57 protein-coding genes, 2 pseudogenes and 1 riboswitch (2 of these 60 cut by a window edge) are annotated in these 56753 nt (G+C 51.3%); of the genes and pseudogenes, 29 read left to right on the forward strand and 30 right to left on the reverse strand.

Annotated elements, in window-relative coordinates; translation table 11 throughout:
- Together FCH32_RS02405 and FCH32_RS02410 are read left to right on the forward strand one after the other, a co-directional pair.
- Positions 1-756: the 3' end of a fimbrial biogenesis outer membrane usher protein gene (locus FCH32_RS02405; RefSeq protein ID WP_174360421.1), read on the forward strand. Its footprint begins 1731 nt before the window's first position; the window shows 756 of its 2487 coding nt (coding positions 1732-2487); the start codon falls outside the window, past its left edge; its stop codon occupies positions 754-756.
- A gap of 11 nt (positions 757-767) precedes the next feature.
- Entirely contained in the window at positions 768-1751 is a 984-nt protein-coding gene (locus FCH32_RS02410; RefSeq protein WP_174360422.1) for a fimbrial protein, read from the forward strand.
- Between the two features lie 55 nt (positions 1752-1806).
- Here the strand turns inward: FCH32_RS02410 and FCH32_RS02415 are convergent, their stop codons facing one another.
- From FCH32_RS02415 to FCH32_RS02440, 6 genes and pseudogenes are all read right to left on the reverse strand, one after another.
- Positions 1807-2139, reverse strand: a complete 333-nt coding sequence (locus tag FCH32_RS02415) for an RcnB family protein (protein ID WP_174360423.1) — start codon at positions 2137-2139, stop codon at positions 1807-1809.
- A 465-nt stretch (positions 2140-2604) separates the two neighbouring features.
- Positions 2605-2775: pseudogene (locus tag FCH32_RS23395) on the reverse strand (hypothetical protein); the annotation flags it as partial.
- Positions 2776-2783: 8 nt separating this feature from the next.
- Positions 2784-2993 (reverse strand): hypothetical protein, encoded by a 210-nt coding sequence (locus tag FCH32_RS02425; protein WP_174360424.1) that lies wholly within the window; start codon positions 2991-2993, stop codon positions 2784-2786.
- A 682-nt stretch (positions 2994-3675) separates the two neighbouring features.
- The gene (locus FCH32_RS02430) at positions 3676-4122 is read right to left on the reverse strand and encodes a Shiga toxin A subunit (protein ID WP_174360425.1); all 447 of its coding nucleotides are present in this window, start codon (positions 4120-4122) and stop codon (positions 3676-3678) included.
- Positions 4123-4124: 2 nt separating this feature from the next.
- The gene (locus tag FCH32_RS02435; protein WP_115258053.1) at positions 4125-4493 is read right to left on the reverse strand and encodes a tlde1 domain-containing protein; all 369 of its coding nucleotides are present in this window, start codon (positions 4491-4493) and stop codon (positions 4125-4127) included.
- The gene (locus FCH32_RS02440) at positions 4493-4987 is read right to left on the reverse strand and encodes an Hcp family type VI secretion system effector (RefSeq protein WP_174360426.1); all 495 of its coding nucleotides are present in this window, start codon (positions 4985-4987) and stop codon (positions 4493-4495) included. The genes FCH32_RS02435 and FCH32_RS02440 overlap by 1 nt, the downstream gene beginning before the upstream one ends.
- Positions 4988-5254: 267 nt before the next feature.
- A riboswitch (TPP riboswitch) is annotated at positions 5255-5351 on the forward strand.
- 32 nt (positions 5352-5383) lie between these two features.
- On the opposite strand from FCH32_RS02440, the gene thiM reads away from it, so the two are divergent.
- Genes thiM through FCH32_RS02455 form a run of 3 tightly spaced genes read left to right on the forward strand, consistent with a single transcriptional unit; the run spans position 5384 to position 7768 of the window.
- Complete coding sequence (gene thiM, locus FCH32_RS02445; protein WP_174360427.1) at positions 5384-6172, forward strand: hydroxyethylthiazole kinase; 789 nt, start codon at positions 5384-5386, stop codon at positions 6170-6172.
- Complete coding sequence (gene thiD / locus FCH32_RS02450) at positions 6169-6969, forward strand: bifunctional hydroxymethylpyrimidine kinase/phosphomethylpyrimidine kinase (protein ID WP_117343237.1); 801 nt, start codon at positions 6169-6171, stop codon at positions 6967-6969. The genes thiM and thiD overlap by 4 nt, the downstream gene beginning before the upstream one ends.
- A 52-nt stretch (positions 6970-7021) precedes the next feature.
- The gene (locus FCH32_RS02455; protein ID WP_096756525.1) at positions 7022-7768 is read left to right on the forward strand and encodes a GntR family transcriptional regulator; all 747 of its coding nucleotides are present in this window, start codon (positions 7022-7024) and stop codon (positions 7766-7768) included.
- Here the strand turns inward: FCH32_RS02455 and FCH32_RS02460 are convergent.
- Genes FCH32_RS02460 through FCH32_RS02470 form a run of 3 tightly spaced genes read right to left on the reverse strand, consistent with a single transcriptional unit; the run spans position 7742 to position 10982 of the window.
- Positions 7742-8707 (reverse strand): PfkB family carbohydrate kinase, encoded by a 966-nt coding sequence (locus tag FCH32_RS02460; RefSeq protein WP_137399526.1) that lies wholly within the window; start codon positions 8705-8707, stop codon positions 7742-7744. The two genes, FCH32_RS02455 and FCH32_RS02460, sit on opposite strands and share 27 nt — an antisense overlap.
- Positions 8704-9708, reverse strand: coding sequence for an ADP-ribosylglycohydrolase family protein (locus tag FCH32_RS02465; protein ID WP_137362660.1), 1005 nt, complete (start codon positions 9706-9708; stop codon positions 8704-8706). The genes FCH32_RS02460 and FCH32_RS02465 overlap by 4 nt, the downstream gene beginning before the upstream one ends.
- Positions 9705-10982 carry a nucleoside permease gene (locus tag FCH32_RS02470; protein WP_117343241.1) on the reverse strand — a complete coding sequence of 426 codons (1278 nt, stop codon included), beginning with the start codon at positions 10980-10982 and terminating at the stop codon, positions 9705-9707. Before FCH32_RS02470 ends, FCH32_RS02465 begins: the two co-directional genes overlap by 4 nt.
- 253 nt (positions 10983-11235) lie before the next feature.
- On the opposite strand from FCH32_RS02470, the gene fbaB reads away from it, so the two are divergent.
- The 7 genes from fbaB (at position 11236) to FCH32_RS02505 (ending at position 18942) form a co-directional block, all read left to right on the forward strand.
- Entirely contained in the window at positions 11236-12288 is a 1053-nt protein-coding gene (gene fbaB, locus FCH32_RS02475; RefSeq protein WP_005129139.1) for a class I fructose-bisphosphate aldolase, read from the forward strand.
- Between the two features lie 259 nt (positions 12289-12547).
- Positions 12548-13702 (forward strand): mandelate racemase family protein, encoded by a 1155-nt coding sequence (locus FCH32_RS02480; protein ID WP_115258060.1) that lies wholly within the window; start codon positions 12548-12550, stop codon positions 13700-13702.
- 73 nt (positions 13703-13775) lie between these two features.
- Positions 13776-15392: an ABC transporter substrate-binding protein gene (locus FCH32_RS02485; protein ID WP_096756530.1), complete on the forward strand. Its 1617-nt coding sequence runs from the start codon at positions 13776-13778 to the stop codon at positions 15390-15392.
- Positions 15389-16426, forward strand: coding sequence for an ABC transporter permease (locus FCH32_RS02490; RefSeq protein ID WP_137362658.1), 1038 nt, complete (start codon positions 15389-15391; stop codon positions 16424-16426). Before FCH32_RS02485 ends, FCH32_RS02490 begins: the two co-directional genes overlap by 4 nt.
- Entirely contained in the window at positions 16423-17328 is a 906-nt protein-coding gene (locus FCH32_RS02495; protein ID WP_174360428.1) for an ABC transporter permease, read from the forward strand. Before FCH32_RS02490 ends, FCH32_RS02495 begins: the two co-directional genes overlap by 4 nt.
- The gene (locus FCH32_RS02500) at positions 17300-18172 is read left to right on the forward strand and encodes an ABC transporter ATP-binding protein (protein WP_117343245.1); all 873 of its coding nucleotides are present in this window, start codon (positions 17300-17302) and stop codon (positions 18170-18172) included. The genes FCH32_RS02495 and FCH32_RS02500 overlap by 29 nt, the downstream gene beginning before the upstream one ends.
- Positions 18169-18942 (forward strand): ABC transporter ATP-binding protein, encoded by a 774-nt coding sequence (locus FCH32_RS02505; RefSeq protein ID WP_174360429.1) that lies wholly within the window; start codon positions 18169-18171, stop codon positions 18940-18942. The genes FCH32_RS02500 and FCH32_RS02505 overlap by 4 nt, the downstream gene beginning before the upstream one ends.
- Here FCH32_RS02505 and yegS read toward each other — a convergent pair.
- The 7 genes from yegS to FCH32_RS02540 form a co-directional block, all read right to left on the reverse strand.
- The gene (gene yegS / locus FCH32_RS02510) at positions 18939-19838 is read right to left on the reverse strand and encodes a lipid kinase YegS (RefSeq protein WP_174360430.1); all 900 of its coding nucleotides are present in this window, start codon (positions 19836-19838) and stop codon (positions 18939-18941) included. The genes FCH32_RS02505 and yegS overlap by 4 nt on opposite strands.
- 130 nt (positions 19839-19968) lie before the next feature.
- Positions 19969-20700 carry an arginine ABC transporter substrate-binding protein ArtJ gene (gene artJ / locus FCH32_RS02515; RefSeq protein WP_174360431.1) on the reverse strand — a complete coding sequence of 244 codons (732 nt, stop codon included), beginning with the start codon at positions 20698-20700 and terminating at the stop codon, positions 19969-19971.
- 179 nt (positions 20701-20879) lie between these two features.
- Positions 20880-21548 carry an arginine ABC transporter permease ArtM gene (gene artM / locus FCH32_RS02520; RefSeq protein ID WP_096756537.1) on the reverse strand — a complete coding sequence of 223 codons (669 nt, stop codon included), beginning with the start codon at positions 21546-21548 and terminating at the stop codon, positions 20880-20882.
- A complete protein-coding gene (gene artQ, locus FCH32_RS02525) occupies positions 21548-22264 on the reverse strand; it encodes an arginine ABC transporter permease ArtQ (protein ID WP_096756538.1) in 717 nt (238 codons plus the stop codon). The genes artM and artQ overlap by 1 nt, the downstream gene beginning before the upstream one ends.
- 6 nt (positions 22265-22270) lie before the next feature.
- The gene (artI, locus tag FCH32_RS02530) at positions 22271-23002 is read right to left on the reverse strand and encodes an arginine ABC transporter substrate-binding protein ArtI (protein ID WP_174360432.1); all 732 of its coding nucleotides are present in this window, start codon (positions 23000-23002) and stop codon (positions 22271-22273) included.
- Between the two features lie 16 nt (positions 23003-23018).
- Entirely contained in the window at positions 23019-23747 is a 729-nt protein-coding gene (artP, locus tag FCH32_RS02535) for an arginine ABC transporter ATP-binding protein ArtP (RefSeq protein WP_096756540.1), read from the reverse strand.
- 226 nt (positions 23748-23973) lie between these two features.
- Complete coding sequence (locus FCH32_RS02540) at positions 23974-24489, reverse strand: lipoprotein (protein ID WP_115258065.1); 516 nt, start codon at positions 24487-24489, stop codon at positions 23974-23976.
- Between the two features lie 542 nt (positions 24490-25031).
- Here FCH32_RS02540 and cspG point away from each other — a divergent pair.
- From cspG to FCH32_RS02570, 6 genes are all read left to right on the forward strand, one after another.
- Entirely contained in the window at positions 25032-25244 is a 213-nt protein-coding gene (cspG, locus tag FCH32_RS02545) for a cold shock protein CspG (protein ID WP_046479624.1), read from the forward strand.
- A 10-nt stretch (positions 25245-25254) separates the two neighbouring features.
- Positions 25255-25443 (forward strand): cold shock small protein YmcF, encoded by a 189-nt coding sequence (gene ymcF / locus FCH32_RS02550; RefSeq protein WP_115259921.1) that lies wholly within the window; start codon positions 25255-25257, stop codon positions 25441-25443.
- 293 nt (positions 25444-25736) lie between these two features.
- The gene (locus tag FCH32_RS02555; RefSeq protein ID WP_096756542.1) at positions 25737-25910 is read left to right on the forward strand and encodes a GnsA/GnsB family addiction module toxin; all 174 of its coding nucleotides are present in this window, start codon (positions 25737-25739) and stop codon (positions 25908-25910) included.
- Between the two features lie 286 nt (positions 25911-26196).
- On the forward strand, positions 26197-27495 hold the full coding sequence (locus FCH32_RS02560) for an AppA family phytase/histidine-type acid phosphatase (protein ID WP_174360433.1): 1299 nt from the start codon (positions 26197-26199) through the stop codon (positions 27493-27495).
- 119 nt (positions 27496-27614) lie between these two features.
- On the forward strand, positions 27615-27938 hold the full coding sequence (locus FCH32_RS02565; RefSeq protein ID WP_096756544.1) for a heavy metal-binding domain-containing protein: 324 nt from the start codon (positions 27615-27617) through the stop codon (positions 27936-27938).
- Positions 27935-28765, forward strand: coding sequence for an N-acetylmuramoyl-L-alanine amidase (locus FCH32_RS02570; protein WP_174360434.1), 831 nt, complete (start codon positions 27935-27937; stop codon positions 28763-28765). Before FCH32_RS02565 ends, FCH32_RS02570 begins: the two co-directional genes overlap by 4 nt.
- Here the strand turns inward: FCH32_RS02570 and FCH32_RS02575 are convergent.
- From FCH32_RS02575 to poxB, 4 genes are all read right to left on the reverse strand, one after another.
- Positions 28762-29775, reverse strand: coding sequence for an NAD-dependent epimerase/dehydratase family protein (locus FCH32_RS02575; protein WP_096756546.1), 1014 nt, complete (start codon positions 29773-29775; stop codon positions 28762-28764). The two genes, FCH32_RS02570 and FCH32_RS02575, sit on opposite strands and share 4 nt — an antisense overlap.
- A gap of 98 nt (positions 29776-29873) precedes the next feature.
- Entirely contained in the window at positions 29874-31304 is a 1431-nt protein-coding gene (locus FCH32_RS02580; RefSeq protein ID WP_174360435.1) for a DUF2867 domain-containing protein, read from the reverse strand.
- A 10-nt stretch (positions 31305-31314) separates the two neighbouring features.
- Positions 31315-32316, reverse strand: a complete 1002-nt coding sequence (ltaE, locus tag FCH32_RS02585) for a low-specificity L-threonine aldolase (protein WP_117343252.1) — start codon at positions 32314-32316, stop codon at positions 31315-31317.
- 36 nt (positions 32317-32352) lie between these two features.
- Positions 32353-34071 (reverse strand): ubiquinone-dependent pyruvate dehydrogenase, encoded by a 1719-nt coding sequence (poxB, locus tag FCH32_RS02590; RefSeq protein ID WP_174360436.1) that lies wholly within the window; start codon positions 34069-34071, stop codon positions 32353-32355.
- Positions 34072-34222: 151 nt separating this feature from the next.
- Between poxB and FCH32_RS02595 the strand changes: the two genes are divergently transcribed.
- Positions 34223-34657: a DoxX family protein gene (locus FCH32_RS02595; protein ID WP_096756550.1), complete on the forward strand. Its 435-nt coding sequence runs from the start codon at positions 34223-34225 to the stop codon at positions 34655-34657.
- Positions 34658-34731: 74 nt separating this feature from the next.
- On the opposite strand, the gene FCH32_RS02600 is transcribed toward FCH32_RS02595, so the two are convergent.
- Positions 34732-36348, reverse strand: coding sequence for an FAD-NAD(P)-binding protein (locus tag FCH32_RS02600; RefSeq protein ID WP_174360437.1), 1617 nt, complete (start codon positions 36346-36348; stop codon positions 34732-34734).
- A 189-nt stretch (positions 36349-36537) separates the two neighbouring features.
- Positions 36538-36759, reverse strand: coding sequence for a hypothetical protein (locus FCH32_RS02605; protein ID WP_174360438.1), 222 nt, complete (start codon positions 36757-36759; stop codon positions 36538-36540).
- Between the two features lie 259 nt (positions 36760-37018).
- Here FCH32_RS02605 and FCH32_RS02610 point away from each other — a divergent pair, with 259 nt between their 5' ends.
- From FCH32_RS02610 to FCH32_RS02620, 3 genes are all read left to right on the forward strand, one after another.
- Complete coding sequence (locus tag FCH32_RS02610; RefSeq protein ID WP_135911762.1) at positions 37019-37471, forward strand: NUDIX hydrolase; 453 nt, start codon at positions 37019-37021, stop codon at positions 37469-37471.
- Positions 37472-37627: 156 nt separating this feature from the next.
- On the forward strand, positions 37628-38332 hold the full coding sequence (locus FCH32_RS02615; protein ID WP_174360439.1) for a class I SAM-dependent methyltransferase: 705 nt from the start codon (positions 37628-37630) through the stop codon (positions 38330-38332).
- A gap of 130 nt (positions 38333-38462) precedes the next feature.
- Positions 38463-38903 carry a GNAT family N-acetyltransferase gene (locus FCH32_RS02620; RefSeq protein ID WP_115258074.1) on the forward strand — a complete coding sequence of 147 codons (441 nt, stop codon included), beginning with the start codon at positions 38463-38465 and terminating at the stop codon, positions 38901-38903.
- A 97-nt stretch (positions 38904-39000) separates the two neighbouring features.
- Here the strand turns inward: FCH32_RS02620 and FCH32_RS02625 are convergent, their stop codons facing one another.
- Positions 39001-40017: a hypothetical protein gene (locus FCH32_RS02625; protein WP_174360440.1), complete on the reverse strand. Its 1017-nt coding sequence runs from the start codon at positions 40015-40017 to the stop codon at positions 39001-39003.
- 217 nt (positions 40018-40234) lie between these two features.
- A complete protein-coding gene (locus tag FCH32_RS02630; RefSeq protein ID WP_174360441.1) occupies positions 40235-40984 on the reverse strand; it encodes a HipA family kinase in 750 nt (249 codons plus the stop codon).
- A 358-nt stretch (positions 40985-41342) separates the two neighbouring features.
- On the opposite strand from FCH32_RS02630, the pseudogene FCH32_RS02635 reads away from it, so the two are divergent.
- Together FCH32_RS02635 and FCH32_RS02640 are read left to right on the forward strand one after the other, a co-directional pair.
- A pseudogene (locus tag FCH32_RS02635) lies at positions 41343-42490 on the forward strand (DUF8093 domain-containing protein).
- 7 nt (positions 42491-42497) lie between these two features.
- On the forward strand, positions 42498-43004 hold the full coding sequence (locus FCH32_RS02640; protein WP_174360442.1) for a YrhA family protein: 507 nt from the start codon (positions 42498-42500) through the stop codon (positions 43002-43004).
- Positions 43005-43244: 240 nt separating this feature from the next.
- On the opposite strand, the gene hcr is transcribed toward FCH32_RS02640, so the two are convergent.
- The 4 genes from hcr to aqpZ form a co-directional block, all read right to left on the reverse strand.
- Positions 43245-44213: an NADH oxidoreductase gene (gene hcr, locus FCH32_RS02645; protein ID WP_096756555.1), complete on the reverse strand. Its 969-nt coding sequence runs from the start codon at positions 44211-44213 to the stop codon at positions 43245-43247.
- A gap of 11 nt (positions 44214-44224) precedes the next feature.
- Positions 44225-45877, reverse strand: a complete 1653-nt coding sequence (hcp, locus tag FCH32_RS02650; protein WP_096756556.1) for a hydroxylamine reductase — start codon at positions 45875-45877, stop codon at positions 44225-44227.
- Between the two features lie 154 nt (positions 45878-46031).
- Complete coding sequence (locus FCH32_RS02655) at positions 46032-46931, reverse strand: LysO family transporter (RefSeq protein WP_174360443.1); 900 nt, start codon at positions 46929-46931, stop codon at positions 46032-46034.
- 269 nt (positions 46932-47200) lie between these two features.
- Positions 47201-47896, reverse strand: coding sequence for an aquaporin Z (gene aqpZ / locus FCH32_RS02660; RefSeq protein ID WP_168246947.1), 696 nt, complete (start codon positions 47894-47896; stop codon positions 47201-47203).
- A 370-nt stretch (positions 47897-48266) separates the two neighbouring features.
- On the opposite strand from aqpZ, the gene FCH32_RS02665 reads away from it, so the two are divergent.
- On the forward strand, positions 48267-49925 hold the full coding sequence (locus FCH32_RS02665) for an ATP-dependent endonuclease (protein WP_096756559.1): 1659 nt from the start codon (positions 48267-48269) through the stop codon (positions 49923-49925).
- On the opposite strand, the gene FCH32_RS02670 is transcribed toward FCH32_RS02665, so the two are convergent.
- Positions 49922-50869 (reverse strand): VirK/YbjX family protein, encoded by a 948-nt coding sequence (locus tag FCH32_RS02670; protein ID WP_174360444.1) that lies wholly within the window; start codon positions 50867-50869, stop codon positions 49922-49924. The two genes, FCH32_RS02665 and FCH32_RS02670, sit on opposite strands and share 4 nt — an antisense overlap.
- A 169-nt stretch (positions 50870-51038) precedes the next feature.
- Here FCH32_RS02670 and macA point away from each other — a divergent pair, with 169 nt between their 5' ends.
- Together macA and macB are read left to right on the forward strand one after the other, a co-directional pair.
- On the forward strand, positions 51039-52154 hold the full coding sequence (gene macA, locus FCH32_RS02675; RefSeq protein WP_115258079.1) for a macrolide transporter subunit MacA: 1116 nt from the start codon (positions 51039-51041) through the stop codon (positions 52152-52154).
- Positions 52151-54097 carry a macrolide ABC transporter ATP-binding protein/permease MacB gene (gene macB / locus FCH32_RS02680; RefSeq protein WP_117343262.1) on the forward strand — a complete coding sequence of 649 codons (1947 nt, stop codon included), beginning with the start codon at positions 52151-52153 and terminating at the stop codon, positions 54095-54097. Before macA ends, macB begins: the two co-directional genes overlap by 4 nt.
- Positions 54098-54181: 84 nt before the next feature.
- Here the strand turns inward: macB and cspD are convergent, their stop codons facing one another.
- A complete protein-coding gene (cspD, locus tag FCH32_RS02685; protein WP_174360445.1) occupies positions 54182-54406 on the reverse strand; it encodes a cold shock-like protein CspD in 225 nt (74 codons plus the stop codon).
- 322 nt (positions 54407-54728) lie between these two features.
- Between cspD and clpS the strand changes: the two genes are divergently transcribed.
- A complete protein-coding gene (clpS, locus tag FCH32_RS02690; protein ID WP_003036810.1) occupies positions 54729-55049 on the forward strand; it encodes an ATP-dependent Clp protease adapter ClpS in 321 nt (106 codons plus the stop codon).
- Between the two features lie 29 nt (positions 55050-55078).
- A protein-coding gene (gene clpA, locus FCH32_RS02695) for an ATP-dependent Clp protease ATP-binding subunit ClpA (protein ID WP_153879920.1) crosses the window boundary here: on the forward strand, positions 55079-56753 show its 5' portion. Its footprint extends 602 nt past the window's final position; 1675 of the gene's 2277 nt are visible here — the first part of the coding sequence; it begins with the start codon at positions 55079-55081; its stop codon lies beyond the right edge, outside the window.

Genomic DNA, 56753 nt, shown 5'->3' on the forward strand with positions numbered 1-56753 from the left:
TCTAACTCAACGACGTTTGATGATGATGGTTATCAATCGAACAACACCAGCTTAAGCGGGGTGGCGGGTAATCGCGATCAATTCAGCTATGGCGCCAACCTTAGTCACCAACGACAGGGGAACGAAACAACGGCGGGCGGTAGCATGGTCTGGCGAGCGCCAGTGGCGACCTTTGGCAGCAGTTATAGTCAATCGAATAAGTATCAGCAGGCCAGCGGCAATATTCAGGGTGGTTTGGTGGTGTGGTCAGATGGTGTCGCGTTAGCGCCTCGGCTTTCAGATACATTCGCCATTGTTAATGCGCCTGGATTGCAGGGCGCGGCTGTGCAAGGACATCGTTATTTAACAACCAATAGCAAAGGTTACGCGATTTACGACAGTTTGACGCCGTACCGTGAAAATATGCTGATGCTGGATCTTTCCGAGAGTAAAAGCGATGTGGCACTCCTGGGCAATAGAAAAGGCGCAGTACCCTATCGCGGCGCAGTCGTGATGATGGAGTTTGAAACCGATCGGCGTCAACCCTGGTACTTCATTGCCGAGCGTCCGGACGGTTCTCCGTTGTCTTTCGGTTATGAAGTGGAGGATGAAACCGGTAATAATGTTGGCCTTGTGGGCCAGGGTAGCCGGTTATTTATTCGTACCAACGACATTCCTGCCTCGATACGCGTCGCAGTTAATAAACAACAGGGACAATTCTGTACGATTACCTTCGATAAGGCGATTGATGAGAATAAAGTATATATTTGCCGCTAAGGATGCAAGATATGAAAGGATACGTATTTTTGATATTGCTTCTGTTGTCATCCTTTGGCGCAGATGCCGGGTGTACATTTCAGACAAAAAATGGCGCGCTAACGACAATTAATCTGGATATGACATCCGGAACAGCGACGAATAAAATTAATCTCAATTCCAGTAGCGATATAGTGTGTACTGCCAATAGTGACAGTTTATATTATACATCGCCCCTTAAGGATTATATTGTTGCAATTCAGGGTAATAGCGGCAAAAAGGTTTTAATAAATATCAATCTGACCAGCAATGATTTCCCAGTTAGCATTGGTAAGAAAACGGTTAGTGCGAGTGAAGTGTTGAATACTAAAAGCTTTACTATAACAGCAAGTTATGTAAATTCAGGAACGGCTAAGCAGACGGTATTTGACGATGCGTTTAGTATGAGTGATTCTGCGGTGAGTATTACTGCTGAAAATTCCTGCACATCCAACTGGTTTATTTATGGCCTTTGTTGGTTATCTGGTCGTTTATCAACTGGCTCTGTTTATACCCAGAATATTAACTTCACTGTTATACACAAGCCTACAACCTGTCGTTTTTCTCAGTCGACATACGAAATTAAAATGCCAGATACAACATTAAATGAAATGAACGCGGCAAATAATACCAAATCAGGGTCGACTAATTTGGTACTGAATTGCAACAGTGTTTACAATGTCACCACCAACCCCGTGAGTTTTAAGGTGGCTCGCGGTGACTGGGATGAAAGCGGGAAAATACTAAAAAATACGATAACAAATGGCGCAAAAGGGGTAGGGTTCCAGATATATAATGGTACTGCTACTACTCCCCTAAAACTGGGGGATACTTTGATGAACAGAATTACTAAACTGGAAACAATCAACAATCAGTACACTTTCCCTGTCACTGCGAAATATGTTCGCGTAACAGGTGAATCATTACGACCTGGTGAGGTTCAAAGTAAGGTGATATTTGCAGTATCTTATGACTAATTGATTTGCGGATATTTCACGTACTTTCCAGCTGAAAGTACGTGTTTTTATCTTATTACCGGTGATAAAAAATCTCGCCGTCGTAGGCTTTGATGATCTTGCCATCGGCATCATTGACCAGCACATACGCGCCGCCCATGTAGGTCCAGTGGGTGCCTGCCGTCGGTGCGGGCAGGTTACGCAGGTTCCACTGCTTAATGGTGTATTCTTCGGTGAGATACAGGGGCGGAACCTTGTCACCGGGTTTGAAATGGGTAAAGTCAGCAATAAAGCCGCTCAGCTCATATTTATCGATGCCTTTAGGGGCTGCGATGGCGGCAGGCGCTGCCCAGACGGTGCTGGTTACGAGCAGCACTGCACCCAGCAACATTTTATTCTTCATACCCATCCTCTCTACTCATTCGGGTCGTCAACAACGTTCGTGTATCATTCCGGGCTTACAGGATATCTGACAAGCACTATTTTGTGAGAACTCCAGTTATTTCGTAAAAAGTGTAAATGAAGTACGAGCAGGCGGCAACGTTGAACCGCAATTTAGCAATACCGCTGCTGCTCTGCAATTTACATCAGTTTGTTGTGATACAGTCACAGGACGACATCGCAAGATGTCAGCATCTTTACTATCTTCAATCAATAAAGGCGACCGAAGTCGCCTTATGATTGTTTACCCCTTGGAAAGTTGGGCTTTTACGACTGTATCGGCTTCAACTTTAAGAGAGAGTACATAACCTTGTTTCTTCCATAAACCGTTATTAGGTTTCCATCCTTTAGCAAGGAGATATTCAGCACTGGTAGAAATTGGTTGATTTAGTACGTGATCGGCATCAGCAGTAAATGCGTTAGAGCCTGATTTAGCCTTCGCATTTTGCGCTTTGGTTTTGTGAATATCACAAGTCCCATCACCATCACTAACTTGTGTGCAACCAGAACGCTCTAATTGAGCGCGATAGTGTGCATTAATTGCATGAGCAGGCATAACGGCGAAAGAGCATACAAGAGCAATCAGGGCTAATTTAGTTTTCATGATAAACCTTAGTTATGATGAGAATGTTTTTTCGCGTCCAGTTTACGGCTATTTTCCGTGTAAGTCTGATAACGATCGGCGTTGGCGCGATTATCAGCATGATATTGCTCAAAGCACGCGGTACGATCAATGCCGTTAGCTTCACAATCATCAAGATATTGTTTTTCCAGATTACAACCGGAAAGTGAAAAAGCGCCTGCTACGATAGCTATCATCATTAATTTATTATACTTCATTCCCAAGCCTATAATTAATTATTATTACACTAACCCGCCATTTTTGAAATGACGATGTTATACATCACCTGATAAATACACCTGGAGCTACAAGACATAAAGAAACGATTGCGGAAACAATCACTCCTTTTGTCATGTTGTTGTTAACCTTAAGAGGTATAGACAAAAACCTTTTTATCCATATGAAACATCAATGTGTTTGATTGATATAAAGCCTAACCGCGGTTATCGGTATAAATCAATACAGATTAATCTTTAAATCATAATCTTTTTTAGTGAAGTGAAATAACTATCTGATAGGCCAAGGATTTAGATGACAACAGAGATCACAAAAAAACATCCGGGGCTATGGCTTTAGGGTGTGTGTTTTTTTATTTAATGTTTACATGTAGATAAGTTATCTTTAAATAGGTGATTTAACCACCTACAATCTGGCATTAACAAAATAGCTCCTTAACTGCTCATGATGATCGAATGGAAAACTACCTTTTATCTCTTTATTCTATATTAAATACGTATTAGTGGATTTAATCAATTATTTATTGCTGATCAGGTCGCAGGTGTTTTATCTTGAAAATGCTTTTTGTATTAGGATAGGGGGTTAATGAGATGGTTGTAATTCAAAATAACTCTTTTTAAGAGGGGCATTACTGCCCCATAAGTATCAAAACTCTCTTGATAACGTGATGTATCCATTAAATCTAATAGAGCATTCATCCTTGTTCATCAGGCTGGATGCAATAAACACATCTTTTTTTTTCGCCTTATTCATATAAGTATATTTAGCTGTGATAGATTTTACACCATTATAATAATAGCTAGAGAAATAAATCTTATTATATGTATGTTCTGTTTTCTCCTTACTAGGATCTTTATTGTAATCAATTCGTGCTAAAGATTCCGCATAGGTTTCAGAGATTGGAGAAATATCAATGATATCTACTTTGGCTTTATTTTTATCAACAGTTGATGTATCAATTTTTAGATCTTTTGATAGCGCATCAAATAAAGATGATTCCATTGATAAGCCAACAGCGGCGCATCCATAATCTTTTGCATATGCAAATATTGAGATTAAAGAAAATGAACAGACTAACAGTTTTTTAAACATAATTAATCTTCCACTACTAAAACTTTATCGCTGCTAGCGTCAATGATTTTACGATATGGCAAGTTAAGGATAATGCAACCATCAGAAGCTTCTCCAGGATGGGCAGCACTATCACCATGAATCATAAAACCATCACGCCCACACATTTGATTTTCAATGTATGGCGTAAGTCTCATCGTCCATGCTCTAGTTCTACGATGGTAGAAAGCGGGGCCGATAGTGTAAGTGCCTCTAGGAAGTGGGCCGTTATCTTTTACACACTCATTAGCAGAATCATTTTTATATCCAGGTCTGCCAGAATATTTAGCATCAAATTGATAGGTTCCATTCAGATAAAAGCTGTGAGCGCTTACTTTATAAACCCAAGTCATTACGCTGCCTCCTTATTTCCGTTCCATGAATCAGAATGAATTATATTTCCATCAAGATAATGCCAGGTGATTTTTTCATATGCCAAATAGAATGCTTCAAGATGGTTGTGTTTTTCAAATGTAGGTTTTTTTATGTCAAACATGAAAGGTTCAATTTCATTAATTCTGACATTATCCATTGTTACACGGAAATATTCTTCTTCTTGTCCGTTATAGTTTATGCGGTAGAACTTTAATACAGCTTGTTTAAATTTTCTGCCGGATGATACACCTTGATAGAGGTAAGGAGATGAACAATCGACTTCTTTGATTAGTGCGTAATCTCCATGCTGGCGCTTACTGGTGATCTTTCCGGTTTTGTCGTCAGTTGATAACTCTACATTATGCATAAGCTCTAAAATCTCTATAGAATCTTCTCTACCATGCACATCAACACTGCCTTTAACTTGATTTCCTGCATCATCGGTAAGCCATAGATACACAGGTATTGCCATATCAAAATCCCTCTTAATTATGCTGGTATTGAGCGTTAATTGTACTACTTATGGATGTATACGGAGAATATTTTTCCGAGAAACCTATTGAAATAAAAGTGATTTAAGTAAAACTACATTGGGTGTTAGGGTAATCCCCCCGAAAAACCGGTGAGATAAGCACTGTGATAAATGCTGTGTTAAATCGAAAATTCTTGCTCCTGGGGCTAAGCCCCGGTTACACTAAATATCTACACATTTTCAATGTGTAAATGATTGTTTTATAAATGAAATGACTCGGGGTGCCCTTCCTTGTGAAGGCTGAGAAATACCCGTACCACCTGATCTGGATAATGCCAGCGTAGGGAAGTCTGACACTGCTCGTGTCCCTTCTTTCACGCGGGCAGGAGCTGAACCATGCAGCCTGACCTGCACAGCCGCGCACTCGCGGCCCACGCCTTACATCAATTTAGAACCCTTTCTCCGCTCACGCATTGTATGACCAATGAGGTCGTGCAGAATTTTACCGCCAATACGCTTCTGGCATTGGGCGCGTCACCTGCGATGGTGATTGAACCCGAAGAAGCCAGCCAGTTTGCGGCTGTTGCCCATGCCGTGCTGATTAATGTCGGTACGCTGACCGAGAGCCGCGCCATTGCTATGCGTGCGGCGGTCGAGCAGGCGCAGCGGGCGAATACGCCCTGGACGCTCGATCCCGTTGCCGTTGGGGCACTGGAGTTTCGCCGTCGTTTTTGCCTGGATTTGCTCTCGCTCCAGCCTGCTGCCATTCGCGGTAACGCCTCTGAAATACTCGCGCTAGCGGGAATGCGCGGAGGTGGGCGCGGTGTAGATACCACCGACACAGCAGCCGCTGCGCTGCCGGCGGCACAGGCGCTGGCATGCCGGGTCGCCTCCATCGTCGTGGTAACCGGGGAGGTGGATTACGTTACCGATGGCCAGCGTACCGTGAGTATTCGCGGTGGCGATCCATTGATGACGCGTGTCGTTGGCACCGGATGTGCGCTGTCGGCGGTGGTGGCTGCCAGCTGTGCGCTGCAGGGTGACCGGCTGAGTAACGTCGCGTCTGCCTGTAGCTGGATGAAACAGGCCGGTGAATTCGCCACTGAACACTCGACAGGGCCAGGAAGCTTTATTCCTGCATTCCTTGATGCTTTATATAACCTGAACGCGCAGGAGCTGGCATGAAACGGATTAACGCATTAACAATTGCCGGAACCGATCCCAGCGGTGGTGCAGGTATTCAGGCGGATTTAAAAACATTCTCTGCGCTCGGGGCCTATGGCTGCTCGGTCATCACGGCTCTGGTGGCGCAAAATACGCGCGGTGTGCAGTCGGTTTATCGGATCGAACCTGATTTTGTTGCCGCGCAGCTGGACTCCGTGTTCAGCGATGTACGCATAGATACCACCAAAATCGGTATGCTGGCAGAAACGGATATTGTGGAAGCGGTCGCCGAGCGTTTACGCCGCTTTCAGGTACGAAATGTGGTGCTTGATACAGTGATGTTGGCGAAAAGCGGCGATCCGCTGCTGTCCTCCTCTGCGGTAGAAACGCTGCGTACTCGCCTGCTGCCGCAGGTGTCGATCATTACCCCGAATCTGCCGGAGGCCGCCGCATTGCTCGAAACAAACCATGCCCAAACGGAGCAGGAAATGCTGGCGCAGGGGCGTGCTCTGCGGGCATTGGGCTGCGAGGCGGTGCTGATGAAGGGCGGTCATCTGGATGACGCGCAAAGCCCTGACTGGCTGTTTACTCGCGAGGGCGAGCAGCGCTTTACCGCGCCAAGAGTGAAGACCAAAAACACCCATGGCACCGGTTGTACGCTGTCGGCAGCGCTGGCGGCGCTACGCCCGCGTCATGCAAACTGGGCCGATACGGTGCAGGAGGCCAAAATATGGCTCTCGGCTGCACTGGCCCAGGCAGATTCCCTGGAAGTGGGCGAGGGGATAGGTCCGGTACACCATTTCCACGCGTGGTGGTAGCAGGGATAAATGCGTATACTGGCTGAAGATTCAGCGGTCAGGAAAAAGATAAATGGAACAAGCGCATACCCAGCTTATCGCGCAACTGAATGAACGCATTTCGGCGGCGGATAACACGCCGCTGTATCTTAAATTCGCCCAAACGGTGAAGAACGCTGTCCGCAGCGGCATCCTCGAGCATGGCAATATTCTGCCCGGTGAGCGCGATCTCAGCCAGCTGACCGGCGTTTCGCGCATTACGGTGCGTAAAGCGATGCAGGCGCTGGAGGAAGAAGGGGTAGTGACCCGCGCCCGTGGTTACGGAACGCAGATCAACAATATCTTTGAATATTCGCTAAAAGAAGCGCGCGGCTTTTCTCAGCAGGTGGTGTTACGCGGAAAAAAACCAGATACGCTGTGGGTCAATAAACGCGTGGTGCCGTGTCCGGAAGAGGTGGCGCAGCAGCTGGCGATTACCGCCGGCAGTGACGTTTTTCTGCTTAAGCGTATTCGCTATGTGGATGAAGACGCCGTATCCATTGAAGAGTCCTGGGTCCCTGCGCATCTTATTCATGATGTGGATGCTATCGGCGTCTCGCTGTACGACTATTTTCGCAGCCAGCATATTTTCCCGCAGCGCACGCGCTCCCGCGTCAGCGCCCGCATGCCGGATGCGGAGTTCCAGTCGCACATTCAGATGGACAGCAAAGTGCCGGTGCTGGTGATCAAGCAGGTCGCGCTTGACCAGCAGCACCGGCCCATTGAATACAGCATCAGTTACTGCCGCAGCGACCTATACGTCTTTGTGTGCGAGGAGTAACGCGCCGCGCGAGGGGGCGCAATCGCCGCCGCGATGCCCGACCACCCACGATCCCACCGCGTTGCCAAGCAACACGGCATCGGACAGCGACCAGCCAGATGCCAGCCCGGCCAGCATGCCGCCTGCGTGACTGTCGCCAGCGCCAATGGTGTCAACCACGTTCGTTGGAAATGCAGGCACGCAGCCGGATGTCGTTTCACTGAAATACCATGCGCCGTCTTTATCGTGGCGAACTACCACCGGCGTGGCAAAGCGCTTCACCCACTCAGCGCCAAAACCCTCGACATCCACGCTTAACCTGAACCGTTCTGCGGCAATGTCTGCTTCCTGCCGATTCAGTGACACCAGCGGGTGACAGGCCAGTATTCGCGCCATTAAGGTATCGGAGATGTCGCCGATGCGTGGCCCAAAATCGATAAATGGCGTCACCTCATCCAGACTCTCCAGCCACTGCACCAGAAGCTCGCCGCACGGCGAAGCCAGCTGATAGCCGGAAAGATACACCAGACTGTGGCGCGGGATCGTCAACTGCGCAAGCCAGTCGGCGTTCCACTGATTTTCGACGCCGCTGAAGGACATAAAGGTGCGTTCACCGTCCGGCTCAACTAGCGCCAGACACCAGCCATTATCACCTTCGGCATGATCAATCAGACTGTGTAAACCCTCTTTTGCCATCCGGTTGCGGATGATATCTGCCCACACGCCTTGACCTAGCGGCAAGGCATTGCTGGCGTCGATACCTAAACGCTTAAGCGCGACGGCGATGTTCAGCGCACAGCCGCCAACATTAACGCCTTGTTGTTTAAGCTCGATGTCACAACCGCGCCAGGGCAGGGCATACGCATCGGCAATTACATCGATCACCGCTGCACCGACTACCGTCACCGGGCGCTGGGTGTGCAACTGCGGGATAAGTGCCTGCAAACGCGTGGTGCTCATCGCGCCTCCCGTTGCTCACGCAGGCGCATTAATCCGCTGGCGTAGCGGGTAAAGTCCAACTGATTGACCGCATCCAGTTCCTGTTTCAACACAGGGTCAATCGCGCCGACGCCGTGCAGTGCGCCGCAAATTGCCGTCGCCATGGCACCGATGGTGTCGGTGTCACCGCCAAGATTCGCACACAAAATAGCGCAGCGCTTAGGGTCGGTGTGTGCCAGTTCCACCATGGCGATAGCGCAGGGCACGGATTCAATGGTGCTGGTGCCAGCTCCCACCACCTGATACAGCTGCTCACTGGCAGACTCGATACCGTTAGCATCGCGGACGATTTTCAGTGCCAGTTCGAGGCGCGCCGCGAGCGATGCGCTAAAGGTGGTGATCCGTTTTTGCTGGGCGTGGTGGGCAATGGCGGGAAGCGCATCGACAATATCGCACCATTGTTCGCCGTCGATCGCGCGCGACACTGCCCACGCGACTACCACGGCCCCGGCCACCGCCAGATCCGATTTATGCGTCGGGCTGGACGCCAGCGCCACATCATCAATGAAGGCATCAAGATCGTGTGCGGGTAGCAGGCAGCCTAACGGTGAAACGCGCATGGCCGCACCGTTGGTGACACCGTTGTTTTCCAGCTCAGTAACGGGTTTTCCGTCGCGGATGGCCTTAAGGGCAATCTTCGAGGTGGGGCCCAGCACGTTTTTATTGAAGGCATCGAAATCTTCCGCCCAGGCCAGGATATTTCGGCCAATGACGTCGGGGACAATTTTCCCGTCGCATTCCAGCAGAGCATCTGCCAGGCACAGCGCCATGGCTGTGTCATCAGTGAACTCCGCCTGGTTAAAATAGCAGGCGGCGTTATTTTCCGCGGGGCCGGGCAAAAAGCGGTCGATCCAGCCAAAGTGTGCTTTCACGCGGGTTCTGGGCCATAGCTCTGACGGCATGCCCATCGCATCCCCTAACGCTTGCCCATAAAGAGCACCGAGAATACGCTCTGCTTTCATTTTACTTCCCCTTTTTTCAATGCCAGATCGCGGTCGTTCACGTTAATTGCGGTGATTTCTTTGTCAGACTCGCGAAAGAAAATCATAAACAGTACGGCAATGACGGCAATCATGACTGCGCCAAATCCCCACATGCCCGCCCAGTTAAAGGTGAGACCGTTAACCGGTTCTTTATACGCAAACATTTTTTCCATCATCACCCCGCCCAGGCGATAGCCCAGCAGACTGCCGAATCCCTGACAGCAGAGGGTGATCAACCCCTGTGCGGCGGTACGCATATGCACAGGCGCTTTTTTATCCACGTAGATATAGGCCGTAACATAGTAGAAATCGTAACTGACGCCGTGCAGCAGAATGCCGAGAAACAGCAGTGCGTAGGTGAAATATTCTTCCGCGCCGCCGTAGACGAAAAAGCCATAGCGGATCGCTGCAGTAATAAGACCAAGCAATAATACCTTTTTAATGCCAAAGCGCTTAGTAAAGAACGGCAGCGCCAGCATAAAGAAGATTTCCGAGAACTGACCCAGCGTCATCCAGCCGGTGGCATTTTTCATTCCGACTTCGGTCAGGTAACCATTGGCGAAGATGTAGTAAAACGCCAGCGGCATCGCAAACAGGAACGAACAGAAGAAAAAGACAAGGAAGTTCTTATCACGCAGCAGGATCAGTGCATCCAGCCCCAGCATAACTTTGATATCCATCTTGCCGGTACTTTTTGGCGGCGTATCCGGCAAGAAGAAGGCGAAGACACCCAGCAGCGCGGAGCTCCCGGCGGTGATCAGCAACGGGATATTGGTGGGGGAGATATCGCTGTAGCCCAGCATTTGCGGTAAGAACCCGCAGGCTAAACCGGAGGCAATCCAGCCAATGGTGCCCATCACGCGGATGCGTGGGAAGTCACGCTCGACGTCCGGGACGTTGGCAAAGGCAATACTGTTGGTCAGCGCAATGGTGGGCATATAGGTCAGTGAATACGCCAACAATAGCGGGAAGAAGCCGCCGAAGGTGGTCTGCTGCGCGGCGAAGTACATCAGAATGGCGCCGACGAACATTAACACCGCCAGGACTTTTTGCGCGGAGAAAAAGCGGTCGGTGAGCGAACCGACAAAAATCGGTGACAGGATTGCGGCAATGGCGGTACAGGCGTAGGACCAGCCAATTTCTCCGGCGCTGAATCCGCTTTTACTCAGCCACAGCCAAAGCGGTACAAACCAGGCGCCCCAGATAAACCACTCCACGAACATCATGAACGACAGCTTTGCTGTAGTTTTCATCTTTACATCCTTCATGACAGGTAAGGTACGTTTTCATAGTACCAGTAGATAATACCTTTAAAATACCTTTGTGTTTTAATTTTGACCGCCTTAACGTTTTTTAATGCCTGAATCGAGCCAGCGGAAATGACTGAAAAGTGCGCTAAAGATGGAAAAAAAGCGCAGTCGGTACCAGGCTTATGGCTGCCCGCAACAAGGCGGGTCAGGACAATTCACATTCCGGTATCCAACCGGAACTTACGGGAGCATAGCTATGACTGATATTGCGCAGTTGCTTGGCAAAGATGCCGACAACCTTTTACAGCATCGTTGTATGACCATTCCTTCTGACCAACTTTACCTGCCAGGGCATGATTACGTCGACCGCGTGATGGTAGACAATAATCGTCCGCCTGCCGTGCTGCGTAATATGCAGACGCTGTATAACACGGGCCGACTCGCTGGCACGGGATACCTGTCGATTCTGCCGGTCGACCAGGGCGTGGAGCATTCCGCCGGGGCCTCGTTTGCCGCCAACCCGTTGTACTTTGACCCGAAGAATATTGTGGAGCTGGCTATCGAAGCGGGCTGTAACTGCGTGGCGTCGACCTACGGCGTGCTGGCTTCCGTATCTCGTCGCTATGCACACCGTATTCCGTTCCTCGTAAAAATTAACCACAACGAAACGCTCAGCTACCCGAATACCTTTGACCAGACGCTGTATGCCAGTGTGGAGCAGGCATTCAATATGGGCGCGGTGGCGGTCGGGGCTACGATCTATTTTGGCTCAGAGGAATCGCGTCGTCAGATTGAAGAGATTTCTGCAGCGTTTGAACGTGCGCATGAACTGGGGATGGTGACGGTGCTGTGGGCCTATCTGCGCAACTCCGCATTTAAGAAAGACGGGGTGGATTATCACGTTTCCGCCGACCTGACCGGGCAGGCAAACCACCTAGCGGCCACCATCGGAGCGGATATTGTTAAGCAGAAAATGGCGGAAAATAACGGCGGGTATAAGGCCGTTAACTTTGGCTATACCGACGATCGCGTCTACAGCAAGCTGACCAGCGACAACCCGATTGACCTGGTGCGTTATCAACTGGCGAACTGCTATATGGGCCGCGCCGGGCTGATTAACTCCGGCGGTGCGGCAGGGGGCGAAACCGATCTCAGCGATGCGGTGCGCACGGCGGTAATTAACAAGCGTGCCGGTGGTATGGGTCTGATCCTCGGACGTAAAGCGTTCAAGAAAACCATGGCAGATGGTGTTAAGTTGATTAACGCCGTGCAGGACGTTTATCTGGATAACAAAGTGACCATTGCGTAAATTATCGCGGGTTGTGGTCATGTCGCGGCAACCCGCGTTTCTTGAAAAATTAAATTCAAAATATCATTTCAGTATAATCGCAATATTAGTCCGATCTACCTCACGTTTCTCCTGCCTTTTGTGAAAAGCATCACCTCTCCCTGTGCACTTGCACAGAAAATAGTCATGCCTTAGCGCGGAATGTCCGAGGCAAAGTTGCTTTTTTGCACATACATTTAGATGTGAAACAGCATTTCAAAGTTGCGCTAAGGACCCAATAATGAAAATTGAAGCTATCAATGTCTCCGTCTTCCAGTATCCCACCCGCCGGGTTTCTGATACCGCCGGACATTCCCATCCGGGGCCGGAAAGCCTCGCCAAAATGGCCATGCTGACCATTACCGCCGATGACGGAACCCAGGGGTATTCGTTTGCACCGCCGGAAGTGGTGCGCCCGTTTGTGGTGAATACCTTTTTTCGCAAAGTGATGGTCGGTCAGGACCCGTTTAATCGGGAGCGCATCTGGCAGGATCTGGTGCACTGGCAGCGGGGAAGCGCGCATCAACTGACCGAACGCGCGCTGTCTTTTGTTGAGCAGGCGCTGTGGGATTTGATAGGCCGCAAGCTCAACATGCCGGTCTACAAGCTGCTGGGTGGTTTTCGCGATAAGGTCCCGGCCTACGGCAGCACCATGTGTGGTGACGATCTGCCCGGCGGACTGTCGACGCCGGAAGAATATGCCTGCTTTGCCGAAAAACTGGTCGCTCGTGGATATAAGGCGATCAAACTGCATACCTGGATGCCGCCGGTCTCCTTCGCGCCAAATCCGAAGATGGATGTGAAAGCCTGCGCCGCCGTGCGCGAGGCGGTCGGACCGGATATTGATCTGATGATCGACGGCTATCACTGGTACAGCCGTACAGAAGCGCTGTACATCGGCAAGGAACTGGAAAAACTCAACTTTGCCTGGTTTGAAGAGCCGATGGAAGAAGAGAGCATGGCGTCTTACGCCTGGCTTGCCGAAAATCTCTCCATTCCGATCATTGGTCCGGAAAGCCTCGGTGGAAAACACCACAGCCGCGCGGACTGGGTGAAGGCGGGCGCATGCGACATTTTACGTGCCGGTGCCAACGGTGTGGGGGGAATCTCGCCCACCCTGAAAGTGGCCAACCTGGCCGAGTCGTTTGGCATGGACTGCGAAGTTCACGGCAACGGTGCGGCGAGCCTCGCGGTGATTGGCGCGATTCGAAACTGTCGCTGGTACGAGCGCGGCCTGCTGCATCCGTTCCTCGACTACGACGAACCGGCAGCCTACCTGAACAGCATTGTTGACCCGATGGACGCCGACGGTTTTGTGCATCTGCCACAGCGCCCCGGTTTGGGGGAAGACATCAATTTTGCCTATATCGAAGCCAACACCGTCAGCCACGACTGACTGAAAACAATAAATGCCGGATAAGCCAAGCGTCATCCGGCAACATGTACCCTACAGTACAGGCAAACAATAGATGAAAAAAACTTCCTTACTGGGCGCGTGTTTACTCGCACTCGCCGTGTCGATGGGGAGCAGTGCGGCGTACGCCAAAACGCCGCCCGATCAGCTCATCATTGGTATGAACATGAATAACCTGCTGACCCTCGATCCGGCCGCCATGACCGGCAACGAAGTGGTGGGCATTGTGGTGAATTTATATGACTCGCTGGTGGAGTTGGATCCTGCCCAGTTGACCCATGTGAAACCCGCGCTGGCGACATCCTGGGATGTCAGTCCGGATGGCACCACCCTGACTTTTCATCTGCGCGATGACGTGACCTTTCACTCCGGTAATCCGCTGACTGCTGACGATGTGGTGTGGTCGATGCGTCGGATCCTGCACCTGAATCTGGCGCAGTCGTCGGTGTGGAAATCCTACGGCTTTAGCAAAAAAAATATCGACCAACAGGTCAGCGCCCCGGACAGGTTTACAGTGAAAATCACGCTGCCCAAAGCCAACGATCCGCAGTTGATTATCTATTCACTGGGGGCGCTGGGGAATCTCGGCGTGCTGGACAGCAAAACCGTGCAGCAACATGTGCTGAATAACGACTGGGGTAACCACTGGCTGACCACCAATGAAGCCGGGTCTGGCCCGTTTACCCTTGATACCTGGCAGGCGAAAGATGTCCTGCGCATGACGCGTAACCCGAACTACTGGCGCGGCGAGGCGAAAATGAGCCGCGTGGTGTTGCGCCATTTTCAGGAATCCCAGACCCTGCGTCTGATGATTGCCAAGGGCGATCTGGATATTGCCAGTAATATGGCGGTTTCAGACATCAATGCCCTGCGTAGCGATCCTGACCTGAGCGTGGATGCCGTCCAGCGAGGCACGATGTATTACGTGGCAATGAGCATGAAGGAGGCGCACTTCGCCAATCCGAAAGTCCGTGAAGCCGTGCGTTACCTGATTGATTATCAGGGGATCAATAAAGCGCTGATGCCGGGATACGGCGTATTGCATCAGCGTCCTATCAAGGCAGGAATGCCCTCCACGCTGCCTGACCCCGGCTATCGCCTCGACATTCCGCGCGCTAAAAAGCTGCTGGCGGAGGCGGGATACCCGGACGGTTTCGACACCACGCTGCGGGTGCTGGCTGACCAGCCTTTCCAGAATATCGCGATTGCCGTGCAGTCCACGCTGATGCAGGCGGGTATTAACGCCAAAATTATCACCGGAACCGGTAATCAGATCTACGGCGCAATGCGCGAGCGTAAATTTGACATGCTGGTCGGGCGCGGCGGCAGCGGCATGGAACCGCATCCGCACTCCAGCCTGCGGGCGCTGGTCTATAACCCGGATAACAGCGATGCAGCCCGGCTTACCAACTTTCAGGGCTGGCGCACTGGTTTCTACGATAAACCGCTTAATGACATGATCGACAGCGCCCTGCTGGAGCGTGACCCGCAAACGCAGACTCGCGCGTATCAGGCGATCCAGACCCGCTACGACCAGCTCGTTCCCGCGCTAATTCCGCTGTCGCAAATGGTGGATTCGGTCGTTGTGCGCCGTGAGGTGCAGAATTATCAGCCGCATCCGTCGGCCACCACGTTTTTGCGTGATGTGTATAAAACCGGAGGTGAACAATGAGCGTTGCCATACTTGCACCTGGCTCACGCGCCCGGCGTGTCTCGACCCGTCTGATACAGGTGGCAATTACGTTGTTTGGATTGCTGCTGCTGACCTTTTTTATCGGTCGCGTCATGCCGATCGACCCGGTACTGGCGATCGTGGGACCTGATGCGGATCAGAGTACCTATCAGCAGGTGTATCACCAGTTAGGCTTTGATAAATCGCTGGCGGCGCAGTTTGGTATTTACTTCACCAATCTGCTGCACGGCGATCTGGGTAATGCGCTGCTGACCGGTAAGCCGGTGATGGATGACATTGTACGCGTTTTCCCGGCCACCATTGAGCTGGCGACGATGGCCATTGTGGTAGGGGCGGGTCTGGGGATCCCGCTGGGGGTGTTGGCGGCGGCACGACGCAATAGCCTGTCGGATTACGTGGTGCGCATCATTAGCCTGGCAGGTTATTCCACACCGATTTTCTGGGTGGGGATGATGGGGCTGCTGGTGTTCTACGCCTGGCTAAGCTGGGTGGGCGGCGCGGGGCGTCTGGATCTCGGACTGGACGGGCTGGTGCCACGCCAGACCGGATTAATGACCGTCGACGCGCTGTTGGCCGGTAATGCCACCGTGTTCTGGAATGCCATTAATCATCTGGTTTTGCCTGCTGCGCTATTGGGTTTTCACTCTCTGGCTTACATCAGCCGTATGACCCGTAGCTTTATGCTGGCGCAGCTTTCACAGGAGTTCATTATCACCGCGCGCGTCAAAGGGCTGACCGAGCGTCAGGTCATCTGGAACCATGCGTTTCGCAATATTCTGGTGCAACTGCTCACGGTGGTCGCGCTGGCCTACGGTTCGCTATTGGAAGGCGCGGTGCTGATTGAAACCGTCTTTTCCTGGCCCGGTTTTGGCTCCTATTTAACCGGCAGCCTGCTGCTGGGTGACATGAATGCGGTGATGGGCTGCGTGCTGCTGGTTGGGGTGATTTTCGTCATGCTCAATCTGCTCTCCGACATGCTGTATCAATTCTTTGATCCGAGGACAAAATCATGACGGTTTCTCTGGATACGCCGCGGGATAGCGGCAATAGCGAACAACGTCTGCGGGCGAAGCAGGCGCTGCTGCGAGCGCGCGGGTTCATGGGCAAGATGGCGCGTAACCCGCTGACCGCCATTGGCGGCGGAATTATTGCGTTGTTATTGCTGGTGGCCATTTTTGCCCCGCTTATCGCACCGTACAACCCGTTGGTGCAGGATTTAAACAGTGCGCTGGTGGCGCCGAACGCGCAGCACTGGTTCGGGACCGATGAGTTTGGCCGCGATATCTTTAGCCGCCTGGTGTATGGCTCGCGCATCACGCTGTATATCGTGCTGCTGGTGTCGGTCACCGTAGGGCCGCTCGGTCTGCTGCTTGGCGTCACGGCGGGTTACTTCGGTGGCAAGGTCGACATGGTACTGATGCGCGTCACCGACATTTTCATTTCTTTTCCAAGCCTGGTACTGGCACTGGCCTTTGTCGCGGCACTCGGTCCGGGGCTGGAGCACGTAGTAATTGCCATTACGCTGACCGCCTGGCCGCCGATTGCGCGTCTGGCTCGTGCGGAAACGCTCTCGTTGCGTCAGGCCGATTTTATCTCTGCCGTTCGCCTGCAGGGGGCATCGGCAGGACGTGTGCTGTGGCGTTATATCGTACCGCTGTGCCTGCCGTCGGTGATTATTCGTATCACCATGAATATGGCGGGGATCATTCTGACCGCTGCGGGCCTTGGGTTTCTGGGGTTAGGGGCTCAGCCACCGGATCCGGAATGGGGGGCGATGATCTCCAGCGGGCGCACCTACATGATGGAATGCTGGTGGGTAGTGACTATTCCGGGGCTAGCGATTTTGATCAACAGCCTGGCGTTCAACTTCTTAGGAGATGGCTTACGTGACATCCTCGATCCTCGCAGCGAATGATTCGCCTCTGCTTGATGTGCGTAACCTGCACGTCGATTTTATCAACGGCGGCGCGGTCACCCAGGCGGTGCGCGGCGTCTCCTTTCAACTCGGACGTGAAAAACTGGCGATTGTGGGTGAGTCAGGCTCCGGTAAATCCACCGTCGGGCGAGCGCTGCTGCACCTGCATCCGAAAAAAGCACGGGTTACGGCAGACAAAATGCAGTTTAGCGATGTGGATTTAGCCCATGCCAGCGAGGCGCAGATGCGGCAAATTCGCGGCAAGCGTATCTCGATGATTATGCAGGACCCGAAATACTCCCTTAATCCGGTGGTGAGCGTTGGCGATCAGATTGCCGAAGCCTGGCTTACCCATCATCCGGGGCGCAAGGCTGAGGCCAAAGCCAGGGCGCTGGAAATGCTGGAGGTGGTGCGTATTCGTCAGCCGCAGCGGGTGTATCAGCTCTATCCGCACGAGATTTCTGGTGGCCAGGGGCAACGTGTCATGATCGCGATGATGTTAATCACCGATCCGGAACTGGTGATTGCCGACGAACCCACCTCGGCGCTGGACGTGTCGGTGCGTCTGCAGGTGTTGGGGCTGCTTGACTCGCTGGTGGAGTCGCGCGGGTTGGGGCTTATTTTTATCAGCCATGACATCAACCTGGTGCGCAGCTTCTGCGATCGCGTCCTGGTGATGTATGCCGGGCGGGTGGTGGAATCCATCGCCGCAGGCGATCTCCATCATGCGCAGCATCCCTATACTCAGGGGCTGATTAGCGCATTGCCAGAAATCCACAACCGCCGGGCGGTGCTGCCGGTGCTGCAACGTCAGCCCAGTTGGCTGAGTGAGGAGGGGATATGATCGACGTTAAAAATCTGAACCTGGCATTTGGTGAGGGAGAAAAACGCAATCAGGTGCTGTATGACGTGACGTTTGGGGTTCAGCCCGGAGAGGTCTACGGTCTGGTTGGGGAGTCCGGTTCGGGAAAGACAACCGTACTGAAGTGCCTGGCTGGATTGTTTACCCATTGGCAGGGTGAACTGGCGATCGACGGACAAGCCCTGGGTCACCGTATTCGCCGCGAACGCTGCCGCCTGGTACAGATGGTATTCCAGGACCCATATGGTTCGCTGCATCCCCGGCATACCATCAGCGATATCCTCGAAGAGCCGCTGTTGATCCACGGCATTGCTGACCGGGATCGGCGGGTTAACGGGCTGCTGGATAAGGTCGGTCTGAACCGGGCATTTCGCGACCGGTATCCGCATCAGCTTTCTGGCGGGCAGCGCCAGCGTGTGGCGATTGCGCGGGCGCTAATCCTCGAACCGCAGGTGCTGTTGCTGGACGAGCCGACCTCTGCATTGGACGTATCGGTACAGGCCGAAATTCTTAACCTGCTGGCTGAATTGCAAAAGGAGTCCAGCCTGACCTATCTGCTGGTTACCCACGATCTGGGGGTTATTGCGCATTTGTGTCAGAAAGTGGCGGTGATGCAATACGGAAAAATTCTTGAAACGCTCACCGTGGAGGCGCTGGTCAACGGTGAGGCGCAAACCGAGTATACCCGGATGTTAATAAGCGGCAGCCAGCGCTATTCCCGCGAACTGGCGCGGGAAGTGGCGGTGTACTAGCGTAACAAGGGACAACCAGGCGGTAACCGGCAGCGTAGCGCGGCGGGGAGGATTTCGATGTGAAATTCCTGCCCGCTTAGCGGTTCGCCATCGAGATTAAACGTGATTTCATGCGGGGCACGGATATCAAACCAGGATGACGCACCATCAATAATATTGGGGTTGTCGTCGGATTGGGTAAGTGCCGAAAGTAGCGCCGGAAGAAGCTCATCGCCGGTAAAAATGCGCAGTTGCAGCAGACCGTCGTTGATCAGTGCCGTGGGGCAAAGTTGCTGCCCGCCGCCAGCCTGACGACCATTGCCGATGCCGATCACCAGCGCGTCTCCCTGCCAGTGAAAGTTTTCCCCGCGAATTTCGCAGCTGTCGGGCTTCAGCGTGTCCATGCGCATGAGCCCATGAATAAAGTACGACACGCCGCCCAGCGCGGCTTTGAGTTTTTCTGGTGTTTCTGTCGTGACCCGCGTGCCGAATCCGCCCGTCGCCATATTGATAAAACAGGTCTTATCATTGACCTGCACCATGTCTATTTCAACCGCATTGCCGGCGATGGCCAGCTTCAAGGCTTTATCCAGAACCTCAGGAATACCCACGCTGGTGGCGAAGTCATTTGCGGTTCCCAGCGGCAAAATCCCCAGAGCGGGTATATCCTCCCCCTGGCAATGGATGAGCGCGGTGGAGACCTCGTTGATGGTGCCATCACCGCCGCCCGCAATGACGGTGGCAACGCCCAACTGGCGGGCCTCATCAACGTAACGCCGGGCGTCGCCTTTTTCCCAGGTGACGCGCACATGGATCTCAACGCCCTCATCGCGTAGCAGGGCAATCGCCTCGCGCAGCGGGGGATTATCAGCACTTTTTCCATTCAGGATCAGTAAGCTGGCTGGGAATGCTATCATCCTGTTGCCTCACTTTTATCGTTTTAACAAGTGTATGCCAGGAATGGGTTTATGGCGTAAGAACTGACCGAAAGCGCGGACGTTAAGCGTAAAAAGCCGCGATTTGCGGCTTTTTCAGGTAAGGCAGGGATTACTGCGGGAACCACTGATCGCTGATTTTTTGATAGGTACCGTCAGCTTTAATGGCGGCCAGCGCGGTGTTCAGTTTTTCTAGCAGCGCGGTGTTATCCGGGCGAACGGCAATGCCAAGGCCGGTACCGAAGTATTGCGGGTCAGTTACTTTGTCCGTTGCTACGCCTAACTGCGGATTGGTTTTCAGCCACTCGTTAACTACGGCAGTGTCGCCAAATACGCCATCAATACGCCCGTTTTTCAGGTCAATGATCGCATTCTGGTAGCTGTCGTACGCCACGGTTTTCACTTCAGGATGTTTATCCTGCAGGTATTTCTGGTGCGTGGTGCCGTTTTCCATGCCGATACGTTTGCCTTTCAAGTCAGCAAAGGTTTTATAGGTGTCTTTTTTCGCAATGACCAGCGCTGAGTTGGCATAGTAGGGCTGAGTAAAGGAGACCTGCTTACTACGTTCTGGCGTGATGTCCATACCGGAAATCACCGCATCGTATTTTTTGAATTTCAGCGCGGGGATCAGGCTGTCGAACGCATGATTAGTAAAAGTACAGTTAGCCTGCATTTGTTTGCACAATGCAGAAGCCAGGTCGATGTCAAAACCAACAATTTTATTGCTGGCATCCAACGATTCGAATGGCGGGTAGGTTGCTGAGACACCGAAATTGATTTTATCAGCAGCAGAGGCGCCGGTGGCGAAGGTAGCAAGTAATGCGGCCAGGACTAACTTTTTCATGGTGGAACTCCCGTCTGTCAATCTTATGATGATTCACCGTGTCTGCGGCGTTGATTTACAATGCCATTTAATGAATTTGTATGCAATAAAAATGATTAAATATTTTATGTGGAATAAAAAAAAGCGGACAGTCCAGAGACATGTCCGCCTTTACTATTCAGCTTTATGCAGTTATTGACTTAATTGCGGTGTTCAAACGCCAGTGCTTTACGCTCGATTAAGCGCATCATCAACGTCAGCAGGCCGTTAACAATCAGATAAATCACGCCCGCCGCGCCGAAGACCATGACGTCATAGGTGCGACCATACAACAGCTGGCTGTAACCCATGACTTCCATCAGCGTGATGGTGTAGGCCAGGGAGGTACTTTTGAACACCAGCACCACTTCGTTGGAGTACGAGGAGAGGGCGCGTTTAAAGGCGTACGGCAGCAAGATGGCCAGCGTATCTTTCTTGCTCATCCCCAATGCACCACAGGATTGCCACTGACCTTCCGGGATTGCGCGAATAGCGCCGTAGAACAGCTGCGTGGTATACGCGGCACTGTTTAACGACAGCGCAATCAAGGCGCACAGCCAGGGTTCTGACAGCAGATGCCAGAGGACCGGATACTCCTGCAGCGCGGGAAACTGCCCCGGACCGTAGTAGATCAGGAAGATTTGCACCAACAGCGGCGTACCGGTAAACAGCGTAATGTAGGCGCGTACCAGCCACACCAGCACCGGAGTTTTCAGCGTCAGGATGACGGTGAAAATCAGCGCCATGACCAGCGCAACCACGATGGAGGCAACCGTCAACGTCAGGCTGGTATGCAGCCCTTTCATCAGTTCTGGTAAATACTCAAGCATCAGCCCGGTCTCCGCTCAAAACGTGTCGCGCGCAGGTCAATGCGTTTGAGAATGTACTGACTCAACAGCGTTATCACCAGATAAATGGCCGCCGCCACGATGTACCAGGTAAACGGCTCCTGAGTACGTGTGGCAATGCTTTTGGTTTGCAGCATCAGATCGTTGACGCTGATCAGGCTTACCAGCGCGGTATCTTTCAGCAAAACCAGCCACTGGTTACCCAGTCCCGGCAGGGCATGACGCCACATTTGCGGCATCACCAGACGAAAGAAGATCGCGGTTTTGGACAGCCCTAGCGCCTGACCAGACTCCCATTGCCCGAGCGGGACGGCTTTCAGTGCGCCACGCAGCGTTTGCGACGCATAGGCCGCATACAGCAATGACAGCGCAATGACGCCGCACAGGAACGGACTGACGTCGAAGTTTTCGATCTCCATCTGCACCGGGATCTGCACGATGCCAAGATTTATCGTAAACCCATCGGCCAGCGTCAGCAGCAACTGGGAGGAACCGAAATAGATAAACAGAACCACCAGAATTTCCGGCAGTCCGCGCAGGAGCGTCACCAGGGCTGAACCCGTCCATGCCACTGGACGCCATTTAGCAGACTCCCAGACGGCAAACAACATTGCGAGAGCCAGGCCAATGATCAGCGCACAAACGGCAAGGCCGACGGTCATCCCGGCGGCGCTTGCTAAAGGAAAAAATTCATTCATCTAATATTACTTCTGGAACCATTTGTTATAGATGGTTTCGTACGTCCCATCTTTCTTCACTTTTTCCAGCGCAGCATTGAATTTCTGCTGCAGCTCGGTATTGCCCTGGCGCATTGCGATGCCCAGACCGGTACCGAAGTAATCTTTATCGGTAACTTTATTGCCAACGGCGGCCAGTTTCGGATTGTCCTTCAGCCATTCGGTCACGACAGCGGTATCACCAAAGACGCCATCAATACGCCCGTTCTGCAGGTCGAGTTTGGCATTCTGGTAGCTGTCATACGGGACGGTGGTGACTTCCGGATGTTTATCCATGATGAATTTCTGGTGCGTGGTGCCGTTTTGTACGCCCACTTTCTTGCCTTTCAGCTGGTCAATGCTGGTGTATTTACCCTGTTGACCAACAAACAACGCTGAGTTGTCGTAGTAAGGCGTAGTGAACAACACCTGCTTTTCACGCTCCGGCGTGATGTCCATTCCGGCCATTACCGCGTCAAAACGGCGGAATTTCAGGCTTGGGATCAGGCTGTCGAAAGCCTGGTTAGTGAACGTACAGGTGGCGTCGATCTCTTTACACAGCGCATTTGCCAGGTCAACGTCAAAACCCACGATGTTGTTATTAGCATCAATGGATTCAAACGGAGGATAAGACGCTTCCGTAGCGAAGCGAATGGTTTGGGCTGCGGTAGCGGAAAGGCTAAAACCTGCGATTAGCGCGGCAATCAGAACTTTTTTCATTGTATTGTCCCGAATCTTAGTGAGAGAGATAGTTTTTAAACGCTTCGGTTTGCGGGTTGGCAAAGCAGCTCGCATTCCCAAACTCGACGATATGACCGTTTTCCATATACACCACACGACTGGCCGTTTTACGGGCGACTTCCACTTCGTGGGTGACGATCACCTGAGTAATATTGGTTTCTGCCAGCTCACGAATGATGCTGACGATTTGTGCGGTAATTTCCGGGTCAAGCGCTGCGGTCGGTTCATCAAACAGCAGCACCTGTGGCTCCATCATTAACGCGCGGGCAATGGCCACACGCTGTTGCTGGCCGCCGGAAAGATGCAGTGGGTAACGATCGCTATAGGGCTTCAGTCGCAGACGTTCCAGCAGCTTCTCGGCACGCGCCAGCGCCTGGTCCTTGCTCAGACCCAGCACGCGGCAGGGCGCTTCGATCAGGTTCTGCTGCACAGTAAGATGCGGCCAAAGATTGTATTGCTGAAAGACCATGCCCACGTTCTGACGCAGTTCGCGAATGGCTTTATCAGAAGGTGTTTTCGTGAAGTCGAAACGGTTACCGGCAATAGAGAGCGTGCCCGAACGCGGCATCTCAAGCAGGTTGAGTACGCGCAGTAGCGAGCTTTTCCCGGCTCCACTTGGGCCAAGTAACACCAGTGTTTCGCCCTGAGGGCAATCCAGCGTGATATCGAACAGCGCCTGATGTGCGCCGTAGAAGCAGTTAATGCCGTTTAATTGAATACTCATTGACACTCGTATACTGGCAGTCTGATAGCTATTGAAGCCGCAGATACTACCTTTGACAGAATAGTTATGCAATATTTATGCGTTAAAAGTTAAATGCAAACCGCATTCTTCTCTAAACATAGCACAAAATAGCGGGGTCACCAGTGGGCAAGAATAATTGTCGGCATTCTATGCAGAATGCCAGACAATTTATGGGGTTTATGATTTGAACGAATGAATGGCGGGATTAACGGTTTTCGACAGACTGGCGCAGCGTCCCGGCTGGCGCATGTACACTACCGCCCAGATAGCGAACATCATCCACGACCCAGCACTGGCCTTCACGGATCATCAGTACTTCATCACGCCAGGTTTGATTACCCTGCTTAAGCTCTACGCGCAGCGGAATGTTACGTGCATCACTATTCGGAATGGTCGAGGCGCTGGCGACACTGGCGCTGTCCGGTAAGGTGGTGCGGCTGGAGAAGGGGTCGCTGGTCAGCAGCTCGCGGTGCGAGTTATCGCGGCTGGCATCGGTCAGCAATTTCGCCAGGTTGTCACTTAAGTACGGACGCAGGGCGGTGATGTCGTTGCTGCGATGCTGAATGCGGTAATCATAGAACTGTTGTGCCACGCTGTCTGGCCCACCTTCCACGCAAGCGCCGCTACGCGGGCCGTTGTCTTTATAAGCCGGAGTTACGGTGGTACAGGCGCTGAGAAGAAGTGCACAGGGGACCAACAGAGAGAGTTTCGAGTAGCGCATAATGATTTCCTTATTAGCTTTCTACTAATAGTATTCTACGATGAAAAATTCTATCCTTTCAATGACTGTGTAATCGATTAACACTTTGTTTTTACTTGCATAACTTCGCAAATTTCACCGACTGGTACATCTGTGGCTATTGACTGCTTACCTCGGTTCAGTATATCAAACTGCGGCATGATGTTGTCGCCAAGGATGCTCCCTATAGTGTATAGACCATCCACGTATCTGCATGCTTATTTACGAGGCAACAAAATGTGGAAGCCGGACTGCGACGGTATGTATAAGTGCACAATGACGGAGCAGTCCTTAGGCTATCAGGGTATCCGGATGGCTAAAATAAGGGTTGATTAATTCCTGGGCTCATGCGTTAATAGTTGAGTCGGTTTGAATAACAGACGATTTACAAAGTAGTTTACTTCCGCAGTTCTCATTTTCAGGTTTATCCATTTATCCCTTCTTTGAGTCACTCCGCTAAGCACTAAGTCGATTCTGTAATAAAACCAAATATGCCGAAAGGCTCAAATTAAGGAATAAAATATATGTCTAATAAAATGACGGGTTTAGTTAAGTGGTTTAATCCTGAGAAAGGTTTTGGATTCATCACGCCCAAAGATGGTAGCAAAGATGTGTTTGTGCATTTTTCTGCTATCCAAAGTAACGACTTTAAAACGCTGAATGAAAATCAGGAAGTCGAGTTTAGCGTGGAGCAGGGACCTAAAGGCCCATCCGCTGTTAATGTTGTGGCGCTCTAAGGTAACTATTATTACTAATCATATTCACTTTCGCTGCCCATGTTGCCATGGTTCGCAGTACAGAACATCGAGCTTCGATGTGACTGAGGGAAATCCGTTTGGCGCGAAATGTATTTTTTGCAAATCTAAAATGATTACATTTGATAATGTTGCAATGTACATTCAGTCCGGCCAGACTCCGCTGGATTTCAGAAAATAATTTTTTAGGCCCCTTCAAGGGGCTTTTTTAATGACTTAACAGATGACCCTACCTGTTTATCGTGAGATCGTCATCTTGACGTTTTTGTCGTGATGCCAGAACATCGTTTACTGCGAACCTGCCTTCAGCCCCTCTTTTATCGTTTAATATGCAAACAATTTCTGGGTGTGTAATGACCAGTTGCGCCTAGGTTATTGAATCTTTTTATCGTATAGTTTATAGATATCCATGGTTATACAGATAATACTATCTACTGGCGCGTTGATGCCGTTACAGACCAGAAGAGGTGCAAAATGGACGTCGAGAAATTAAAAAATAAAACTGAAGCGGATATATCTGAGTTCATCACAAAGAAAATTGTTGAGCTGAAGAAAAAGACCGGGAAAGAAGTTTCCGATATTCAGTTTATCGCTCGTGAGAAAATGACCGGGCTTGAAAGTTATGACATTAAAATTAAGTTGATCTAATTTTCAAATATCATCCAGTATGCGTTAAAGCATCGCCGTCCAGCTGAGGCGGTGCTTTTTATTTTTATAATTTTAAAATGAAATTATAAGTGTGATCTCGTTCCGTGTGTGAACGAGGCGGTGGCAAAAGTGTGTGAATTTCAGCCGTACGCGATAACCCAGTATTTCATCCTGGTGGATATTTATTATCACAGGCGTAGGATGATTTTGCTGTCGACAAGATAAGACGTTCGTCCTGTCGTGTGCGGGCTTCTGATTATTCATTAACGACGAGGTGGTGCTGGTAATGAGTACACTGATCATTCGTTTATTGTTCTTAACGATTATATTGGCCCCTGTTTCATTACGCGCCGATGAACAGAGCGGAATGCAGCTTGAGCGTGTTGTCATCGTCAGTCGTCATGGCGTCAGGGCACCGACAAAGTTCACGCCGCTTATGCAGCAAGTCACTCCCGACCGCTGGCCGCAATGGGACGTTCCTCTGGGGTGGTTGACTCCTCGCGGCGGGGCACTCATCACTGAATTAGGACGGTATCAACGTTTACGCCTGGCGGACAAAGGTCTGCTGGATAATAAAACGTGTCCAACGGCAGGGCAGGTCGCGGTCATTGCCGATAGCGATCAACGTACCCGTAAAACGGGTGAAGCATTCCTGGCAGGACTGGCCCCGGAATGTAAAGTACAGGTTCATTATCAACAAGATAAGTCAAAATCTGATCCCCTTTTTAATCCCATCAAGGCGGGGCAGTGTTCGCTGAACACATCGCAGGTGAAAGAGGCCATCCTGACCCGGGCTGGCGGAAGTCTTGATGAGTACACGCGCCACTACCAACCCGCATTTCAAGCCCTGGAACGGGTGTTAAATTTCTCCCAGTCAGAAAAGTGTCAAGCAGCTGGGCAGTCTGCACAGTGTACGCTAACCGACGTCTTACCTGCTGAACTCAAGGTCTCTCCAGAAAATATATCGTTGTCAGGCTCATGGGGACTGGCTTCAACCCTGACGGAAATCTTCCTGCTGCAACAAGCACAAGGGATGTCGCAGGTGGCCTGGGGGCGTATTCATGGCGATAAAGAATGGCGTACATTATTAAGTCTGCACAATGCGCAGTTTGACCTTCTGCAGAAAACCCCGGAGGTTGCCCGTAGCAGGGCCACACCGTTACTTGATTTGATACGTACAGCGCTCGTAACACAGGGGTCAACAGAAAATAAATACGCAATTCAGTTGCCCGTCTCTTTGTTGTTTATTGCGGGGCATGACACCAATCTTGCCAATATCAGCGGGGCATTAGGTTTTAACGTGTCTCTGCCCGGTCAGCCAGATAATACGCCGCCGGGTGGAGAGTTTGTTTTCGAAAGGTGGAAACGGGTCAGCGATCATTCTGATTGGGTGCAGGTTTCTTTTATGTATCAGACATTGCAGGAAATGCGTGATATGCAACCTTTGTCGTTGCAATCGCCTCCCGGAAAAATTGTGCTGCCCTTAGCGGCCTGCGATGAGAAAAATACGCAGGGAATGTGCTCATTAAAAAATTTTTCTGCACTGATTGATTCCGTTCGCGTGTCCGAATGTGCTGAGAAATAATATTTTTATTGCATCATTTCGGTCATGTTGAAAATTAAACAATCGGAACCTTTCAATGATAGGGTATCGGTTCGATAATGCCTTAAGGCAGCGTTGTTAGCGTAATAAGGAGATATACCATGCAGTTTTCGACCACCCCTACGCTGGAAGGGCAAAGCATCGTGGAATACTGCGGTGTGGTAACCGGTGAAGCGATTTTAGGCGCGAATATCTTCCGCGATTTTTTTGCCGGGATCCGGGACATTGTCGGCGGTCGCTCTGGCTCATACGAAAAAGAGCTGCGCAAAGCGCGTGAAATTGCCTTTCAGGAACTTGGCGAACAGGCGAAAGCGTTGGGAGCAGATGCGGTCGTTGGTATTGATATTGATTACGAAACCGTGGGTAAAGATGGCAGCATGCTGATGGTGAGCGTCAGCGGTACTGCGGTGAAAACTCGCCGATGAAGCGTCTGTTATGGCTGCTGGCATTTGCCGTGTTACTGACGGGCTGTGCGCGCGAGTCAGGTATTGTTGACAAAGACGGGTATCAACTGGATACCCGACGCCAGGCGCAGGCGGCATATCCACGCATTAAAGTGCTGGTAATTCACTACACGGCTGATGATTTTGACTCATCGCTGGCCACGCTGACGGATAAAAACGTCAGCTCGCACTATCTGATCCCGGCAGTACCACCGCTGCACGGCGGCAAGCCGCGGATCTGGCAGTTGGTCCCGGAAAAGGATCTGGCCTGGCATGCAGGGATCAGCTTCTGGCGAGGCGCTACGCGGATTAACGACACGTCGATTGGGATTGAACTGGAAAACCGTGGCTGGCAAAAATCAGCGGGCGTGAAATATTTTGCGCCATTTGAAGCGACGCAGATCCAGGCGTTGATCCCGCTTGCAAAGGACATTATTGCCCGCTACGACATCAAGGCGCAGAACGTGGTGGCGCATGCGGATATCGCTCCGCAGCGTAAAGACGATCCCGGCCCGCTGTTTCCGTGGCGTGAACTGGCGGCGCAGGGTATTGGCGCCTGGCCGGATGCTCAGCGCGTCGCGTTTTATCTTGGCGGACGCGCACCCCATACGCCGGTGGACACCGCATCGTTACTTGATTTGCTGTCGCGCTACGGCTACGAGGTGAAACCGGACATGACGCCGCGTGAACAGCAGCGGGTGATTATGGCGTTCCAGATGCACTTCCGCCCGGCGTTGTGGAACGGCGTGGCGGATGCCGAAACGCAGGCCATTGCCGAAGCGCTACTGGAGAAATACGGGCAAGGTTAACGCGGCAGCTTACCGTGGTCGCGCAGCCAGGCCGCGGTACGCTCAATCCCTTCATCCAACGTCACGACAGGCTGATAACCCAGCTCTTCCTGGGCACGGGTGGTGTCCAGCGTAAAGTCAAAATTGAGCTTTGAGACACCGTAGTGTGTGAGCTTGGGTTCTTTTGCCGATTTATTCCCCAGACGCTCCATGCTGCGGGCAATCATGTCCAGCATTGGATAAGGCACGGAGCGGATGCGGCAATCAATATTCAGTTCGTCAATCAGCTTCTGCACGATGCTGCGCAGCGTGCGATGCTCACCGTTGGTAATGTTATACACACGACCTGATGGCAGATTGTCACAGGCTTCCTGACTTGCCAGCCACATCGCGTGAATCGCATTTTCATAGTAGGTCATATCCACCAGTGCGCTGCCGCCGTGTGGGAGCAGGACGCTGCCATAGTGATGCATCATGTGCGCCAGGCGGGGGATAAAAACTTTATCATGCGGGCCAAACAGGCTCTGCGGACGTAGTACCGTAAAGCGAGTTTGCGGATTGGCCTGGGCTAACAGCGCAATCACGTCTTCGCCGGCTGCTTTACTGCGGGCGAATTCGTTGGCGAAGCGGTGTGGGCGAAAGTCCTCTTTGATATCGCGATGGTGGTGATAATCAAAATAGAGCGACGGGGAGGAGATATGAATAAAGTTACGCACGCCCCAGGCAACCGACCACTCGCCCAGACGGCGGGTGGCGCGGACGTTAGCCAGGTCAAAGGCTTCCTGTGTTCCCCACGGCGAGGTAAAACTGGAACAGTGCCACAGTGTGTCGATGCCTGCGAGCATCACTTTTGCTTGCGAAGAGACCAGCTCGGTCAAATCCGCATGCACAAATTCTGCGCCCATTTTCTCCAGCAACTTACCCATCGCTTCGTTGCGACCGGTAGCTCTGACGCTGATGCCTTTCTTGCGTAAAAACTCAACCGCGTTTCGGCCTAAGCCGCTGGTGGCTCCGGTAACCAGTACCTTCATATCAATCCGCTGTGTTTAATAGAACTTCGTGCGCATTCTTCCGTGAATTACGCCTGTATGCAATGGGAAACATGAAAGAATACAGCCTCTTTTTGTCTTTAGTCTGTGATTTGTTCTGCAAGTTTGGCGATACGCTTTGCCATCCCCCTGAAAATAAACAGGTGAGCCGGGATCATCAGCAGCCAGTAGAACAGACCGGGCATACCGTGCGGGTGCCACCAGGCGCGGACGTCAATGCGACGGCGATCGCCTTTATCTTCCAGGGTAAAACTCAGACGACCGAGTCCTGGCGCCTTCATACCAAATAACAGTGTTAGCTGCTTCTCCGGTTCGACGATAATGACCTTCCAGCTATCCACGGTATCGCCGACCTGTAAAAGCGGACGCTCCGGCCGACCTTTTGCCAGTTTATGCCCCACCAGCAGATCCATGGCTGCGCGCGTCTTCCACAGAATATTGCCAAAGAAATAGCCCTCTTTGCCGCCGAGGCGATTCACCACTTGCCACAGCGCCTTCAGGCTGGCGGATGTCTCGACGCTAAACCCGGCCTGTTTGGCGAAATAGCCGTATTCCGGTCGCCAGCGGGCAAAGGCCTGCGCGTCGTATCCCCACTCGCTGGAGTCGACCAGTTTCTCTTCTTCCTTCAGCGTGCTGCGTACCGCATCGTCAAAGGCGATGAGCTTTTGGGGGATCAATGCCCTCAGTTCGGTGTCATCGGCCAGCAGATCGTGTTTCAGGCCCTGTATCAGCGCCTGGGCGGTCGTCGGTGGAACCGAGGTGATCACATTTAAAAACCACACTGAAATCCAGCGGGTCGGGAAAGGGATGGGGATAAGCAGGCGATGCTTGCCGCTGACCGCCATAAAATGTTCGAACTGCTCTTGATAGCTTAATACCTGCGGCCCAGCCGCTTCGAGTACGCGGTGGCCGTTTGCCGGGTGCGCCAGCAGCGCAACTAAATAGTACAGCAAGTTCTCCAGCGCAATCGGTGTGGTACGCGATCGTACCCAGCGCGGTGGGGTGAGTACCGGCAGGTTGTAGACCATATCACGCATCACCTCAAAGGCCGCAGAGCCCGCGCCGACGATAATACCCGCCCGTAACTCCGTAACCGGGACGCCAGATTCGCGCAACGTGTCAGCCGTTATCTGCCGTGCGCGCAGGTGATCGGACTGTTCATGCTCGGGGGCCTGTAAGGAGCTCAGGAAAATCAGCTGGTTGACTGGCGTATGGCGCAGGGCATCGCGGACATTCTGCGCCACCTGACGCTCGTGGGCGATAAAATCACCGCCTTCACCCATCCCGTGCACCAGGTAATAGACCGTATCAACGTCGGCTAGCAGCGGCGTCAGGGTATCTGGTTCGTTTAAATCAACCTTATGACAACTGACGCCGGGCAGTTGCTGTTTGTCCAGTCGCTCGATGCGACGTGCCGCCGCCAGCACCTGATGCCCTTGCTGGCTGAGCGCTTTTACCAGATGTTGACCAATGTAACCACTGGCGCCAAGTACCAAAATCCGTTGCGGCACGCCGGTCTCCTTAGCGGTTTAAAAAAGCACGCCAGTGAGCGGCGACTTCAGCAAGCTGTTCACGCGAAACGTCCAGATGCATCACCAGACGCACAATCGGCGAGGCGTTAATCAGCACGTCTTTAGATTTCATGTACTCGCCCAGCGCAGCAGCGTGTTCTTCACCCACGCGGACAAACAGCATATTGGTGTCGTGACGCATAACGTCGGCACCCGCTTCACGCAATTGTTCTGCCATCCAGGCAGCGTTGTCGTGATCAATTTGCAAACGCGCCACGTTATTTTTGAGCGCATACAGCCCGGCAGCCGCCAGAATACCGGCCTGGCGCATACCGCCGCCGGTCATCTTGCGCCAGCGAATCGCACGTTTGATGTAATCATGGCTGCCGACCAGCAGTGACCCGACCGGCGTCCCCAGCCCTTTGGAGAGGCAAATGGTGAACGAGTCACAATATTGGGTGACGTCCTTAAGCTCACAACCGTAGGCGACGATGGCGTTAAAAATACGCGCGCCGTCAACGTGCAGCGCCAGATTTCGTTCGCGGGTGAATTCCCAGGCCTCCTTCAAATACTCACGCGGCAGCACTTTACCGTTATGGGTGTTTTCCAGACTGAGCAGGCGGGTACGGGCAAAATGAATATCATCGGCTTTGATTTTAGCGGCGACTTTGTCCAGCGGCAGCGTGCCATCCGGCGCGGCGTCGATAGGCTGTGGCTGAATGCTGCCGAGCACCGCGGCACCACCGGCTTCGTATAAATAGTTATGCGCGCCCTGGCCTGCGATGTACTCCTCGCCGCGCTGACAGTGGCTGAGCAGCGCCACCAGATTTGCCTGGGTGCCGGTCGGTAAGAAAATAGCCGCTTCTTTACCAGAAAGTTCAGCGGCATACTGCTGAAGGGCATTGACGGTAGGGTCGTCGCCGTAGACGTCGTCCCCGACCGGGGCCGCCATCATCTCTTCCAGCATGGCGCGACTCGGGCGGGTGACAGTATCACTACGTAGGTCGATCACGGGCATTCCTTTTTAAGTGAGGTAATGCCCACTGTTTTACCTTAGCCAGTTGGTTTTCGCCAGTTCGATCACTTCATCACCGCGTCCGCTGATGATAGCGCGCAGCATATACAGGCTGAAACCCTTCGCTTGTTCGAGTTTGATTTGCGGCGGTATGGCGAGCTCTTCTTTCGCGACCACCACGTCGACCAGCACCGGGCCATCAATCGACAGCGCTCTTTGCAGCGCCTCGTCGACGTCCGACGATTTTTCCACGCGGATACCTGTGATCCCGCAGGCTTCGGCAATGCGGGCAAAGTTGGTGTCGTGCAGTTCCGTTCCGTCGGTCAGATACCCACCGGCCTTCATCTCCATTGCGACAAAGCCCAGCACGCTGTTATTGAACACGATGATTTTCACCGGCAGCTTCATCTGCACCACCGAAAGAAAATCGCCCATCAGCATGCTGAAGCCGCCGTCGCCGCACATGGCGACCACCTGGCATCCGGGTTCCGTTGCCTGCGCACCCAGCGCCTGCGGCATGGCGTTCGCCATCGACCCGTGATTAAACGACCCGAGCAGGCGGCGCTTGCCGTTCATTTTCAGATAGCGCGCGGCCCACACCGTGGGGGTGCCGACATCGCAGGTAAAGATGGCGTCATCAGCGGCGAAGTGGCTGATTTGCTGCGCCAGATACTGCGGGTGAATGGCTTTTTCGCTGGGTTTGGCTAAATCATCCAGTCCTTTGCGCGCATCGCGATAATCACTCAGGGCTTTATCGAGGAATTTGCGGTCGGTTTTTTCTTCTACGAGCGGCAGCAGGGCACGCAGCGTGGCTTTGATATCTCCAACGAGCGCCATATCCACCTTGCTGTGCGCACCAATGCTTGCCGGATTGATATCAATCTGAATAATTTTGGCGTCGGTGGGGTAGAAGGGACGGTAGGGGAACTGGGTGCCCAGTAAAAGCAGCGTGTCGGCATTCATCATGGTATGAAAACCGGATGAAAAACCGATCAGTCCGGTCATACCCACATCGTAGGGGTTGTCATATTCGACGTGCTCTTTGCCGCGCAGGGCGTGGACAATCGGCGCTTTGATTTTTGCGGCAAACTCCACCAGTTCTTTGTGCGCACCCGCGCAACCACTGCCGCACATCAGCGCAATGTTGCTGGAATAGCGCAGCAGTTGCGCCAGTTTTCTCATCTCTTCTTCCGCCGGGGTAACCACCGGTAACGGCGCATGATACCAGTGCGTGCTGGCACTTTCCGGCGCGGCTTTCAGCGCAACATCGCCCGGGAGCACGACGACTGACACACCGCGGTTTAACACCGCTTTGCGCATGGCAATCGCCAGCACCTGTGGGATCTGTTCAGGGCTGGAAACCAGCTCGCAATAGTGGCTACATTCGCGGAACAACTCTTGCGGGTGGGTCTCCTGAAAATAGCCGCTGCCAATTTCACTGGAGGGGATATGTGCGGCAATCGCCAGCACTGGGACATGGTTGCGGTGGCAATCAAACAGGCCGTTAATCAGGTGCAAGTTTCCCGGTCCACATGAACCGGCACACACCGCCAGTTCACCGGTCAGTTGCGCTTCCGCGCCTGCGGCGAAGGCGGCAACTTCTTCATGCCGGGTTGGCATCCAGTCGATCGTTCCCATGCGATTGAGACTGTCACTAAGACCATTCAGTGAATCACCCGTTACGCCCCAAATACGTTTCACACCAGCCTGTTCAAGCGTTTTAGCAATAAAAGCGGCAACCGTTTGTTTCATGGTTTTCCATCTCCTTTAATGTGATACCGGTTACAAGTTTAGATGAAGATAATAGTTATGCTTCTCATTACCCCTTATTTTCGGCAGCTTACATTTGACGAAGATAACGCGTAGCTTGACTGTGGACATGGCAAACAAGGAACGAATTCAAATGGTTACGAACTTATTAAATGCAGTAAATCGCATGCTGACGCATGAGGACTTTGGCAAGTTTTTGTTACGCCTGGCGGTGGGGGGACTGATGCTGTTTCACGGTCTGCATAAACTGTTTGCCGGAATTGATGGCATTAGCGGCATGCTAATAGCGAAAGGTTTTCCGGGTTTCATTGCCTACGGCGTTTTGCTTGGCGAGGTGCTGGCACCGTGCCTGATTATTCTCGGCATTCTGACGCGTCCGGCTGCGTTAGGGTTGGCATTCACTATGGTTGTCGCGTGGCTGATGGTCGGAATGGGCGAAACCTGGTCGCTGGATAAAACCGGCGCATGGGCTATTGAAAGTCTGGTGTATTTCTTTATTGGCGCACTGGCGGTGGCATTTTTGGGTGCCGGAAAATACGCATTGGGCGGTCAGTCGGCCTGGCGTTAGTTTGCCATCGGACGACAAATGCGGAGGCGACAACGTAGTTACATTGCTGCTCGCCTCCTGATTCTATCAGGTCGTTAGTCTTCCTCGTTACGGTCCCAGCGTTTTCGCCGACGTCCCACCGTGCCTTGTGTCAGGGCGTTTGCCATCGCTGCGCCGATTTCAGCGCTGACGACCAGACCCTGAATAAAAGGGCGGTCGTGCATTAGCCATGGCAGCCCGCCAAAGGCGATGCGACCACAGGCATCCTTTGGCGCACGCAGCGTATAATTTTCGCTGATATCCGGGATCTCATCACCACAGGCGAGGAGTTGATGGCGCAACGTGGGAAACGGGATATCTTTGCTCCTCAACGCTTTTTGCCCTCGGGCATCAATAAACACATCAAATTCGCTACGCTGATTGTTGTGGTAAATAACCGTCATACCTTGCTCATTTTGGCGTTGATAATCTGAGCCCAGCGCGAGGATTTCAATTAACCCGGCCTCATGCAGCGCCAGCAGGCGGCGAATGGATTCCGAAGGGATCGCCGCATAGTTATCGATAAACACGCGTGCCAGACCGTGCTTGAAGCGTTCACTGTCTCCATCGTCAAGATGAGGCACGACCTGTTCGATGACCTCATGCAGCCGCAGCAGGGTATAGCGCCACGTGACGGTGCGTTGCTCTCGCTTGTTGCGTTCGACTTCCTGCAGGTTGCGTTTCGCCCAGTCAAAAGGATTGTGCTGAATTCGGTCAGCAAAATAGATGTCAGAAAACGTATCGGCCGTCAGCGTCTCAAGCGCTATCTGCTGGCTCCACTGCGGTGCCGCGTCTTGCAGCTGTTTGACGATAAGCAAGAAGAGGCGATCCAGTAATCCGCGTTGCCCCTGCTCAATGACGTGTTCAATCGCCTGACCGGTGGCGATGTTCAGCGGTTCATAAGGGAGAGGGCAGTAAAAATCGGCCTCCGGCAGCACACCGCTGCGTGACATCAGAGTCAACTTCAGGCTTTGGCTACCGGGGTTGCGCGTAAAATGGAGGGTGTTATCAGCATCGGTGGTGAAGGCGCCATGTTGACTGACCACGGCTACTGCCGCATCGATAGCGCTTAACGACGTACCCAGAATGCCCACTCTGCAGGCGTTAATTTGTGCGTCCATCAGGCCGGTCCACGGGCTGGGGAAAAACTCACGTGGTGTGTCGTCTCCCTCAGGCCACAGATGGCCGGTGGCGATAACTGCAAAATCCACCTCGACAGGTTGTGGTGCGTGGTTTACCCACAACGTAACACCCTGCGGGTTTGCGCGCAGATCGGTGACTTCGCTGGACTCATGAACACAAACCTCAAAACCGGACTCACGGGCTTTATCGACAATGGCTAAAAAGCGATCGCGAAAATAGTCGCCAAGGATCACGCGGGGTAAAAATTGCCGTTCATGCAATGACGTGCGTTCTATACCAAATTGTGTCAGGTAGTCATCGCTTTGGTTTTGTAGCCACGTCAGATAGGTGATGTAAATCGGCGGGATTTCAATACTGGCAATATTCGCCAGCATATGGTCCGCGTTATTGTCGTTGTTGTAAGGCATGCCCACACCCGCTTCTTCCGCTTGCTCGTAGAGTTGCACGGTCATCGGTTCACCGCGTTCAACCAGGGCATGGAAGGTATAGATTCCAGTGGGGCCGACGCCGACGATGGCCACTTTTTTCATGGGGATCCTTTTTTGAAAAGCTCGACGATGGTCGGGGATATTGATTAGTTTGTGAATGTTAATTGTGGTTGAAAAATTGAGGGGTGAAATGTTTATGCTCACCTTTTTGCGACTACGATCCCCACACAGATTCACCAATTTCTCAGTAACCTGTTAAAAATAAAAGCCTTTACGCCATAGGTTATGTACCTAACCGCGTACCAGCACGCCTGCGCTGAATTTGAGCGGCAAGGGGTGGCCGGAGCCCGGGTTTGATACCGAAGTTGGCGGTGAAAGCAGTGGGATAAAGGAAGGGGCGGTATCAGGGGGCATCCCCGAGTAGCCCGGACGAGGAGCATCAGTACCGACTCCTGGGACGTTCCCGGCGTCACTTTGTTCGGCCGGGCTACCCGAAGATACTTTTGTCAGCAATCTGAACCCAGCGATAGGCTGGATTTTTTAGGGGGCGGTGTTGATGTTGGAAAATGTCGAACTCAAGAATACTTTTGCGAAGAGTACCATTTTTTCAAAAAATTGAGTTATTGATGGCAGTCTGCTTTGAGCAAAGAGAAGACGATAAACGCAGTTGACGTGGCAAGAAAAAGTATTCTCAATGTGTACTTGCAGACTGCAATTTATGTTTAGATGAACATCCGAAATAAGAGTTTAAATTTTATTTAAGAGGGAAGATATGCGTACTCGCCCAGCCTCTCGATTGATAGTCCTTTCACCTGAAAATCATGTTCTGCTCTTCAGGTTCTGCCATAAAGATGATGCTCTGGAAGGGAAAACATACTGGGCAACGCCAGGGGGAGGACTTGAGCACAACGAGTCTTTTGAGCAGGCGGCGTTACGTGAATTATTTGAAGAAACGGGCCTGAAAAGAAGAACTACAGGACCACAAATAGCCTCCAGAACCTTCCCTATGATGCTGCCAAGTGGTGAAAACGTTCTTGCTGAAGAACGTTTCTTTATTATTAGTGCAGATAAATCAGATATTGACCGATCAGGTTGGAGTAACAACGAAAAAGAAGTCATTCGCGATCACTACTGGTGGAACTTAGAAGAGCTCAGACAGACCAATGAAATCATCTTCCCACTCGATTTGATAATTAACATACTTGAAGGCTTTCCCAGCACTTAACCCTCTGAACGGCTTGGATTTCGCTTCTGGAATGAAGCGGCCCTTGAAGAGTCGTGAAGTCTACTGATAATACTGGCACCCAGGCCCATAAACTTCACTTCATCGACAAATGGCGTAAAACGTGAAGCGGATTGTTGCAAAAAAGGCGTCTTCAATATGAATCCCTATGAAAATCAATACAGGCAACTGATAGCAAACGGAGCTGTCGCTTGGGCTGACGAAGGTTATATTAGGGCAAAAAAACAGCAGGAAAAAATCTTTCATTGGCTCAATTTACATCACTATTTACCCCGCTCAGGTGCGCCGGTACTTGAAATGGGGTGTGGTAACGGAGCTATGGCATCACAGTCCCTTGCTGAACGAGGGTATTCTGTGTGGGGTGTGGATTTTTCTGAGACTGCTATCAGATGGGCAGAAAAGCGTTTTCAGCAAGCTGGTATCTCCGCACAATTTTTTGTCGGAAATGTTTGCTGTATACATCAATGTAAGGACTCAACGTTTGAGTTGATTATTGACGGCAGTTGTTTGCATTGCCTGATAGATAATGACCGGGTTCTCTTTTTCGCAGAGGTGAAGAGATTGCTCAAATCCGGAGGTCGTTTTGTGATCAGTTCCATGTGCGGAACCCCCGGTTATTCGGCCGACATTAGTTCTTATGATCCGGTCAGGCACCATTTAGTGAAAGATGGTCAACCCTGGCGTACTCTGAAACCACTCCCGGCTTTAATTGATGAGATACAGAAAGCACAATTTAACGTGCTTGCAATAAGAGTGAATAACAATGCGTGGTGGGATCATGCCACACTGGTATGTTCGGTGAATTCATCACTCGGTGATTTGCAACAAGTATCGAGTGGTTAAAAGCTGACTTTGGATCCGCTTTGAGCAAGAGGCGGACATCAGCGGCAATTTTACTCAGGATTCTATATCCTCAGAGAATATCACTGCCTGATCATCAAAACTAAACTGTCTCAAGCATGGAATAAGACAAATGAATATAAGGACAAGATTAGCTCTATCCACTGATATAGAGGGTATTTTTGAAGTCAGAACTTCGGTTAAAGAAAATCATCTCAGTCGAGAAGAAATGGAGCAGATGGGAATTACCGAGAGCGTTGTCACCGATATGATTGAGAAAAGTCATTGCGCATGGGTTGCCGTAGATGACGGAAAAGTGATTGGTTTCTCGATGATTTTGCCAGATGAAGGATGTCTTTTTGCGGTCTTTGTTCTCCCTGAATATGAAGGCAGAGGTGTAGGTCGCAGCCTTGTTGACCTCGCAGAGCAGGAATTATTCAAACACCATAAGGCAGTCTGGCTTGAAACCGACAAAAATAGTCGTGCGGCAAAATTTTACATGCGACTGGGCTGGGTTAAAAAAGAAAATATTAGTGAATCTGATATTAGATTGGAGAAACCCCGCTGCGTTTAAGCAAAGATCCTCTTCTTTAATATCCGCTGCTGGCACGCAGCGGATATTGCTGACTGAGCTGAAGGTCCGCTGTGAGCGAAGAGCAGACTTTTCATTTTCACGAATTGAAATACGGTTCACTTTGAAAACCATTAACTTTAATAACGTTTAAGCTATCAATATTTGATGCTCTGGGTTGATTATGCATGTAATGCACACTAATGGAGATATGTGTTCTTGCGGTATCAAACACAGCCTTATCAAGTCGATTAACAAAACCGAAAACATCTTCAAAATCAAGTGTGTTAAGTAAAGTTAAAAGATCCTCCAAGTTGCTTCTTCTGTCCATATGGCCAGCCAGTTTATTGCGAATATTCCGCAAATTTCTGTATGTGGCTAATAAGCTGGAATCTTGTCGTAAACTAACTAAGGCAGAGACATCTCCTGTATCCGTAGCTTGCAATACCTCATGCAGTCCATCAATGGAATAGCTATTATGAATATCTTTAAAAATGCAGTCGAACATATTAACGGCATGTAAAACATAATCAATCTTCGCATTGTTAGCAACAAAGGTCATTTCATGAAAATAAACAAGATTCGAAATAAAATAATTTGATAAAAAACTAAGCTGCTTTGAGCTATTATATCTGTAAAATATAGAGGATATAGGACCGGAGGAGATTTCAGATATCTGGTCTTTCTGCGCGCAGAGAAAATTATTGCTTACTCTAAAACCAGAAAAATAATCCTCCTCAACCTTTTTTAATATTGCTTTTGTTAGCTGAAATATGTTGTTGCGTAACCTGTGATTAGTTAATTCCGGAAAAGTGCTTTTATCCAGAGTGGCATGGGCGCTCATAAAGGATATCATTTGTTCAATTAAACTGCTATTTATCAAGTTTGTTGCATTAAAGGCATTAAAAAAATCACCTTCTTGTTTATGAGCAAGAAAAACATCTCTGATTGGCCGGATAGCGTTAAATTGACGATTTCCCGTTAAATCTTCAAAAGACATGCAATTTAGTATGATTTTAAATGCTAAAAATCGTCTTAAGCAGTCATTATTTGTAAGGCGGGTAAATTCTTTATATAGTAAAGATGATTTTAATAAAAAGCAGAGTTTTTCTTCCATTCCTGTGGCTCCTTCAAATTAACTCGCTATCTGTTAAGGTTACGCATGATTGGCGAGTTGTTAAACTCATGTTGTCCTGGGTGTTGAACAGTTTATTAATTTCTTTTACCAACACAATCCATTAACTCACAAAGCGACGAAAATTGAAAATAAGACCAGAACGGAAAGCGTCCGTTCCTGGCACTGGGCGGACGTTCCGCGTAGCATTTTACCATTATTACTGGTTATTCAATTCCCACTCAATACAGTCAGTCATCATAGGAATAAAATTTTCACAAGATGAAGAAAAAATATCGACAAATTTTGATTTGTAACTTTCTGGAACATGCCAATCTTGAGGGATGCTATCTACGATAGATTGATAATAATCAACTGGTATTTCACGTATTCTATTCATCCACAATGAATACCCCTCTAAATCATGGAGATTTCCACGATGATATGGCGATGATTCAGTAAATAATTGATTAGGACTCCAGATAAGACCATCCTCACCCCATGTACTACCATTATTATCTACAAAGGCAATGCCAGCATCCATAAATAGCAATTTATCATTTAACAACTTGCAAGTGTCATTTTTTACATCACCTATCGATAACCAATTATCAAATATTGATTTCCCATACAGGTCACTCAACTGGTCGTTACTATATTGATAATTTTCAGGTAACTCTTGTATATCATGTATGAATTCATATGCAATAACACATGAAATTGATGTTTTCAGTTCACTTCTTACATTTTCAGAAAGTTGCGCAATATGGCCTTTTGGCCAAGGTAACTCTATTTTTTCGGCTAATTTAAAAGCCACATACTCATTAAATAATGCTTTAAATTCATGTCCGGATTCGTTTAAATATGTTTTTACAAACCACTCTGCCCCTAACTCATCAGTACCTATAAAAGGATGAGAATGACTTATCGACTTTTCCAGCTTATCGCTAATGGCATTAATTGTTATCACGGGAATCTCAAATAATCATAAAATGATACATTAATTATAATTGGATAACCAAGAGCAGTCCAAACAATTTCTAGCGATTAGCTGATTACCTGCATATTAGCGTTTTGTTGATTTTTGATGTCCGCTTCTGGCACGGAGCAGACCGCCTGCGTTGCCGCGAGGTCTGCTTTGAGCTGCGGACGTTGGCAAGGTCTTACATACATCGTGGAGGTTTGAGCAGCAATAGTGCGCTCGAGAGGCGGTGACAGTTCCTTCCAGCAACCCCAAAATAGCTCAACCACAAAAAACAACCCGTTTGATTTTTCGCCGCTTTAACGAGAGAATCCTCATCAAATACATGGGATAAGGAAGAAACGGAATGTTCACGCTTTACAAGAGGTGGGATGCCGAGCGAGAGCTGGCTCCCAGTGATATTCAGTTCATTCTGTCGCCACGAGATGCGCTGAATATGGCGAGCATTTTTTACGAACTGGATTACCTGAAATACGACCAGCGCAACCGCATTCTGCCTCACAGCGTCCCGAAGCGGCTGAGAGGGTATACCACCGATTTGCGACACAACCCTACAAACGCAAGCGTCTTAGCGAATACGACGGACTCTATGATGAGGTGAAATGGGATCTGGAGCACGGCTGGATGGTTGGCGTTAACACCAAAGAAAAATGGGACCACTTCCGCAATCCGTTCTATTTCGATGATGACAGTAATCTGATTTACGACTGCTTTATGGATACCTACAGCGAGTGTTTTCAGCAGGCAGTGCGTCAACTCTACGAATATACCCTCAACGAGCATCAGGGAAGAAAGCCACTTCCAACCATTAAACATCACTATTCCGATGCCCCAATACAGTACGCCCCAGCGGGTAAAACTATTAACAGTAAAGCAGTCGGGAGGCTTTTGGCGGCTGGCGGTATCTATAATGGCAACATTGAGGGATTCCGGCAGACAGCCGAACAGTTGGGTGGCGATGCTGTGAAGGGGTACGACGGTGTTCTTGACGGAACCACATCTGGGATGATGATAGCTGCGGCGTCACTGCTGGTTATTCGTAATCCGATGGCGGCAAAGGAATTGACAAGCTATCTGGGCAAATACAAAAAGGCCCACGTTCTGCTTGACGATATAAATGTGTCGGATCTGAACTATGTTCGTCGTGACCGCGCTGAATATACCGTGCTCCGTGGTGAATTTAACAGCTCCGTACGTTCAAGTTTCCTCAGATCGCTTTCCGATCACCCAGACGCAGTCTCAACGTTTGATTCCAACAATCTGCTGCGTCTCGCTGATGGTAAAGTACCGTCCGGGTGACAAGTTCACCACAAGATCCCCCTGGATGACAGCGGTACAAATGCCTGGGATAATCTGATACTGATCCAAAACTCGCCATATCACTCCGCGCTATCAAAGACGCAGGCGATAATCACCAAGGACCTCCCATACAACGCTAGCACTAACGTTTTATGGCCCTCGCCGAATGGCGTAATTTACCCGGTAGGAAAGTGAGAACACGATGAACGATACAAATAAGATGATTGGCACCTTCAATACGTTGATGGTTTCCAATAACTACCCGGTATCCTGCCCCGTCGCGCCTGACACCATGACGGACTTAATACGCAATTCTGCGCCAGCGGAGTGGGATGAAGTGAAACGCGGTGTTTACGCAGATGTTCAGCGCTTAGTGATAAATCGCACGGATTACGCTGATATGTTCAACATCATGGATGGGTTGGAGTACAACGGGCTCACTCTGTACAGCATGACACAGACGGAGAATGGCGAGCCGGTATGGTCAAATATCTACATCCAAAACATTGAGGTGCGCGACAATGAAATCTATGTTGATCCGAACCTCGCTGACAAAGTGGTGATAGGTGAGGATGGCATGTCCGTATTCGTGTACGCCCTCAAAGATGACCATTTCCAAATTAGGGATAAAGCCTCAACAGATTACGTTATTGAGGAGCACGGAACCTTTGGTGATCTACTGTCAGCACTTATCGTTACCGTAAAATAATATTTGCAGTGGCATACCTATTTCGCTTTCTGTTCTGGCGTGTAGTAAATACGCGTTCTTCGTTTCATGGCAACGTCCCCCTCGATTAAGGATAGCGTTGCATCGACCCGTTGAACTCACAGCACATAGCAGATAATCACCCCAACATACACAACCTGCAAATCACCATACGTGCCTCACAAGCAAAAAAAAGGCCGCCCAGCATAACCAGGCAGCCTTTTAATCTCAGATGCTCAGCAACTACGCCAGCACTAAATCACCCTGCGGGTGGCAGGAGCAGGCCAGTACGTAGCCTTCGGCGATTTCCGCATCGGTTAGCGTCATGGTGCTGGAAACCGTGTAGTTACCATCAACCACTTTGGTTTTGCAGCAGCCGCACACGCCTGCACGGCATGCGGCGACAACCGGCACTTTATTGCTTTCCAGTGCTTCCAGTAGCGTGCTGCCTACCGGCGCATAAAATTCTTTTGCCGGTTGTAGCTTGGTGAACTTCAGACCACTGGTGGCGGCTTCCGCTACCGGCGTGAAGAACTGTTCTTTAAAGAAGCGCGTTACGCCGAGCGCTTTCACTTCTTTTTCGACCAGATCCATGTACGGAGCAGGGCCGCAAGTCATCACGGTACGTGAAGTTAAGTCCGGTACGCTTTTCAGCAGGTCGGTGGTCAGTCGGCCAGAAACAAAGCCATGGGTGGCATTGTTTTCAGCGACCAGCGTCACCGGATACTCGCGCCATTCGTCGGCAAAAATGACATCTTCCGGCGAACGAACGTTAAAGATCACCTGCACATCGGCCTGCGGACGGTACTTCGCCAACCAGCGACGCATCGACATGATAGGCGTCACGCCACAGCCGGCCGCCAGCATCAGGAACTTGTCTTCTGCTTTATCTTCACAGGTAAACTCACCCATGGCATCAGACAGCCAGATATAGTCGCCGCGCTTCACGTCACGGGTTAGCCACTGTGAACCCGCACCGTCGTCAATGCGGCGGACGGTCAGCGTGATGTACTCGCTAACGCCTGGCGTTGAAGAGATGGTGTAGGCACGCAGCGTCTCCGCTGAGTTACGTACGCTGACCAGTGCATACTGCCCGGCACGATAAGGATAATAATCGTGGCACAGCAACGAAATCGTCCATACATCCGGCGTTTCCTGATGGATGTGATGAACCTGCATCCGCCACGGGCACTGATGGGTTGGCATTGTCATGACTTAACTCCTTACGCGCTCAGCAGCTGCTTCATGTCTTCTTCAACGGTGGTCACGGAACGCAGACCGAATTTCTCGTTGAGCACAGCCAGCAGGTCCGGCGTGAAGAAGCCCGGTGCAGTCGGGCCAGTGACGATATTTTTCACGCCCAGAGACAGCAGGGTCAGCAGAATAACAATCGCTTTCTGTTCGAACCAGGAGAGCACCAGAGACAGCGGCAGGTCGTTCACGCCACAGCCCAGTTTCTCAGCCAGGGTCACCGCCAGGATGATGGCAGAGTATGCATCGTTACACTGACCGGCATCAACCAGACGCGGCAGACCTTCGATATCACCGAAATCCAGTTTGTTGAAACGGTATTTACCACAAGCCAGGGTCAGGATCAGGCAGTCGTCCGGTACGCTGGTGGCGAAATCGGTGAAGTAGTTACGTTCGCCGCGTGCGCCATCGCAACCGCCGACCAGGAAGATGTGACGCAGTTTTTCGCGGCTCACCAGGTCGATCAGCGTATCAGCAGCACCCAGCAGCGTCTGACGACCGAAACCTACGGTGATCAGGTGTGGGATTTCGCTGTACGGGAAGCCTGCCATTTGTTGTGCCTGCGCGATAACCGGACCAAAGTTGTCGCCTTCGAGGTGGCTCACACCCGGCCAACCGACGATGCTACGGGTCCAGATGCGGTCGTCGTATGCACCAACGGTTGGATCGATGATGCAGTTAGAGGTCATCACGATTGGGCCAGGGAAGCGGGCGAACTCAACCTGCTGATTCTGCCAGCCGCTGCCGTAGTTACCGATCAGGTGTTTGAATTTACGCAGTTCCGGATAGCCGTGTGCTGGCAGCATTTCACCGTGGGTGTAGACGTTAACGCCGGTGCCTTCGGTCTGCTCCAGCAGATTGTATAAATCTTTCAGGTCGTGACCTGAAATCAGGATGCATTTACCTTCGGTCGCTTTAACGTTGACCTGAGTTGGGGTTGGGTGACCGTATTTGGTGGTTTCACCGGCATCCAGAATGCTCATCACTTTGAAGTTCATCTGGCCGATTTCCATAGAGCACTCCAGCAGAGCGTTCATATCGGAAGGCCAGGTACCCAGCCACGCCATGATTTTGTGGTACTGCGCGTAGATATCGTTGTCGTACTGACCCAGAACGTGCGCGTGCTCCATGTAAGCTGCCGCACCTTTCAGGCCGTACAGGCACAGCAGACGCAGGCCGAGAATGTTCTCGCCGATAGTCGCTTTGTCTTTGTTCGGGGTAAATTCAGCCGCCTGGCGCTGCAGGTCGCCCAAATCGTCGCTCACCAGCTGCAGGTCAGCCATTGGGTTTTCAACCGTTGCGTTGGCATCAATGTTCAGACACTGCGCTTTCAGGGCGTCACGCATGGCGATGGCTTCACGGGCATAGCCGACGATACGTGGGGAGTCGAAGTTAACGTTGGTCAGGGTAGAGAAGAATGCGCGCGGGGCAAAGTTATCCACTTCATGATCGATGATACCGTATTCACGCGCTTTAACAGCCCATGCAGACAGACCTTGTAGGGAAGCAATCAGCAGATCCTGCAGATCGGAGGTTTCTGCTGTTTTACCGCACATACCTTGCGCGTAAGAGCAGCCGTTCCCTGCCGGAGTACGGATGGTTTGTTCACATTGCACACAAAACATGGTCACACCTTTTAAAGTTATATTTAATATACATGTTTAAGATTATGCCTGCGCGCGAAGGGATTAAAGGGATTTCTGCTACAACTTGCAGGGAGATTGATTTAGCGCAATTTTGGCGGTAGGTGACTACCGCCAGAGGGGTATTTGTGCTGTATCAGGCGGAGAAAAAGGCCATCAATAAAGGCACTAGCAGACTAAGAATAAAGCCGTGAACGATGGCCGCAGGTACCATTTCCAGCCCGCCGCTGCGTTGTAAAACGGGTAGGGTGAAATCCATTGAGGTGGCGCCACACAGTCCTAATGCGGTGGAACGACTGCGGCCGACTAAGCCCGGAATCAGCATAATGGCGATCAGCTCACGAGCCAGATCGTTGAAGAAGGCGGCGCTGCCAATGACGGGACCGAATGACTCGGTCAACAGAATGCCGGACAGGGAATACCAGCCAAAACCCGAGGCCATCGCCAGCGCGGTTTTCAGCGGCAGTCCGAGGATCAGCGCATTAATCACGCCAGCCAGCATTGAACTTGCCACCACGACGACGGCCACAATCATCCCCCTACGATTCAGCACAATCTGTTTTAAGGTCATGCCGCTGTTACGCAGTTGGATACCGACCAGGAACAATAAAAAGATCAGCGTATATTCGCTGGCTTCGGTGGCGTGCTGTAAGAATGAGAACCCGGTGAGTCCCAGCAAAAACCCCAGCACAACAACGCCACAAAGTTGTAGCGACTCCAGCGCCATGGCAATGCGTGATGGCAGCTTTTCCTGCCGATGGTTGTGCCGCCAGGGAAGTGAACGCTCGAGCCACAACAGTGCGGCGATATTACATAGCAGAATGACCGTCACGCTGACCGATGAATAATGCAATATCGATAACAGATTGCTGGCGAGATTATCCAGAAACGCCAGACTGATACCCATAAAGAAGAGAATAAGGTAAACGATCCAACTCAACAGGCGATTGATGAGTTTTAATGCCGCTCTGTGCCTAAGCGGAATAAGATAGCCCACAATAAGTGGAATCAGAATGATTAACAGCCCTGAAAACATGAAAACCCGGTCCTTGCTGAGAAGTAAGACGAAATGCGCCACTATAGCCTAAATAATTCAAGTTGCAGGAAGGCGGCAAGGGAGTGAATCCCCGGGAGCGTACATAAGTACGTGACTGGGGGGAAAGAGCGCAGCCAACACATCTGCAACTTGAAGTATGACGGGTATACACACTACTGAAAGCAAAGAGGGGAGTAAAGTTGCAAATAAAAGGAAATAAAGCGGGGAGGAAAAGACCTGACGTAATGCCAGGTCTTTTTCGTTATCGATTAATCACGTTTTTCCAGCAGCGTGCGATAAATAAGGCCACCGATGATTCCGCCGATAATCGGCATAACCCAGAACAGCCACAGCTGTTGTAACGCCCAACCGCCCTGGAAGAGGGCTACCGCGGTGCTACGCGCCGGGTTTACAGAGGTGTTAGTCACCGGAATACTGATCAGGTGAATCAGGGTCAGTGCCAGACCAATAGCAATCGGTGCAAAGCCTGCCGGAGCATGTTTATCCGTGGCGCCATGGATCACTAACAAGAAACCTGCGGTCAGCACAATTTCAATAACAATGGCAGAAAGCATGGAATAACCGCCTGGCGAATGTTCGCCATAGCCGTTTGATGCAAAACCGCTGGCCGTGGCGTCAAAGCCTGCTTTACCGCTGGCGATCAGATACAGCACCGCTGCCGCAACAATCCCGCCGATAACTTGCGCAACAACATAACCAATCACGTCTTTTGCCGGGAAGCGACCGCCCGCCCACAGGCCTAATGTCACGGCCGGGTTAAAATGGCCGCCTGAAATATGTCCCACGGCGTATGCCATGGTTAATACTGTCAGACCGAATGCCAGTGCGACACCGGCAAAACCAATTCCTAACTCCGGGAATGCTGCGGCCAGCACGGCGCTTCCGCACCCACCAAACACAAGCCAAAACGTACCGAAGAATTCAGCTGCTAATTTCCTGAACATAACCACCTCAATTAAAAGTTCCGGGTTCGTTTTCCTGGCCCGGTATTTCATCGCTAAAAGGGACGATGATTAAAGAGCGTGTATTCTAGAAAAAAATATCATCCCTTTGCCACTTAAATTAATGAAAAAATTTGATTTAAGGCAATATGATGTGAATCCTTTTTGGTGTTGAGGTGAATACAGCATAGTTCAATTAGCGAAAAGCAAATGGTTGTCCCCTGTAATAATATCTGGCGTGAATTTAAAGAAGAATATTCTTATTTTTTTATTGTTCTGATTTCTGTCTGTGCGATCTCAGGTGTTCTGCACGCCAGCTTGACGCTATACTCCTGATAACTTGAAGGAAAAAGTTAGCATTTCCGGAGGCTATATGATTCTCGAACGCGTTGAGATTGTTGGGTTTCGTGGTATTAATCGGCTGTCGTTGATGCTGGAGCAGAACAACGTGCTGATTGGGGAGAACGCGTGGGGTAAGTCCAGCCTGCTGGATGCTCTGACCTTGCTGCTGTCACCGGAATCGGACTTGTATCATTTTGACCGTGAAGACTTCTGGTTTCCGCCGGGCGATATCCAGGGCCGGGAACATCATCTACATATTATTCTTACTTTTCGTGAATCGCAGCCGGGGCGTCATCGGGTGCGCCGCTATCGTCCGCTGGAGGCCTGCTGGTCTCCCTGTCACGATGACTATCACCGTATTTTCTATCGCCTGGAAGGCGAGTGTGCGGATGACGGTAGCGTCCTGACGCTGCGCAGTTTCCTTGATGGCGAAGGGCGTCCGCTCGCGCTCGACAATATTAACGACCTGGCTTGCCACCTCGTGCGTCTGATGCCGGTGTTGCGACTGCGCGATGCGCGTTTTATGCGGCGTATCCGCAACGGCACGGTGCCGAATATTGCAGAAGTCGAAGTGACCGCCCGCCAGCTGGATTTCCTGGCGCGTGAACTGGCAACCCGGCCACAAAATCTGACGGACGGCCAGATCCGCCAGGGGCTGTCGGCGATGGTACAACTGCTGGAACACTACTTTTCTGAACAAGGTGCGGGCCAGTCTCGCTATCGTCTGATGCGTCGGCGTTCCAATAATGAGCAGCGTAGCTGGCGCTATCTGGATATTATCAACCGGATGATTGATAAGCCTGGCGGACGTACGCATCGCGTGATCCTGCTGGGGCTGTTTTCAACGCTGCTCCAGGCCAAAGGTACGCTCAGGTTGGACAAAGACGCCCGTCCTTTGCTGTTGGTCGAAGATCCGGAAACGCGTTTGCACCCCATCATGTTGTCAGTGGCCTGGCAGTTGCTGAATCTGTTACCTCTGCAGCGTGTGGCGACCACCAACTCCGGTGAATTGCTGTCGCTTACCCCCGTTGAACATGTGGTGCGCCTGGTGCGTGAATCTTCCCGTGTCGCCGCCTGGCGTCTGGGACCTGGCGGTCTGAGCGCGGAAGACGGGCGGCGGATTGCCTTTCATATTCGCTTTAATCGCGCATCGTCATTATTTGCCCGCTGCTGGCTGCTGGTGGAAGGCGAAACGGAAACCTGGGTGATCAACGAACTGGCCCGTCAGTGCGGTCATCACTTTGATGCCGAAGGGATTAAAGTGATTGAATTTGCCCAGTCCGGGCTTAAGCCGCTGGTGAAATTTGCCCGGCGGATGGGAATAGAGTGGCACGTGTTGGTTGATGGCGATGAAGCCGGGAAAAAATATGCCGCCACCGTACGCAGTCTGCTGAGTAACGACCGCGAAGAAGAACGCGATCACCTGACAATGCTACCCGCGCTGGATATGGAGCACTTTATGTATCGCCAGGGCTTCTCAGACGTCTTTCACCGGGTGGCACAAATTCCGGAAAATGTGCCGATGAATATGCGTAAAATTATCTCCAAGGCGATTCATCGTTCGTCAAAACCGGATCTGGCGATTGAAGTGGCGATGGAAGCAGGGCGGCGCGGTGTTGATGCCGTCCCCACCCTGCTGCGTAAAATGTTTTCGCGCGTGCTGTGGCTGGCACGCGGACGTGCTGATTAGTGGCGGAACATCAGCGACAGTTGTTCGTGGATAGTGTCCAGTAATTGATAGCGGCGGCGATATTCTGCCCGCTTCTTACTGGCAATCTCCGACTCGCTTTTTCGTGCCAGCGTGCGTGGAATATGGTAATACCCGCGGCTGTCGTATTCACCGCCAACCGACGCCCAAAACGCATTATAGTCGGAGAGAATAACCTTATTTTTATCATGGTAACGTGGGCTGCGAAAGATATGCTGTTCATTGCTGACAGCCATCACGTTTTCTATATTCAACCGTTCGGCTAAACGACAAATCGCTTCCATCACAATCCGTTTTGGGAAAATTCCGTGACAGGACTTCGTTGCTTTTTGTGTTGTCTCGTGAGGCAATTGTGAATTGCCCTGCATGCCACCAATAAAAAGCGTACTTTTTCCGTGATATTCGCAGAACGTAAAGGTTATTTTAGTCAGAACATCTCCAGCGCCATTTTGTACCAGAATGGTACTTTCTCCCTCTTTGTCCAGTACCGGGAACATCATCATGGTGACGGTAAATATTTCGTCGTCTTTGCCTTTAATTTGTGCCAGTCGTAAGCCGCTATTACTTAACAATGCTTTAAATTCAGCAGGTAAAAATGTCTGGCGGATAACATGATAGTGAAAACGCACGGCATCTAAGCGCATTTTACGATCGAAGTTAGCGGCAAGGTAAGGGCGATGCAAACGAACTGGGATTCGGGGCTGGCGGGTGAGCAGGCTATCAAGATCCGGCCACTGAGCCAGTTCAGTCATCCATTCTCTGGTGAGGTGGGGTATTAGTAAAGAACGCCAGATAAACTTACGGCGAAAACTCCGTTTATCCCAGCATTGCCCGGGACGTAATTGACCACGGCTTAGGCTGTAAAAAAGGTTAAAGCTGGTGACAGGATTGCTGGAATGAAAAGTGCTTTCAGTTAGCTGACTCATAATATAAATCCGATGGAAGCCTGAGACGTATTTGTAGTAATTTCAGCACAGCGGATCTTAACCATTCATCAATAACTCTGTTATTCTTGGCGCTTTTCAACGGCTATTTATTTATCGTTGACGTTTAACACTCCACTCTGGTGGACGTTTTGGGGGAATTGGGACATTTATGAAGCTCAAGGGAAAAATCAAAAAACGCTATTTTATCTTCGCCGTCATCATTATTGTGGCGGTAATTGCACTTTGGCGAACGCTTAATGCGCCATTGCCGCAATATCAAACATTAATTGTGCGACCCGGCGATCTTCAGCAAAGTGTATTGGCAACCGGGAAGCTGGATGCGCTGCGTAAAGTTGACGTCGGGGCGCAGGTGAGCGGGCAGTTAAAAACGCTGTCCGTGGCGATTGGCGATAAAGTTAAAAAAGATCAGCTGCTTGGCGTTATTGATCCTGAGCAGGCGCAAAACCAGATCAAAGAAGTCGAAGCCACGCTGATGGAATTACGTGCCCAACGTATGCAGGCCGAGGCCGAGTGGAAACTGGCGCGGGTGACGCTTTCTCGCCAGCAACAGCTTGCGAAAACGCAGGCGGTTTCGCAGCAGGATCTCGATACAGCAGCCACGCAGATGGCGGTCAAACAGGCGCAAATTGGCACCATTGATGCACAAATTAAGCGTAATCAGGCTTCTCTTGATACGGCAAAAACGAACCTCGACTACACCCGTATTGTGGCGCCAATGGCTGGCGAAGTGACGCAAATTACCACCCTGCAGGGGCAAACCGTGATCGCCGCCCAGCAGGCACCTAACATTCTTACGCTGGCTGACATGAGCACCATGCTGGTTAAAGCCCAGGTTTCCGAGGCAGATGTCATTCACCTGCATCCAGGGCAAAAAGCCTGGTTTACCGTGCTGGGCGATCCGCAGACGCGCTACGAAGGTACGCTCAAAGATGTGCTGCCGACGCCTGAGAAAGTGAACGATGCGATTTTCTACTATGCCCGCTTCGAAGTACCCAACCCGAAAGGGATCCTGCGCCTGGATATGACCGCGCAGGTACATATCCAACTGACGGACGTCAAAAACGTCCTGACCATCCCGCTGGCGGCGCTGGGCGAGCCTGTTGGCGACAACCGCTATAACGTCAGGCTGCTGCGCAACGGCGAAACCCGCGAGCGCGAAGTTTCTATCGGCGCCCGTAACGATACCGATGTGGAAATCGTCAAAGGGCTGGAAGAGGGTGATGAAGTCATCATCAGCGAGGCGAAACCCGGAGCGGCACAATGACGGCGTTGCTTGAGCTGAGCCATATCCGCCGCAGCTACCCGTCAGGCGAAGGGCAGGTAGAGGTGCTAAAGGACGTCTCTTTGAGCATCCAGGCGGGTGAAATGGTGGCGATTGTCGGGGCGTCTGGTTCGGGGAAATCGACGCTGATGAATATCCTCGGCTGTCTGGATAAGCCTTCCAGCGGCACGTATCGGGTTGCGGGGCGTGACGTCTCCACGCTCGATAGTGATGCGTTAGCGCAACTGCGGCGCGAGCATTTCGGTTTTATTTTTCAGCGCTATCATTTGCTCTCGCATTTAACGGCGGCGCAAAACGTGGAGGTGCCAGCGGTCTATGCCGGAACCGAACGCAAGCAGCGTCTGGCGCGGGCACACGCGTTACTGCAGCGCCTGGGGTTGGGCGATCGTGTGGATTACCAACCTTCCCAGCTTTCCGGTGGCCAGCAGCAGCGCGTCAGTATTGCGCGTGCGCTGATGAACGGCGGACAGGTCATTCTCGCAGACGAACCTACCGGTGCGCTGGACAGCCATTCCGGCGAAGAGGTGATGGCCATTCTGCATCAGCTGCGCGATCGCGGGCATACGGTGATTATTGTCACCCACGACCCGCAGGTTGCGGCGCAGGCTGAACGGGTGATTGAAATTCGTGACGGTGAAATTGTGCGCAATCCACCGTCGCACAAAACAGCCAGCGGACACGGCATAACCGAACCTACGGTAACGACGGCATCCGGCTGGAGTCAGTTTGTCAGTGGTTTTCGCGAGGCGCTGACCATGGCCTGGCTGGCCATGGCTGCCAACAAGATGCGTACGTTGCTCACTATGCTGGGCATCATTATTGGTATCGCGTCGGTCGTGTCGATTGTGGTGGTCGGCGATGCAGCAAAACAGCTGGTACTGGCCGATATTCGCGCTATCGGCACAAATACTATTGATATCTATCCCGGCAAAGATTTTGGTGACGATGACCCGCAATATCAGCAAGCGCTGAAGTATGACGATCTGACGGCGATTCAGAAGCAACCGTGGGTCAGTTCCGTGACGCCTGCCGTGTCGAAGAACCTACGGCTGCGTTATGGCAACATCGACGTGGCAGCCAGCGCTAATGGCGTGAGCGGCGATTACTTCAATGTCTATGGTATGACGTTCAGCGAGGGAAACACCTTTAACACCGAGCAGTTAAATGGTCGGGCGCAGGTGGTGGTGCTGGACAGTAACACCCGACGCCAGTTGTTCCCGAATAAAGCGAAGGTGGTGGGAGAGGTCGTGCTGGTCGGCAATATGCCGGCCACCGTGATTGGTGTGGCGGAAGAGAAGCAGTCGATGTTTGGCAGCAGCAAAATTCTGCGGGTCTGGCTGCCTTACAGCACCATGTCCGGGCGCATTATGGGGCAATCGTGGCTGAACTCTATTACCGTTCGCGTGAAGGAAGGTTTTGACAGCACTCAGGCGGAGCAACAGCTTACCCGACTGCTGTCGTTGCGGCATGGTAAAAAAGATTTCTTCACCTGGAATATGGATGGCGTTCTGAAAACCGCTGAAAAAACCACGCGCACCTTACAACTGTTCCTGACGCTGGTGGCGGTCATTTCGCTGGTGGTGGGCGGGATCGGTGTGATGAATATTATGCTGGTTTCCGTCACCGAACGAACGCGTGAGATTGGCATTCGTATGGCGGTTGGCGCGCGCGCCAGTGATGTACTGCAGCAGTTTTTGATTGAAGCGGTGCTGGTGTGTCTCGTTGGTGGGGCGCTCGGTATCAGTTTATCGATGCTGATTGCTTTCACGCTACAGCTTTTCCTGCCCGGTTGGGAAATCGGATTCTCACCTTTCGCCCTGTTGACGGCTTTCCTGTGTTCAACGGCGACCGGAATTTTGTTCGGCTGGCTCCCGGCGCGCAACGCGGCAAGGCTGGACCCGGTGGATGCCCTGGCGCGGGAATAACGTGTTGTATTGAAAAAGAAATAAAAATGCCAGCTCTGGGGGCTGGCATTTTGTCTGCAGGATGTACACAATGAGACAGAAGAGCTATGCGGCAGCTTCTGCTTCAAGTACGGGCACAATAAGACTGGCGTGATTGCCTTTTGGACCCTGGTGGACATCAAACTGGACAGATTGTCCGGCTTTTAGCGTTCTGTAACCATCCATCTGAATGGTGGAGTAATGAGCGAAGATATCTTCGCCGCCGCCTTCAGGGCAGATGAAACCGAACCCTTTGGCATTGTTGAACCACTTAACAGTACCCGTTTCCATACTTCGACATCCTTCGTAAATCTTATATAAGTAAGATGGAATGAACCGGTGGCGGAGTGGGGGCTGTTCAAAACCTCGCCAACTCTCGAGACTACAATTTAGAGAAATCAGGCGGGGCGTCAAGCGCCAGACGGGCGGAATCGGGTAAAAATGCATCAAAATTTGAAGCAGTTAACGCTATTGTCGGATATGTGACAGATGTCGCGGATGACACTGATAGATGATAGTTATCTAATAATTGAGGTAGATTGATTGTGCGCATAGGCTCTTGTCAGCGGCAAGTTATTCTGCCGGTAACCGTAACTGAAGATGACGACTGACAATGGGTAAGACGAACGACTGGCTGGATTTCGATCTGCTGGCGGAAGATAAATTGCGCGACGCGCTAAAACCGCCATCTATGTATAAAGTGATATTAGTCAATGATGATTACACTCCGATGGAGTTTGTTATTGACGTGTTACAAAAATTCTTTTCTTATGATGTAGAACGTGCAACGCAACTGATGCTTGCTGTTCACTATCAAGGTAAGGCTATTTGCGGCGTATTTACTGCCGAAGTGGCTGAGACCAAAGTGGCGATGGTGAACAAATATGCGAGGGAGAACGAGCATCCGTTGCTATGTACGCTGGAAAAAGCCTGAATCAGGCATAAACATTGGGGGAGGTGCCTATGCTCAATCAAGAACTGGAACTCAGTTTAAACATGGCTTTCGCCAGAGCGCGCGAGCACCGACATGAGTTTATGACCGTCGAGCACTTGTTACTGGCGTTGCTCAGTAACCCATCGGCCCGCGAAGCGCTGGAAGCGTGTTCTGTGGACCTGGTGGCGCTCCGTCAGGAACTCGAAGCCTTCATTGAACAAACCACTCCCGTATTGCCTGAGAGCGAAGAAGAGCGCGACACGCAGCCGACGTTGAGTTTTCAGCGTGTGCTGCAACGCGCGGTCTTCCATGTTCAGTCCTCGGGGCGTAATGAAGTGACGGGCGCCAATGTACTGGTTGCCATCTTCAGCGAGCAGGAATCCCAGGCGGCCTATCTGCTGCGCAAGCATGAAGTTAGCCGACTGGACGTGGTGAATTTTATTTCTCATGGCACGCGCAAAGACGAACCGAGTCAGTCTGCTGACTCCGGTAATCAGCCAAATAACGAAGAGCAAGCTGGCGGGGAGGATCGTATGGAGAACTTCACCACTAACCTTAACCAGCTCGCTCGCGTGGGTGGGATTGACCCGCTCATTGGCCGCGAAAAAGAGCTGGAGCGGGCTATTCAGGTACTGTGCCGTCGTCGTAAAAACAACCCGCTGCTGGTCGGTGAGTCTGGCGTCGGTAAAACCGCGATTGCCGAAGGTCTGGCCTGGCGTATTGTCCAGGGCGATGTGCCGGAAGTGATGGCCGACTGCACGCTTTACTCCCTGGATATTGGTTCGCTGCTGGCGGGCACCAAATACCGCGGGGATTTCGAAAAACGCTTTAAAGCGCTGCTGAAACAGCTGGAACAGGATACCAACAGCATTCTGTTTATCGATGAGATCCACACCATTATCGGTGCGGGTGCGGCATCGGGCGGCCAGGTGGATGCGGCAAACCTGATCAAACCGCTGCTCTCAAGCGGTAAGATCCGCGTGATTGGCTCAACCACTTACCAGGAGTTCAGTAACATTTTCGAGAAAGACCGTGCGTTAGCGCGTCGCTTCCAGAAAATTGATATTACGGAACCGTCGGTGGAAGAGACCGTGCAGATCATCAACGGGCTGAAACCGAAATACGAAGCGCACCATGACGTTCGCTACACCGCCAAAGCGGTACGTGCGGCGGTGGAACTGGCGGTGAAATACATCAACGATCGTCACCTGCCGGATAAAGCGATTGACGTGATCGATGAAGCGGGCGCGCGTGCGCGTCTGATGCCGATCAGTAAGCGTAAGAAAACCGTCAACGTGGCGGATATCGAGTCCGTGGTAGCCCGCATAGCGCGGATCCCGGAGAAGAGCGTGTCGCAAAGCGATCGCGATACGCTGAAGAATCTGGGTAACCGTCTGAAAATGCTGGTATTCGGACAGGATAAAGCCATTGAGGCGCTGACCGAAGCCATCAAGATGAGCCGTGCTGGCCTGGGCCACGAGCACAAACCTGTGGGATCGTTCCTGTTTGCCGGTCCGACTGGTGTCGGGAAAACCGAAGTGACGGTGCAGTTGTCCAAAGCGCTGGGCATTGAACTGCTGCGTTTTGATATGTCTGAGTATATGGAACGCCACACCGTCAGCCGTCTGATTGGTGCGCCTCCGGGATATGTCGGCTATGACCAGGGTGGTTTGCTGACCGATGCGGTCATTAAGCATCCGCACG

The organism is Citrobacter gillenii (assembly GCF_013337685.1).
Lineage (GTDB): Bacteria > Pseudomonadota > Gammaproteobacteria > Enterobacterales > Enterobacteriaceae > Citrobacter > Citrobacter gillenii.

Bases quoted from the DNA above. Each gene is read 5' to 3' on its own strand.
- FCH32_RS02410 (WP_174360422.1), top strand. From the start codon at position 768: ATGAAAGGATACGTATTTTTGATATTGCTTCTGTTGTCATCCTTTGGC.
- FCH32_RS02415 (WP_174360423.1), bottom strand. From the start codon at position 2,139: ATGGGTATGAAGAATAAAATGTTGCTGGGTGCAGTGCTGCTCGTAACC.
- FCH32_RS02425 (WP_174360424.1), bottom strand. From the start codon at position 2,993: ATGATGATAGCTATCGTAGCAGGCGCTTTTTCACTTTCCGGTTGTAAT.
- FCH32_RS02430 (WP_174360425.1), bottom strand. From the start codon at position 4,122: ATGTTTAAAAAACTGTTAGTCTGTTCATTTTCTTTAATCTCAATATTT.
- FCH32_RS02435 (WP_115258053.1), bottom strand. From the start codon at position 4,493: ATGACTTGGGTTTATAAAGTAAGCGCTCACAGCTTTTATCTGAATGGA.
- FCH32_RS02440 (WP_174360426.1), bottom strand. From the start codon at position 4,987: ATGGCAATACCTGTGTATCTATGGCTTACCGATGATGCAGGAAATCAA.
- thiM (WP_174360427.1), top strand. From the start codon at position 5,384: ATGCAGCCTGACCTGCACAGCCGCGCACTCGCGGCCCACGCCTTACAT.
- thiD (WP_117343237.1), top strand. From the start codon at position 6,169: ATGAAACGGATTAACGCATTAACAATTGCCGGAACCGATCCCAGCGGT.
- FCH32_RS02455 (WP_096756525.1), top strand. From the start codon at position 7,022: ATGGAACAAGCGCATACCCAGCTTATCGCGCAACTGAATGAACGCATT.
- FCH32_RS02460 (WP_137399526.1), bottom strand. From the start codon at position 8,707: ATGAGCACCACGCGTTTGCAGGCACTTATCCCGCAGTTGCACACCCAG.
- FCH32_RS02465 (WP_137362660.1), bottom strand. From the start codon at position 9,708: ATGAAAGCAGAGCGTATTCTCGGTGCTCTTTATGGGCAAGCGTTAGGG.
- FCH32_RS02470 (WP_117343241.1), bottom strand. From the start codon at position 10,982: ATGAAAACTACAGCAAAGCTGTCGTTCATGATGTTCGTGGAGTGGTTT.
- fbaB (WP_005129139.1), top strand. From the start codon at position 11,236: ATGACTGATATTGCGCAGTTGCTTGGCAAAGATGCCGACAACCTTTTA.
- FCH32_RS02480 (WP_115258060.1), top strand. From the start codon at position 12,548: ATGAAAATTGAAGCTATCAATGTCTCCGTCTTCCAGTATCCCACCCGC.
- FCH32_RS02485 (WP_096756530.1), top strand. From the start codon at position 13,776: ATGAAAAAAACTTCCTTACTGGGCGCGTGTTTACTCGCACTCGCCGTG.
- FCH32_RS02490 (WP_137362658.1), top strand. From the start codon at position 15,389: ATGAGCGTTGCCATACTTGCACCTGGCTCACGCGCCCGGCGTGTCTCG.
- FCH32_RS02495 (WP_174360428.1), top strand. From the start codon at position 16,423: ATGACGGTTTCTCTGGATACGCCGCGGGATAGCGGCAATAGCGAACAA.
- FCH32_RS02505 (WP_174360429.1), top strand. From the start codon at position 18,169: ATGATCGACGTTAAAAATCTGAACCTGGCATTTGGTGAGGGAGAAAAA.
- yegS (WP_174360430.1), bottom strand. From the start codon at position 19,838: ATGATAGCATTCCCAGCCAGCTTACTGATCCTGAATGGAAAAAGTGCT.
- artJ (WP_174360431.1), bottom strand. From the start codon at position 20,700: ATGAAAAAGTTAGTCCTGGCCGCATTACTTGCTACCTTCGCCACCGGC.
- artM (WP_096756537.1), bottom strand. From the start codon at position 21,548: ATGCTTGAGTATTTACCAGAACTGATGAAAGGGCTGCATACCAGCCTG.
- artQ (WP_096756538.1), bottom strand. From the start codon at position 22,264: ATGAATGAATTTTTTCCTTTAGCAAGCGCCGCCGGGATGACCGTCGGC.
- artI (WP_174360432.1), bottom strand. From the start codon at position 23,002: ATGAAAAAAGTTCTGATTGCCGCGCTAATCGCAGGTTTTAGCCTTTCC.
- artP (WP_096756540.1), bottom strand. From the start codon at position 23,747: ATGAGTATTCAATTAAACGGCATTAACTGCTTCTACGGCGCACATCAG.
- FCH32_RS02540 (WP_115258065.1), bottom strand. From the start codon at position 24,489: ATGCGCTACTCGAAACTCTCTCTGTTGGTCCCCTGTGCACTTCTTCTC.
- cspG (WP_046479624.1), top strand. From the start codon at position 25,032: ATGTCTAATAAAATGACGGGTTTAGTTAAGTGGTTTAATCCTGAGAAA.
- FCH32_RS02555 (WP_096756542.1), top strand. From the start codon at position 25,737: ATGGACGTCGAGAAATTAAAAAATAAAACTGAAGCGGATATATCTGAG.
- FCH32_RS02560 (WP_174360433.1), top strand. From the start codon at position 26,197: ATGAGTACACTGATCATTCGTTTATTGTTCTTAACGATTATATTGGCC.
- FCH32_RS02565 (WP_096756544.1), top strand. From the start codon at position 27,615: ATGCAGTTTTCGACCACCCCTACGCTGGAAGGGCAAAGCATCGTGGAA.
- FCH32_RS02570 (WP_174360434.1), top strand. From the start codon at position 27,935: ATGAAGCGTCTGTTATGGCTGCTGGCATTTGCCGTGTTACTGACGGGC.
- FCH32_RS02575 (WP_096756546.1), bottom strand. From the start codon at position 29,775: ATGAAGGTACTGGTTACCGGAGCCACCAGCGGCTTAGGCCGAAACGCG.
- poxB (WP_174360436.1), bottom strand. From the start codon at position 34,071: ATGAAACAAACGGTTGCCGCTTTTATTGCTAAAACGCTTGAACAGGCT.
- FCH32_RS02595 (WP_096756550.1), top strand. From the start codon at position 34,223: ATGGTTACGAACTTATTAAATGCAGTAAATCGCATGCTGACGCATGAG.
- FCH32_RS02600 (WP_174360437.1), bottom strand. From the start codon at position 36,348: ATGAAAAAAGTGGCCATCGTCGGCGTCGGCCCCACTGGAATCTATACC.
- FCH32_RS02610 (WP_135911762.1), top strand. From the start codon at position 37,019: ATGCGTACTCGCCCAGCCTCTCGATTGATAGTCCTTTCACCTGAAAAT.
- FCH32_RS02615 (WP_174360439.1), top strand. From the start codon at position 37,628: ATGAATCCCTATGAAAATCAATACAGGCAACTGATAGCAAACGGAGCT.
- FCH32_RS02620 (WP_115258074.1), top strand. From the start codon at position 38,463: ATGAATATAAGGACAAGATTAGCTCTATCCACTGATATAGAGGGTATT.
- FCH32_RS02625 (WP_174360440.1), bottom strand. From the start codon at position 40,017: ATGGAAGAAAAACTCTGCTTTTTATTAAAATCATCTTTACTATATAAA.
- FCH32_RS02640 (WP_174360442.1), top strand. From the start codon at position 42,498: ATGAACGATACAAATAAGATGATTGGCACCTTCAATACGTTGATGGTT.
- hcr (WP_096756555.1), bottom strand. From the start codon at position 44,213: ATGACAATGCCAACCCATCAGTGCCCGTGGCGGATGCAGGTTCATCAC.
- hcp (WP_096756556.1), bottom strand. From the start codon at position 45,877: ATGTTTTGTGTGCAATGTGAACAAACCATCCGTACTCCGGCAGGGAAC.
- FCH32_RS02655 (WP_174360443.1), bottom strand. From the start codon at position 46,931: ATGTTTTCAGGGCTGTTAATCATTCTGATTCCACTTATTGTGGGCTAT.
- aqpZ (WP_168246947.1), bottom strand. From the start codon at position 47,896: ATGTTCAGGAAATTAGCAGCTGAATTCTTCGGTACGTTTTGGCTTGTG.
- FCH32_RS02665 (WP_096756559.1), top strand. From the start codon at position 48,267: ATGATTCTCGAACGCGTTGAGATTGTTGGGTTTCGTGGTATTAATCGG.
- FCH32_RS02670 (WP_174360444.1), bottom strand. From the start codon at position 50,869: ATGAGTCAGCTAACTGAAAGCACTTTTCATTCCAGCAATCCTGTCACC.
- macA (WP_115258079.1), top strand. From the start codon at position 51,039: ATGAAGCTCAAGGGAAAAATCAAAAAACGCTATTTTATCTTCGCCGTC.
- macB (WP_117343262.1), top strand. From the start codon at position 52,151: ATGACGGCGTTGCTTGAGCTGAGCCATATCCGCCGCAGCTACCCGTCA.
- cspD (WP_174360445.1), bottom strand. From the start codon at position 54,406: ATGGAAACGGGTACTGTTAAGTGGTTCAACAATGCCAAAGGGTTCGGT.
- clpS (WP_003036810.1), top strand. From the start codon at position 54,729: ATGGGTAAGACGAACGACTGGCTGGATTTCGATCTGCTGGCGGAAGAT.